General features: G+C 70.8%; 51 protein-coding genes (2 of these 51 running past the window's edge). 25 read left to right on the top strand and 26 right to left on the bottom strand.

Translation table 11 applies throughout. From position 1 onward, the window contains the following. Positions 1-478: the final stretch of an HNH endonuclease signature motif containing protein gene (locus tag IM767_RS12545; RefSeq protein WP_109211098.1), read on the top strand. Its footprint begins 1,025 nt before the window's first position; only the last 478 of its 1,503 coding nucleotides appear in the window; the start codon falls outside the window, past its left edge; it ends in the stop codon at positions 476-478. A gap of 544 nt (positions 479-1,022) precedes the next feature. On the opposite strand, the gene IM767_RS12540 is transcribed toward IM767_RS12545, so the two are convergent. Then, positions 1,023-2,051, bottom strand: a complete 1,029-nt coding sequence (locus IM767_RS12540; RefSeq protein ID WP_109211099.1) for an NADPH:quinone reductase — start codon at positions 2,049-2,051, stop codon at positions 1,023-1,025. Between the two features lie 130 nt (positions 2,052-2,181). On the opposite strand from IM767_RS12540, the gene IM767_RS12535 reads away from it, so the two are divergent. Beyond that, entirely contained in the window at positions 2,182-2,802 is a 621-nt protein-coding gene (locus IM767_RS12535) for a DUF1349 domain-containing protein (RefSeq protein ID WP_109211100.1), read from the top strand. A 65-nt stretch (positions 2,803-2,867) separates the two neighbouring features. On the opposite strand, the gene IM767_RS12530 is transcribed toward IM767_RS12535, so the two are convergent. The 4 genes from IM767_RS12530 to IM767_RS12515 form a co-directional block, all read right to left on the bottom strand. Next, positions 2,868-3,761: a hypothetical protein gene (locus IM767_RS12530; RefSeq protein WP_109211101.1), complete on the bottom strand. Its 894-nt coding sequence runs from the start codon at positions 3,759-3,761 to the stop codon at positions 2,868-2,870. A 56-nt stretch (positions 3,762-3,817) separates the two neighbouring features. Further along, positions 3,818-5,122 carry a sensor histidine kinase gene (locus IM767_RS12525; protein WP_109211102.1) on the bottom strand — a complete coding sequence of 435 codons (1,305 nt, stop codon included), beginning with the start codon at positions 5,120-5,122 and terminating at the stop codon, positions 3,818-3,820. Further along, the gene (locus IM767_RS12520) at positions 5,115-5,792 is read right to left on the bottom strand and encodes a response regulator transcription factor (protein ID WP_109211103.1); all 678 of its coding nucleotides are present in this window, start codon (positions 5,790-5,792) and stop codon (positions 5,115-5,117) included. Before IM767_RS12520 ends, IM767_RS12525 begins: the two co-directional genes overlap by 8 nt. 459 nt (positions 5,793-6,251) lie before the next feature. Then, positions 6,252-6,815: a TetR/AcrR family transcriptional regulator gene (locus IM767_RS12515; protein WP_109211104.1), complete on the bottom strand. Its 564-nt coding sequence runs from the start codon at positions 6,813-6,815 to the stop codon at positions 6,252-6,254. Positions 6,816-6,869: 54 nt separating this feature from the next. Between IM767_RS12515 and IM767_RS12510 the strand changes: the two genes are divergently transcribed. From IM767_RS12510 to IM767_RS12490, 5 genes are all read left to right on the top strand, one after another. Next, positions 6,870-7,838 carry an alpha/beta fold hydrolase gene (locus IM767_RS12510; RefSeq protein ID WP_109211105.1) on the top strand — a complete coding sequence of 323 codons (969 nt, stop codon included), beginning with the start codon at positions 6,870-6,872 and terminating at the stop codon, positions 7,836-7,838. A 43-nt stretch (positions 7,839-7,881) separates the two neighbouring features. Next, the gene (locus IM767_RS12505; protein ID WP_109211106.1) at positions 7,882-8,670 is read left to right on the top strand and encodes a patatin-like phospholipase family protein; all 789 of its coding nucleotides are present in this window, start codon (positions 7,882-7,884) and stop codon (positions 8,668-8,670) included. A 211-nt stretch (positions 8,671-8,881) separates the two neighbouring features. Then, the gene (locus IM767_RS12500; protein ID WP_109211117.1) at positions 8,882-9,934 is read left to right on the top strand and encodes an iron-containing redox enzyme family protein; all 1,053 of its coding nucleotides are present in this window, start codon (positions 8,882-8,884) and stop codon (positions 9,932-9,934) included. A 3-nt stretch (positions 9,935-9,937) separates the two neighbouring features. Next, entirely contained in the window at positions 9,938-10,936 is a 999-nt protein-coding gene (locus IM767_RS12495; protein WP_109211107.1) for a glycosyltransferase family 2 protein, read from the top strand. Next, positions 10,920-11,135, top strand: a complete 216-nt coding sequence (locus IM767_RS12490; RefSeq protein ID WP_109211108.1) for a CDGSH iron-sulfur domain-containing protein — start codon at positions 10,920-10,922, stop codon at positions 11,133-11,135. The genes IM767_RS12495 and IM767_RS12490 overlap by 17 nt, the downstream gene beginning before the upstream one ends. A gap of 112 nt (positions 11,136-11,247) precedes the next feature. On the opposite strand, the gene IM767_RS12485 is transcribed toward IM767_RS12490, so the two are convergent. The 3 genes from IM767_RS12485 to moaA all read right to left on the bottom strand — a co-directional run bounded on the left by IM767_RS12485 (position 11,248) and on the right by moaA (position 15,705). Beyond that, positions 11,248-13,602: a glycoside hydrolase family 65 protein gene (locus IM767_RS12485; protein WP_109211109.1), complete on the bottom strand. Its 2,355-nt coding sequence runs from the start codon at positions 13,600-13,602 to the stop codon at positions 11,248-11,250. Positions 13,603-13,703: 101 nt separating this feature from the next. Next, entirely contained in the window at positions 13,704-14,579 is an 876-nt protein-coding gene (gene fdhD, locus IM767_RS12480) for a formate dehydrogenase accessory sulfurtransferase FdhD (protein WP_109211110.1), read from the bottom strand. Position 14,580: 1 nt separating this feature from the next. Then, positions 14,581-15,705, bottom strand: a complete 1,125-nt coding sequence (gene moaA, locus IM767_RS12475; RefSeq protein ID WP_194398879.1) for a GTP 3',8-cyclase MoaA — start codon at positions 15,703-15,705, stop codon at positions 14,581-14,583. A 205-nt stretch (positions 15,706-15,910) separates the two neighbouring features. Between moaA and fdhA the strand changes: the two genes are divergently transcribed. Beyond that, positions 15,911-17,131: a formaldehyde dehydrogenase, glutathione-independent gene (gene fdhA / locus IM767_RS12470; protein ID WP_109210382.1), complete on the top strand. Its 1,221-nt coding sequence runs from the start codon at positions 15,911-15,913 to the stop codon at positions 17,129-17,131. Between the two features lie 58 nt (positions 17,132-17,189). Next, on the top strand, positions 17,190-17,594 hold the full coding sequence (locus IM767_RS12465) for a GlcG/HbpS family heme-binding protein (RefSeq protein WP_109210383.1): 405 nt from the start codon (positions 17,190-17,192) through the stop codon (positions 17,592-17,594). Between the two features lie 121 nt (positions 17,595-17,715). Here the strand turns inward: IM767_RS12465 and IM767_RS12460 are convergent, their stop codons facing one another. Continuing rightward, entirely contained in the window at positions 17,716-18,033 is a 318-nt protein-coding gene (locus IM767_RS12460; RefSeq protein ID WP_162564275.1) for a hypothetical protein, read from the bottom strand. 132 nt (positions 18,034-18,165) lie between these two features. On the opposite strand from IM767_RS12460, the gene IM767_RS12455 reads away from it, so the two are divergent. Next, positions 18,166-18,942, top strand: a complete 777-nt coding sequence (locus tag IM767_RS12455) for an alpha/beta fold hydrolase (protein WP_109210385.1) — start codon at positions 18,166-18,168, stop codon at positions 18,940-18,942. Positions 18,943-18,967: 25 nt separating this feature from the next. On the opposite strand, the gene IM767_RS12450 is transcribed toward IM767_RS12455, so the two are convergent. After that, the gene (locus tag IM767_RS12450) at positions 18,968-19,291 is read right to left on the bottom strand and encodes an ArsR/SmtB family transcription factor (RefSeq protein WP_109210386.1); all 324 of its coding nucleotides are present in this window, start codon (positions 19,289-19,291) and stop codon (positions 18,968-18,970) included. 16 nt (positions 19,292-19,307) lie between these two features. On the opposite strand from IM767_RS12450, the gene IM767_RS12445 reads away from it, so the two are divergent. Continuing rightward, on the top strand, positions 19,308-19,772 hold the full coding sequence (locus tag IM767_RS12445; RefSeq protein ID WP_109210387.1) for an SRPBCC domain-containing protein: 465 nt from the start codon (positions 19,308-19,310) through the stop codon (positions 19,770-19,772). Between the two features lie 124 nt (positions 19,773-19,896). Here the strand turns inward: IM767_RS12445 and IM767_RS12440 are convergent, their stop codons facing one another. Then, positions 19,897-20,907: a glycerophosphodiester phosphodiesterase family protein gene (locus tag IM767_RS12440; protein ID WP_109210388.1), complete on the bottom strand. Its 1,011-nt coding sequence runs from the start codon at positions 20,905-20,907 to the stop codon at positions 19,897-19,899. Between the two features lie 155 nt (positions 20,908-21,062). On the opposite strand from IM767_RS12440, the gene IM767_RS12435 reads away from it, so the two are divergent. Further along, positions 21,063-21,986, top strand: a complete 924-nt coding sequence (locus tag IM767_RS12435; protein ID WP_109210389.1) for a Bax inhibitor-1/YccA family protein — start codon at positions 21,063-21,065, stop codon at positions 21,984-21,986. 236 nt (positions 21,987-22,222) lie between these two features. Beyond that, positions 22,223-22,603 carry a hypothetical protein gene (locus IM767_RS12430; protein ID WP_239453288.1) on the top strand — a complete coding sequence of 127 codons (381 nt, stop codon included), beginning with the start codon at positions 22,223-22,225 and terminating at the stop codon, positions 22,601-22,603. A 174-nt stretch (positions 22,604-22,777) separates the two neighbouring features. Here IM767_RS12430 and IM767_RS12425 read toward each other — a convergent pair whose 3' ends face one another. Next, positions 22,778-25,906, bottom strand: a complete 3,129-nt coding sequence (locus IM767_RS12425; protein ID WP_239453289.1) for a S8 family serine peptidase — start codon at positions 25,904-25,906, stop codon at positions 22,778-22,780. Between the two features lie 245 nt (positions 25,907-26,151). Between IM767_RS12425 and IM767_RS12420 the strand changes: the two genes are divergently transcribed. Together IM767_RS12420 and ligD are read left to right on the top strand one after the other, a co-directional pair. Then, a complete protein-coding gene (locus tag IM767_RS12420) occupies positions 26,152-26,490 on the top strand; it encodes a helix-turn-helix domain-containing protein (protein ID WP_109210391.1) in 339 nt (112 codons plus the stop codon). A gap of 71 nt (positions 26,491-26,561) precedes the next feature. After that, positions 26,562-27,806 carry a non-homologous end-joining DNA ligase gene (gene ligD, locus IM767_RS12415; protein WP_109210392.1) on the top strand — a complete coding sequence of 415 codons (1,245 nt, stop codon included), beginning with the start codon at positions 26,562-26,564 and terminating at the stop codon, positions 27,804-27,806. A 148-nt stretch (positions 27,807-27,954) separates the two neighbouring features. On the opposite strand, the gene IM767_RS12410 is transcribed toward ligD, so the two are convergent. The 8 genes from IM767_RS12410 to IM767_RS12375 all read right to left on the bottom strand — a co-directional run bounded on the left by IM767_RS12410 (position 27,955) and on the right by IM767_RS12375 (position 37,010). Then, the gene (locus IM767_RS12410; RefSeq protein WP_109210393.1) at positions 27,955-28,542 is read right to left on the bottom strand and encodes a ClpP family protease; all 588 of its coding nucleotides are present in this window, start codon (positions 28,540-28,542) and stop codon (positions 27,955-27,957) included. Beyond that, positions 28,539-29,168 carry a ClpP family protease gene (locus tag IM767_RS12405; RefSeq protein WP_109210394.1) on the bottom strand — a complete coding sequence of 210 codons (630 nt, stop codon included), beginning with the start codon at positions 29,166-29,168 and terminating at the stop codon, positions 28,539-28,541. Before IM767_RS12405 ends, IM767_RS12410 begins: the two co-directional genes overlap by 4 nt. A gap of 148 nt (positions 29,169-29,316) precedes the next feature. After that, entirely contained in the window at positions 29,317-30,714 is a 1,398-nt protein-coding gene (locus IM767_RS12400) for a glycosyltransferase (protein ID WP_162564276.1), read from the bottom strand. Between the two features lie 104 nt (positions 30,715-30,818). Continuing rightward, positions 30,819-32,402 (bottom strand): glutamine-hydrolyzing GMP synthase, encoded by a 1,584-nt coding sequence (gene guaA / locus IM767_RS12395; protein ID WP_109210396.1) that lies wholly within the window; start codon positions 32,400-32,402, stop codon positions 30,819-30,821. Beyond that, a complete protein-coding gene (locus IM767_RS12390) occupies positions 32,399-32,899 on the bottom strand; it encodes a DUF3817 domain-containing protein (RefSeq protein WP_109210397.1) in 501 nt (166 codons plus the stop codon). The genes guaA and IM767_RS12390 overlap by 4 nt, the downstream gene beginning before the upstream one ends. Positions 32,900-32,986: 87 nt before the next feature. Next, positions 32,987-33,847 (bottom strand): SURF1 family protein, encoded by an 861-nt coding sequence (locus tag IM767_RS12385; protein ID WP_109210568.1) that lies wholly within the window; start codon positions 33,845-33,847, stop codon positions 32,987-32,989. Between the two features lie 101 nt (positions 33,848-33,948). Continuing rightward, on the bottom strand, positions 33,949-35,067 hold the full coding sequence (locus tag IM767_RS12380) for a GuaB3 family IMP dehydrogenase-related protein (protein WP_109210398.1): 1,119 nt from the start codon (positions 35,065-35,067) through the stop codon (positions 33,949-33,951). A 254-nt stretch (positions 35,068-35,321) separates the two neighbouring features. Then, positions 35,322-37,010, bottom strand: coding sequence for an ABC-F family ATP-binding cassette domain-containing protein (locus IM767_RS12375; RefSeq protein ID WP_109210569.1), 1,689 nt, complete (start codon positions 37,008-37,010; stop codon positions 35,322-35,324). Between the two features lie 286 nt (positions 37,011-37,296). Here IM767_RS12375 and IM767_RS12370 point away from each other — a divergent pair, with 286 nt between their 5' ends. Next, a complete protein-coding gene (locus tag IM767_RS12370) occupies positions 37,297-37,746 on the top strand; it encodes a nitroreductase family deazaflavin-dependent oxidoreductase (protein ID WP_109210399.1) in 450 nt (149 codons plus the stop codon). Here the strand turns inward: IM767_RS12370 and IM767_RS12365 are convergent. Then, a complete protein-coding gene (locus IM767_RS12365; RefSeq protein WP_109210400.1) occupies positions 37,725-38,009 on the bottom strand; it encodes a DUF2277 domain-containing protein in 285 nt (94 codons plus the stop codon). The two genes, IM767_RS12370 and IM767_RS12365, sit on opposite strands and share 22 nt — an antisense overlap. Positions 38,010-38,816: 807 nt before the next feature. Beyond that, positions 38,817-39,440, bottom strand: a complete 624-nt coding sequence (locus tag IM767_RS12360; RefSeq protein WP_109210401.1) for a TMEM175 family protein — start codon at positions 39,438-39,440, stop codon at positions 38,817-38,819. 171 nt (positions 39,441-39,611) lie between these two features. Between IM767_RS12360 and IM767_RS12355 the strand changes: the two genes are divergently transcribed. Then, entirely contained in the window at positions 39,612-40,718 is a 1,107-nt protein-coding gene (locus tag IM767_RS12355) for an FAD-dependent oxidoreductase (RefSeq protein WP_109210402.1), read from the top strand. Positions 40,719-41,133: 415 nt separating this feature from the next. On the opposite strand, the gene guaB is transcribed toward IM767_RS12355, so the two are convergent. Then, a complete protein-coding gene (guaB, locus tag IM767_RS12350; protein ID WP_109210403.1) occupies positions 41,134-42,636 on the bottom strand; it encodes an IMP dehydrogenase in 1,503 nt (500 codons plus the stop codon). 349 nt (positions 42,637-42,985) lie between these two features. Here guaB and IM767_RS12345 point away from each other — a divergent pair, with 349 nt between their 5' ends. From IM767_RS12345 to IM767_RS12330, 4 genes are all read left to right on the top strand, one after another. Further along, entirely contained in the window at positions 42,986-44,242 is a 1,257-nt protein-coding gene (locus IM767_RS12345) for an ABC transporter permease subunit (protein ID WP_194398881.1), read from the top strand. Positions 44,243-44,252: 10 nt separating this feature from the next. After that, positions 44,253-45,233, top strand: a complete 981-nt coding sequence (locus IM767_RS12340) for a branched-chain amino acid ABC transporter permease (RefSeq protein WP_109210405.1) — start codon at positions 44,253-44,255, stop codon at positions 45,231-45,233. 73 nt (positions 45,234-45,306) lie between these two features. Beyond that, positions 45,307-46,227, top strand: coding sequence for an ABC transporter ATP-binding protein (locus IM767_RS12335; protein WP_239453298.1), 921 nt, complete (start codon positions 45,307-45,309; stop codon positions 46,225-46,227). Beyond that, a complete protein-coding gene (locus IM767_RS12330; protein WP_109210407.1) occupies positions 46,224-46,970 on the top strand; it encodes an ABC transporter ATP-binding protein in 747 nt (248 codons plus the stop codon). Before IM767_RS12335 ends, IM767_RS12330 begins: the two co-directional genes overlap by 4 nt. Before the next feature lie 399 nt (positions 46,971-47,369). On the opposite strand, the gene IM767_RS12325 is transcribed toward IM767_RS12330, so the two are convergent. From IM767_RS12325 to groES, 3 genes are all read right to left on the bottom strand, one after another. Then, positions 47,370-48,653 (bottom strand): ABC transporter substrate-binding protein, encoded by a 1,284-nt coding sequence (locus tag IM767_RS12325; RefSeq protein ID WP_109210408.1) that lies wholly within the window; start codon positions 48,651-48,653, stop codon positions 47,370-47,372. 194 nt (positions 48,654-48,847) lie between these two features. Beyond that, complete coding sequence (gene rarD / locus IM767_RS12320; RefSeq protein WP_109210570.1) at positions 48,848-49,762, bottom strand: EamA family transporter RarD; 915 nt, start codon at positions 49,760-49,762, stop codon at positions 48,848-48,850. A 238-nt stretch (positions 49,763-50,000) separates the two neighbouring features. After that, on the bottom strand, positions 50,001-50,297 hold the full coding sequence (gene groES / locus IM767_RS12315; protein WP_045275440.1) for a co-chaperone GroES: 297 nt from the start codon (positions 50,295-50,297) through the stop codon (positions 50,001-50,003). Between the two features lie 297 nt (positions 50,298-50,594). Between groES and IM767_RS21015 the strand changes: the two genes are divergently transcribed. The 4 genes from IM767_RS21015 to IM767_RS12295 form a co-directional block, all read left to right on the top strand. Beyond that, the gene (locus tag IM767_RS21015; protein ID WP_109210409.1) at positions 50,595-52,583 is read left to right on the top strand and encodes an Hsp70 family protein; all 1,989 of its coding nucleotides are present in this window, start codon (positions 50,595-50,597) and stop codon (positions 52,581-52,583) included. Continuing rightward, positions 52,583-55,075, top strand: a complete 2,493-nt coding sequence (locus IM767_RS12305) for a helix-turn-helix transcriptional regulator (RefSeq protein ID WP_109210410.1) — start codon at positions 52,583-52,585, stop codon at positions 55,073-55,075. Before IM767_RS21015 ends, IM767_RS12305 begins: the two co-directional genes overlap by 1 nt. Before the next feature lie 106 nt (positions 55,076-55,181). After that, positions 55,182-55,982: an IniB N-terminal domain-containing protein gene (locus tag IM767_RS12300; RefSeq protein WP_109210411.1), complete on the top strand. Its 801-nt coding sequence runs from the start codon at positions 55,182-55,184 to the stop codon at positions 55,980-55,982. Between the two features lie 6 nt (positions 55,983-55,988). After that, positions 55,989-56,393, top strand: the 5' portion of a protein-coding gene (locus IM767_RS12295; protein WP_109210412.1) for a hypothetical protein. 231 nt of this gene lie beyond the right edge of the window; only the first 405 of its 636 coding nucleotides appear in the window; its start codon is at positions 55,989-55,991; the stop codon falls past the right edge of the window.

Below are 56,393 nucleotides of genomic sequence, written 5' to 3'. Positions count from 1 at the left end.
TCGGCCGACTGTCGCCCTGGTCGAAGACACCGGCGCACCCCTGCCGGGCTGGGTCATCGGCACCCGGGCATGCGATGTCGGCGCCACGACAGTCACGCTCGACTCGGCGGGCAACCCACTCGATGTCGGCCGAGAAGCCCGCCTCTTCACCCCGAAACAGCGCATCGCGCTCGCGATTCGAGACGGCGGATGCCGGATCCCGGCCTGCGACCGACCCGCATCATATTGCGAGGCCCATCACGTCGACCCCTTCGCCCATGGTGGTCGTACCGACATCGACCGAGGCGTCCTGCTGTGCCCGTTCCATCACATGAACCTGCACCATCACGGCTGGCGCATCACCAGAAAGGGGAAAGACGACTTCATCCTCCATCGCCCGGGCATTCCGCCCACCAGGCTGCCCGCGCGAATCGCCCGGCGCTACGATTTCGGCGACCTTCGACCACCGCCACGAAGACTCATCGCCGGGTACAGCTAGCGGCGGACGCTGAGTCGCAGCACCGACCACGACGCAACCTCACCCGTCGAGGAGGAACGCGTCGAACCAAGCGCGACGAAACCCGATGGCTACGAAGCCTTCGCTCCCCCGCGCGACGCATCGAACGCCACGCCTCGCCTCGCCTCGACCACCACCGCTGACACCCACGTCGGGCGCGCTCGAACCCCGCGCCGCCCGAAGGCCATCAGGGTCTTGCCGCAGCCGTCAAGGGGGTCCATGCGAACACCGGAACGGCACATGATCGGGCCATGACACCACTCGAAGAACCAGCCTGTCGGCGACGACGAAGAGGAAGACGTCATCGAACATGTCGCCCACGACGTTCGCGACGAGATCCGCCAAGGCCACGTCGTGGAGGACGTGAGACACGTGCTCGACGAACGACTCCACGACGCCGGCGTCGACCTACGCCCGGAACGCCTCGACGATCTCGCCGAAGAGATCGAGAACGACGTCTCGACCTAGATCACTCCCCGAACGGGAAGTCGCGGCATCCAGCCCGCACGTCGAGACGGAGTCGCCGTCAGCTGTTGTCGCCCGAGACGTCGATGAGCACCTTGCCGACCGTGTTCTGCTCGACCGCATCGTGCGCCGCGGCGGCCTCGTCGAGAGGGAACCACGTCAACGGCAGACCCGCCGACTCGCCTACCGGAAGTGCGCCGTCGCGCAGCGCGGCGGTGATGTCCTCGACCGCCGCCGACAGAGCCGCCTCACCGACCGTGTAGAGCAGCAGACCCTGGATGCGCACGTTCTTCGCGAAGGTCGGCCGCACAGGGATGGTGGCCTCCGCACCGCCGTTGTCGGCGTAGTACGCGATCGAGCCGTGGTTGGCGATGACCTGTCCATCAAGACCGGCGTTCTGGACGATCGAGACCTCGACGACGTGGTCGACGCCGCCGGGAGCGAGGGCGGAGATCTGCGCAGCGGTGTCACCCTCGCGATAGTTGACGACATGGTGCGCACCGGCGGCACGGGCGAGCGAGGCCTTCTCGTCGCTCGAGATCGTCGCGATCACCGTCGAACCGGCCCAGACCGCCAGCTGAATGGCGGCGTGCCCGACGGCTCCCGCTCCCCCGGCGACCAGCACCACACGCCCGTCGAGCGCCCCCGGCGCCAGCCGCGCCGGACCGAACTCGTGAACCGTGAGCGCCCGGTGCGCCGTCATCGCGGGCACCCCGAGGCTCGCGGCCACATCGAAGCCGATCCCCTCCGGCAGCTTCACCGCACGCTCCGCCGGCACCACCGTGTACTCCTGTGCGGTGCCGGTCGGGCGCTGGTGCTGCGCGAGATAGAGCCACACGCGGTCGCCGACCGCGAGATCGGTGACGCCCTCGCCGACGGCGTCCACCACTCCCGCACCATCCTGATTGGGCACGATCTCGTCGAACGCGGGCTTCTGCCCGCTGCCGGCGCGCGACTTCCAGTCGGTCGGGTTGACCCCCGACACGGTGACCCGGACGCGCACCTCCCCCGGCCCGGGATCCGCGGGCTCACGGTCGACGAGCGAGAGGACGGAAGAGCTGCCGGTCTGGGAGTAGACGATCGATCGCATGCCACAAGCCAACGCGAGAAGCCGCGTCAGCCTTCCCGCGACAGGCATGATGAAGACGGATGCCGCGGGTCGCGGCATCCGTCACCCACTCGGCCCACCGAGACCGACCCCCATCTGCAGGAGCACTTCGATGTCGACATCCTTCTCCGTTCCCGGCGTCCCGTTCGAACTGATCGCGTCGGAGGGCTCGGACTGGACCGTCGCCGACGACCGCGTGGCGGTGAACGCGCCGGCGCACAGCGACCTCTTCGTCGACCCGAGCGGCGAGAGCGGGACCGCTGCCGAGACCATGCTCAATGCGGTCACACTGCTCGGGACGCCGGGCGAGGGGGACTTCGTCTTCTCGGCGCGTGCGGGCGCGGACTTCCGCGCGATGTTCGACGCCGCCGTCCTGCTCATCTGGGCCGACGAGCGGCACTGGGCCAAGCTGTGCTTCGAGCGGTCGCCGGCCGGCGAGACGATGGTGGTGTCGGTCGTCACGCGCGGCGTGTCGGACGACGCCAACTCGTTCACCGTCGACGGCGACGCGGTCTGGCTCCGCATCTCGCGGATCGGGCGAGTCTTCGCACTGCACGCCTCCACCGACGGCACCTGGTGGCATTTCGTCCGCGCGTTCGCGCTGGGCGACGACCTGGGAGACGTGAAGCTCGGCTTCGAGGGGCAGAGCCCGACCGGCGACGGATGCGCCGTGTGGTTCGACGACGTCCGCTTCGAACGGAAGACTCTCGGCGACCTCCGCGACGGCAGCTGATCCTTGCTGTCCTGACGTCGAACGGCGGCCGCGGGGATCCCGCGGCCGCCGTTCTTCTGACCTGCTCAGTCGTCGCTGTCGGTGCCCGTCCCGACCACTGCGAACTCGGTGTCCAGACCGATCTCGATGAACTCGCCGGCACCGGTCAGCACCGTGACGTCCCACGGCGACGCGCTGTCGTCGTCGGCCTCGATCTCGACGACCCGGCCGTCGGCCTCGGCGAGCGCCGCGTCGACGATCGCAGCGATCGCATCGGTGTCGAGCACGTTCTGCGGTGCGGTGTCGTCGGCGTCGGCCTGCTCGGTGGAGATGACGGATGCCTCGCCCGCCGCGTCGACGCGCACTTCCGTGTCGGCGCCGTCGGCCGCTTCGAGAGTCACCTCGGCGCTGCCGTCGCGCTCGAACTCGATCGAGACCGGCTCACCCTCACCCGCGGCGGCCGCGGCGTCGACCATGGCGACGACGTCGTCGGCGGAGTCGGTGCCGAGGTTCGACAGGTCGCCTCCGGCGCTGTCGTCGTTCGCGTCGTCACCGCCGCCGTCGCGGGAGTCGTCGTCCTGGTCGTCGGAGACCGACGACGAGGTGTCGTCGCCGTCCCCCAGCTCGTCCGCGATGGCCGCCCCGACGGCGATGCCGCCTCCGGCGAGCAGCGCGGCAGCGAGCACGGAGCCGCCGGCGATAAGCAGACCGCGCGTGCGGCGACGCTTCGGGCCCGCTGCGGGCGGCGCGGCGAAAGTGTCGGCCCGACCTGCCTCGGTCGAATGGGCGGGCGCAGGAGTCGCCGCCGAGGCGGCAGTCGAAGGAGCGTCGGCCGAGTGTGCGCGGGTCGCCGAAGCCGCGTCGGTCGACCCGGTACCGACGGCCGGAGCCGGAGTGCCTGCGACGGCGTCGGTCCGGCCGGCGTCGGCGGGGCGGTCAGCGGCGGGGGAAGTCTCGGGGGTGCTGTTCTTGTCGTCCATGCTTCGATGGTGCCGAGCGGTCGCTGAAGCTGGCCTGAAGCATCCTGAAGCCGGGTTCAGGGAGCGACCGGCAGCACCACCTCGAACCGGGCACCGCCCAGCGGCGAGTCCCCGACCCGCACGCCGCCACCCTCGGCCTCCGCGATTGCGCGGACGATCGCGAGTCCCAGACCGCTGCCCCCGGCATCCCGCGCACGGGCTTCGTCGAGCCGCACGAAGCGCTCGAAGATGCGCTCCCGCTCCTCCGGCGGGACCCCGACGCCGTCGTCGTCGACGGTCAGCATCACGTGACCGTCGCGCTCCGCGACGCCGATCGCCACGGCGCTTCGGGCGTGACGGGCGGCGTTGTCGGCGAGGTTGCGCACGAGCTGCCCGAGCAGGCGCGCATCACCCTGCACGCGCGCCGCGTGAATGCCCGAGCCATCGACGACCGGGCCGCCGGCGCGGAGCCGTTTCACCTCGGCGAGCGCGAGATCGTCGAGGTCGACGGACTCCCGGTGCAGCGCGGCACGCTCGTCCAGCCGCGTCAGCAGCAGCAGTGCATCGACGAGCTCCTGCATCCGCAGTCCCTCGCCGTGGACCACCTCGGCGAGGTCGTCGACGGACGTCGCTTCGGGATGCAGCTGCGCGAGCTCGGCGTGCTGGCGGATCGTCGCTAGCGGTGAGCGGAGCTCGTGCGAGGCATCCGACACGAACCGGCGCTGGGCCGTGGCGGAGGCATCCAATCGGTCCAGCATGCGGTTCATCGTGCCGGCCAGCGCTGCGATCTCGTCGCCCGACGCCGGCACCGCCACGCGACGGTCGAGCCGGTCGGCGGTGATGTCGTCGACTTCGGCGCGGATGCGCGCCACGGGGCGGAGCGCGCGTCCGACCACCCACCAGGTGATCGCCGCGACCAGGCCGACGACAGCGACGACGGCGACCGAGAGCAGCAGCGCGACGGTCGCGAGGGTGCTCTGGTCGTCTTCCACCGAGACGGCGAGCAGCAGCGTGCCGCCGTCGTCGAGGTCTTCGCGCACCACGATCACCGGCTCGTCGTCGTTGGTGATGACGGGTGCCCCGCCCACGTCGGGCAGGTCGCCGCCCTCCGCCTCTTCGGACGACGCGACGACCCGTCCTCCGGCGTCGAGCACCTGCGCGATGTCGTCATCGAGGTCGGCCACCGCACCGGGCCCCTCGGCGTCGACCCGGGCCGCGAGCTGCTCGGCGCGCGTCTCGGCCGCACGCACGGTGGCGTCGCGGATGCTGACCGACAGGATGCCGTAGAACGCCAGCGCCCCGACCACGAGCGCCGCGGCCACGACCAGCGTCGCCGCGGCGGTGATGCGCGCGCGCAGCGAGCGCCGGCGCCGCTCAGCCACCGTCGGCCGCCAGACGGTACCCCGCGCCGCGGACGGTCTCGATCGCCGAACGCCCGAAGGGCCGGTCGACCTTGCGTCGGAGGTGCCCGACGTAGACCTCGACGATGTTGGGGTCGCCCTCGAAGTCGTCGTTCCACACACCCGCGATGAGGTCGCGCTTCGACAGCACCTGACCGCGATGGCGCATCAGGTGTTCCAGCACCGAGAACTCGCGCGATGTGAGGTCGAGCTCGGAGTCGCCTCGCCAGACCTTGCGGGCGCCGGGATCGAGCCGCAGGTCGCCCGCCTCGAGCACGGTCGGCCGTTCGACGCCGCCCCGGCGGATGAGCGCGCGCAGCCGCGCGACGAGCACGGCGAACGAGAAGGGCTTGGTGACGTAGTCGTCGGCGCCCGTCTCGAGCGCCTCGACCTGGTCCCACTCCCCGTCTTTCGCGGTCAGCATGAGCACCGGCGTCCAGTTCTCCTCGGCGCGCAGCGCCTCGCAGACTTTCCAGCCGCTCATGCCGGGCATCATCAGGTCGAGCACGATCGCGTCATACGAGATCTCGCGGGCCCGCCACAGCCCGTCCACGCCGTTGTGCGCGACATCGACCCCGAAGCCCTCGGCCTCGAGACCGCGACGGATGCCGTCGGCCAGGCGCACCTCGTCATCCACCACCAGAATCCGCATCGGGTCCAGTCTGGCCCGCGACGGCTGAATCCCGCCTGAAGCGCGGGTGTTCGACCCGCTCCGTCGCGCCCGGCGCGAGTCGCGGTGGGTGCTGCTGGTGCGTCCGGCCCCGTGAGCCTCTGCTGTGACGAGACGAGGACCTCCAGGAGTCCCCGCATTGCCGATGCCACGAGCAGCGGTCCTGCTCGGCGGCCTTCGTCGAGAACGGCTCGCCCACTCGCGCACCCGCTGCACCGCGACCGCGTTCTCCGGCGGTCCACCATCGACGGTGACCAAGTCGTCGCCGGACGTGGTGACCCCTCAAGCGCGGTCGGCGCACGGTCCGCTCCCCCCGCAGGAAGGCGAATGCCGCACCCCGGCACGCCGCAACCGCGGCTCCTCCCGAACCGCTCCTCAGCTGGCGGCGGCGGCGCCATATTCCGCGCGCCGCCCGGAGCAGTACGAGCGGCGCGACCGGCCTCAGGGCGACGGGACGGCCGGCGCGCGGAAGATACCTGCGACCACCAGCTCGAGGATCGGCCGCGGATCGCTGAAGTCGTGCCGCGCGATCCGGTGGAGGATGAGGCCCTCCATGGTGGCCGCGAGGCTCTGGGCTGCGGCATCCGGATTCGAAGCCCCCATCTCGGTCAGCGCCGCGGCCGCTCCCCCGACCAGGGCGCCCCGCCCACGCTGCAGAAGGGCACGGAGATCGGCGTCGTGGCTGGCCTCCATGAACAGCACGAGGCGCGCGGTCGTGAGCTTGCGGTTGTCGCGCGTGATCACGTCGAGGAGCCCGCACATGCCCTGGACGAGCTCTTCCGGCGAGCGCGGCGCGAAGGCCACGTTGAGCGAGGCCAGCTCCTGTTCCACGATCCAATCCGAGACGCCGGCGACGAGAGCCGCCCGCGTGCGGAAGTAGTTCGACGTCGAGCCCTTGGGCAGGCCGGCGCGCTCGTCGACGCGCATGTGCGTGAGAGCGCGGAGGCCACCGGTGCCCAGCAGGTCCACCGCGGCCTCGAGAACGCGAACGCGATTGGATGCCACGCCCTCACTATAAACGCAGTGGATTGGGCACTATGTCCGTAGTAACCTGCTCTCATGGGCGCGAAGGAGCCCCCTGGGGGCAGGAGTCATGACAGCGGCGCGGCGGAGGTCGAGTCGCCGCCCGGCACGATCCCGCACGTCGACGGCGTGCGCCACCGCTTCATCCAGCTGCCCGGGCTGCGCATGCACGTCGCCGAGGCAGGCGACGGGCCGCCCCTCCTGCTGCTGCACGGCTTTCCGCAGCACTGGTGGGCGTGGCGCAAGGTGATCCCAGGGCTCGCCGCGCACTTCCGCGTCATCTGTCCCGACCTGCGTGGATCGGGCTGGACAGAGGCGCCGCGCGACGGCTACGACGCCGCGCAGCTGGTCGCAGACACCGTCGCGCTCCTTGACGCGCTGCAGCTCGACCGCGTCGATGTGATCGGGTACGACACCGGCGGGATCGTGGGCTACCGCCTGTGCCTGCGGCATCCCGACCGGGTCGGACGCTACGTGAGCTTCGCAACGCCGCACCCGCACCCGCAGTTCCATCCTCGCCTGCTGCTGCACCTGTGGCGGCTGTGGCCGATGTTCGTGATCGCGACGCCCGGGCTCGGCGCGCGCCTGATCGGCCGCGGACGTCAACGGCTGCCGCGATGGCAGATGACCAGCGACGCGGACGATCCCGCGGTCTTCCCGCCGGACGTCGTCGAGCAGTACGTGTCGCTGCTGCGCGATCCGGCCCGCGCGCGTGCCGGGTCGCGCGTGTACCGCCACCTCGTTCTGGCGGAGGCACGACGCTCCGGAGCGCGCGCCTACCACAGCACCCGCCTGCGCACTCCGACGCTGGCGATCTACGGAGAGGTCCTCTACGACAACGACCCCGTCGCGCGCGAGCACCCCGAGGTGCTGGACGGGTATCAGGATCACGCGGACGACTTCACGCTCGAGCACGTGGAGGACTTCGGCTACTACCTCGCCGAGGAGCGGCCCGAGGTCCTGATCGACCGGGCACGCGCGTTCCTGCGAGCGGACGCGCACTGAGGGCGCGCCCGCCCGCGACACCGACCGGTGATACGGTCGCGACGTGGCATCCGAGAAAGGGTCGCCGGAGGACGACGCCCGCCTGGGCCTCACGCTCAGCGGCGGCGGCGCGTTCGGCGCCGCTCACGTCGGCGTGCTGCAGGTGCTCGAGGAACGGGGCATCCGTCCCGGCATCGTCACCGGCACGAGCTCGGGCGCGCTCGTCGGCTCCGCCTTCGCCGCGGGACTGGACGGCGACGCGATCGAGCGGATCGCGCTGCGCTTCCGGTGGAGCCGCATCGCGCAGTGGAGCTTCCAGCCGCGCTGGGGGCTGCTGGACACGCGCGTGGTCACCGACGCCATCCATCGTCTTCTCGGCGAGGACCCGCGCATCGAAGATCTGCCTCGGCACTTCGGCGCGGTGGCGACCGACCTGCGAACGCGTCAGGCGGTCACGATCGACACGGGCCCGCTGAGCGCGGCGCTGCGGGCGACCATCGCGGTTCCCGGGATCCTGCCGCCCGTCCGTCTCGGCGGCCGGCTGCTCGCCGACGGCGGGATGATCGACAACGTCCCGCACACCGCCGCCCGCGAGCTGGGAGCCGATCGCGTGGTCGTCGTGCATCTGCACGCCAAATGGGAGAACGCGCGGATGATGCGATCGACGACGAAGATCTCGGAGCTGATCGCCGATCCGAGCGTCCTGCTGATCCAGCCCGAGATGGAGCGGATGGCGCAGTGGACGATGCGAGACGTCCCGCGCCTCATCGCCGAAGGACGCCGCGCGGCGACCGCAGCACTCGACCAGACGCCCGGCTGGAACCGGCCGGCGACGGCGGACTCCCCCGCCTGAGCCCGGGACGGCGCGGATCGGTCGCCTGCGGTGAGGCGAGCCGGGCGGCGAGCCGAGCCGGGCGGCGAGCTGAGCCAGGCGGCGAGCTGAGCCAGGCGGTCGAGCGACCCTCCGCGACCTCGGGCGTATCGGCGCCGCACCGGCTCGTCAACCCCCGTGCCGCGGCATCCGTCGTCTGCGACGCTTCATGCGCCACACCCGGGAGATGACGATGACCGACCTGCTGCCGCGAACGACGCCGGCCCTGTTCACCGCCCGCGGGCAGCTCAGCGGGCTGCTCCTCGATGTCTTGCCCGACGAGCCCGACGAAGCGCTCGTCGACGGTCTCGCCGAGGCGACCGAGGCGGCCCTCATGACCGACGACGTGCTGCGCGACGACGACGTGCAGCTGTCGCTGTTCCTCCTGTATGCGCTCGCCTACGGCTCGGTGCCCGCCCTCGACGCGGGATGGGAGTGGCACCCGGCGCTGATCGCCGCCCGGATCCGCCTCGAGCGGACGATGGAGGCACGGCTCCGCGAGATCGTGCCCATGCCCGACCTGCCCGAGCCGACGCGCGACGCCGTCGCACAGTCGCTGTTCGAGCTCACGGCTCCGACGCACGGGCCGAGCGTCTCGCGCTTCGTCGCGAAGAAGGCCGACCGCGAGCAGCTCGACGAGTTCCTCATCCTCAAGAGCATCTACACGCTGCGCGAGGCGGATCCGCACTCGTGGGCGATCCCCCGGCTGACGGGCCGCGCGAAGGCGGCGCTCGTCGAGATCCAGTCCGACGAGTACGGGGGCGGCGACCCCGGGCGCGTCCACGCGGCGATCTTCGCGCAGACGATGCGCGGCTGCGGCCTCGACGACACCTATGGTGCCTACGTCGACTGCGCGCCGGCGATCGTGCTCACCGCGCTCAACATGATGTCGATGTTCGGCCTGAACCACCGCCTGCGCGGAGCGACCGTGGGCCACCTCGCCGCGTTCGAGATGACCTCGTCGCTGCCCAACCGCTCCTACGGCGACGGCTTCCGGCGGCACGGGTTCGGAACGGACGTCACGTGGTACTTCGATGAGCACGTCGAGGCGGATGCCGTGCACGAGCAGATCGCCGGGCGCGACCTCGCCGGCTCCCTCGCCGAGGACGAGCCAGACCTGCTGCCCGACATCGTCTTCGGCGCCGCCGCCTGCCTCGCCGTCGACGACCTCGTGGGTGCGCACATCCTCGAGTCGTGGGACGCCGGCCGCGGCGCGCTGCGGCAGTCGGCCGGCCGAGCCGGGTGACGGATGCGGCATCCTGAGGCCCTCGAATACGTGCTGCCGCTGCGCTGGGAGGGTGACGAAGGACTCGCCGAGCTGACCGCGTACCTGCGGCGCCTGTCGCAGTGGGTGGACGTGACGGTGGTCGACGGCTCGCCGCCCGCGCGGTTCGCCGCGCACGAGCGGATGTGGGGATTCGTGCGGCACGTCGCCCCCGCCCGGCCTGGAGCGAACGGCAAGGCACGCGGTGCGATGACGGGGATCGACCTCAGCCGGCACGACCGGGTCGTGATCGCCGACGACGACGTGCGGTACGAGCGGGCGGAGCTGCTGCGGGTGGCCGCGCTGCTGGAGGGCGCGGAGTTCGTCCGTCCGCAGAACGTGTTCCGTCCGCTGCCGTGGCACGCCCGCTGGGACACCGGGCGGAGCCTGGTCAACCGCGCCCTCGGCGGGGACTTCTCGGGCACGGTCGCACTCCGGCGTTCGGCGCTGCGCGGACAGGGGTACGACACCGACGTGCTCTTCGAGAACCTCGAGCTCGAGCGCACCGTGCAGGCGCACGGCGGCCGGGTCGTCGTCGCGCGCGATCTTCACGTCGAGCGGCGGCCGCCGACGGTGCGCCGCTTCTTCGAACAGCGCGTGCGCCAGGCCTACGACGACTTCGCCCAGCCGGGGCGGCTGGTGCGCGAGCTCGCCGCGCTGCCGCTGTTCGTGATGGCAGCGCGGAGTGGACGGTGGCGCGCGGTGGTCGCCGGGGCCGTCGCGATCGTGGCGTTGGCCGAGTTCGGTCGTCGCCGGGCCGGCGGTGCGGCCGTCTTCGGCCCGACGGCGGCGCTCTGGGCGCCGCTGTGGCTCGCCGAGCGGGCCGTCACCGTCTGGATCGCCGTGGCGCTCCGCCTGCGCGGCGGCGTGCGTTACCGCGACGCACGGCTGGCCCGGGCGGCGAATCCCCTGCGCCGCCTCAAGCGAGCGGCCGCGCACGTCGAAGGCGGAATGAAGGAGGAGTCCTATGGTCGAGCCGCGTGACGCCGTCACCATCACCCCGTACACCGACGGACCGCTCATCGTGCGCGGCGCCGCCCAGCTCATCGACGAGGACGGCCGGCCGATCCACCGCAACCGCCGCACGGTCGCGCTGTGCCGCTGCGGCGCCTCGGCGATCAAGCCCTGGTGCGACGGCACCCACAAGCTCTCCGGGTTCCGCACCGGCACGCCGGAGGCGTGACCCGGGGGAGCTCCTGCCGGCGGGCGCGTCGGACCGGGCCCGCGGCATCCGATCACCGCTCCGAGCCGTGCCCCCACCCGCCGAGGTCGGAGATCGCGAGGAAGAGCGCGAGCTAACCGCCGGCCATCACCTCGCGGGGCGAACGGCCCTTCGGCTGGGTCGGCGCCGGGCCCGGGTCCGGCAGCGACGGCGTGGGCAGTGTCAGCGGCACGCCCGGGGTCACCTCGACCGCCTCGCCGAAGTGGCGCAGCCGCAGCGGCGGGCCGTCCGCCAGGGTGTACGTCGTCGCGTCGGCGTCGACCTCCACCCGGAGCACGTGCCCGGCCACGCGGATGCCGAACGACAGCCGCGTGATCGAACCCGCCAGCCGCGGCGCGAACTCGAGGCAGTCCGCGCAGTCCCTCATGCCGCCCAGGCCCGACACGACAGCCGTCCAGACGCCGGCGAGCGCCGCGACATGCAGGCCGTCGTCGATGTCATCGCGAAGGTCGTCGAGATCGATCGTCGCGGCCTCGGTGAGGTAGTCCATCGCGAGGTCGAGGTGACCGCACCACGCGGCGACCACAGACTGGCTCGCCGCCGACAGCGACGAGTCGCGCACCGTGAGCTCCTCGTAGTACGCGAACGCGCGCGCCGTCTCTTCGGGGGTGAACGACTCGTGGAAGAACTGCAGCGCGAGCACGAGGTCGGCCTGCTTCAGCACCTGCTTGCGGTACAGGTCGAAGTACGGGAAGTGCTCCTGCAGGGGGTACTGCTCGGGAGAGGTCGACTCGAAGTCCCAGCGCTCGCGCTCGGTGAAGCCGGCGGCCTGCTGATGCACGCCGCGCTCGTCGTCGAACGGCACCGCCATCGCGTCGGCGGCCACCTCCCAGGCCGCGATCTCGTCGTCGGCGACTCCGAGCCGTCGCGCCTGCTCGGAGTGACGGCGTGCGGCCGCCGCCGCACCGCGGAGATTCCGCTGCGCGGCGAGGTTCGTGAAGGTGTTGTCGTCGACCAGCGCCGAATACTCGTCGGGACCGGTGATGCCGTCGAGGTGGAAGCCCCCATGCTTGTCCCAGCGCCCGAGAGAGACCCACAGCCGCGCGGTCTCGACGAGGATCTCCAGCCCGATGTCGCGCTCGAGCTCGACGTCGCCGGTCGCGCGCACGTAGCCGAGCACCGCGCCGGCGACGTCGGCGTTGATGTGGAAGGCCACCGTGCCCGCGGGCCAATAGCCCGAGCACTCCGGCCCGCTGATGGTCCGCCACGGGAACGCCGCTCCCGAGAGGTGCAGCTGCTCGGCCCTGTCGCGGGCGTGGCCGAGCGTGGAGTGCCGCCAGCGCAGCGCGTCGGCTGCTGCGTCGGGCACGGTCCACGTGAGCACCGGCAGCACGAAGGCGTCGGCGTCCCAGAACGTGTGCCCCTCGTAGCCGGGACCCGTCAGCCCCTTGCCCGGGATCGAGCGCACCTCGGCGCGCGCGGCCGACTGCAGGACCTGGAACATCGCGAACCGCACCGCCTGCTGCAGCCGCGCATCGCCCTCGACGGCGACGTCGCAGGCCTCCCAGAACCGGTCGAGGAACGCGCGCTGCTCGTGCACCAGCCCGTCCCACCCGACCCTGGCCGCCGTCGACACCGCAGCTTCGACGCGGTCGCGCAGCGCGGCATCCGTCAATTCACCGGACCATTCGTGCCCGACGACCTTCACGAGACGGATGCCGTCACCCGCCGCCAGACGTGCCGTCACTGTCGTGCGCGCCTCCTCGTCGGTCGCCACGGTGTCGACGGTGACGCCGTCGCCCGTGACCTCGTGCTCCATCGCGACGGCGACGCCGATGCGGCTCCGCTTGGTGCGATACAGAAGCGTGGCGCCGGTCGCGGAGGTGAACCGGTCGACGGCCTCGTAGGGGTTCTGGAGCGGCGCCATCACGCGCTCGTCGGGATGCACGCTCGGAAGCGGCTCATTCGCGACGATCTCGGAGAGGACGGTGATCTCGACCGGCCCGCTGAGCGCCGTCACGCGGTACTCGATCGCGGCGATCGCGCGATGGGTCAGCGACACGAGCCGCGCCGACTCCACGAGCACGGAGTCGCCGGCCGGCGAGGTCCAGCGCACCGCGCGGTGCAGCGTTCCGGCCTGGAAGTCGAGACGCTGCTCGTGAAGCTCCAGCCGCCCCTGGCGGATGTCGAACGGCTCGTCGCCGACGAGCAGCCGGATCACCTTCCCGTCGGGGGCGTTGATCAGGGTCTCGCCGTGCTCGGGATAGGCGTAGCCGTCCTCGGCGTAGGGCATCGGGTGGTGCTCGAACAGACCGTTGAGGTAGGCGCCGTTGACCTCGCACGGATCGCCCTCGTCGAGGGTGCCGCGCCAGCCGATGTGGCCGTTGGAGAGCGAGAACACCGACTCGCGATGCGCCTGCCGTGACGGATCCCAGCCGGTCCAGCCGATGCCCCACGGCGAGACGTCGAAGTGCTTACTGTCGGGCATGCCTCGATTGTGCGGGGCGCATCGGAAGGCCGCGAAGGTCTTGCAATCCGGCGGGGGCCCAGGTATCGGACGCCTGCCGTGGCCCGCGCGCCGGCGTCGGCTCAGGTGACGACGCGGTCCGCGCGCGAATAGACGTTGAGCGACCGCCCCCGCGAGAACCCGATGAGGGTCAGTCCCGACGAGACGGCGAGCTCGACGGCGAGCGACGAGGGCGCCGAGACGGCGGAGAGAACCGGGATGCCGGCCATCACCGCCTTCTGCACCAGCTCGAAGCTCGCGCGGCCCGACACCTGCAGCACGGTTCCCGTCGCGGGCAGGCGATCATTCAGCACCGCCCAGCCGACGACCTTGTCGACGGCGTTGTGACGGCCGACGTCTTCGCGCAGCACGAGGAGATCGCCGGTGACGGCGTCGAAGAGCGCCGCGGCGTGCAGGCCGCCGGTCTTGTCGAAGACGTCCTGCCCCGCCCGCAGCGCGTCGGGAAGACCGGCGAGCCACGCAGCGCCAAGGGCGACGGCATCCGTCCCGACATCGAAACGGGATGCCTTTCCCACCTGCTCGATCGACGCGGTGCCGCATACCCCGCACGAGCTGGTCGTGTAGAAGTTGCGCGCGATGTCGGCGATGCCGAGGGCGACACCCGGAGCCAGCGTGACATCGAGGACGTTGTAGGTGTTCTGCGCTGACGACTCATCGCTGAAGCCGGCGGGAAGCACCGCCCCGGTGCCGGGTCCGCCGCAGTGGATGGCGGAGCGGAAGTCCGCGCTCGAGGTGAGCACGCCTTCGCCGGTGAGGAACCCCGCGGCGAGCTCGATGTCGTGACCGGGAGTGCGCATCGTCACCGTCACCGGCTCGCCACCCACGCGGATCTCGAGCGGCTCCTCGACCGCGAGGGTGTCGGGCCGGCGGCGGACCGCGGCTCCGGACTCGTCGAAGGCGATCCGGGTGACCGGCGTGCGGGTGGTGAGGCGTCCCATGTCAGCCGCCGATGGCGTTCATGCCGCGTGCGGGTTGCAGGAAGGCGGGGTCGTTGATGGCGTGGCCGGGGAGCTTGCCTTTCACGCAGGCGCGCAGCATCCGGTCGATGCCGGCGTCCACGGACGTGTCGGCGGGGGTGCGGAGGGTGGGTAGCAGGTCGTATTCGGTGGTGGAGAACAGGCAGTTGCGCAGTTGCCCGTCCGCGGTCAGCCGCAGCCGGTCGCAGTCGCCGCAGAACGGGGCCGTCACCGACGCGATCACCCCGACCGTGTGCGGGCCGCCATCCAGCAGCCACCGCGCCGCCGGCGCGCCACCGCGCCCGGGCACCTCGGTCAGCGTCCACCGGGTGGCCAGGGTGGTGAGGATCTCGTGCTGGGTGACCATCCGGTCCCGGTCCCAGGTGTGCCCGGCATCCAACGGCATCTGCTCGATGAACCGCAGCTGCACGTCGTGGTCGATCGCGAACTGCACCAGCTGCACCAGCTCGTCGTCGTTGACCCCCCGCATCGCCACCGCGTTCAGCTTCACCGGCCGCAACCCCGACGCCGCCGCCGCCGCGATCCCCGCCAGCACATCCTCCAACCGGTCCCGGCGGGTCAACGCCGCGAACCGGTCCCGATCCAGCGTGTCCAACGAGATGTTCACCCGCGACAGTCCCGCCGCGATCAGCCCGGGCAGCAGCTGCGGCAGCCGGATCCCGTTGGTGGTCATCGCCACCTCCACCCCGCCCCCGTCCGGCCCGGTCAACCCCGCCAGCCGGGCCACCACCTCGACGATGTCGGTGCGCAGCAACGGCTCGCCACCGGTGAGCCGGAACGTGGTGATCCCATCCGCCGCCGCCACCCTGGCCACCCGCACGATCTCGTCCACGGTCAGGATGCTCGACTTCGCCAACCACTCATTGCCCTGCTCCGGCATGCAATACGTGCACCGCAGCGAACACCGATCCGTCAACGAGATCCGCAGATCCCGATGCACCCGCCCATGCGAATCCACCAACGGCAACCCCACACCCGCCGCCACACCCGCCGCACCCACCGCACCCGGAGCGGCGGGCACGCCGAGGGGACCGGACGCCGCAGGCACCGGCATCCGCCGACCGATCGTCACCGGGATCGCCGTCATGCGCGTCTCCGGGTTCGTTCTGCCGCCGTGGCCATACTCCGAGGGTAATCCGGCTGCGCGGGCAGCGGACCGGATGCGTCGGCTCCGTCCACCGAGGACGACGCGGGTTCTCGCCCCCGCCGGTCGGTGGCGGAGAGGGGGGTCGACGCGAGGGGGCGGAGCGAGGATCCTCGTACTCGGGCGCACCCACAGGGAAAGGACGAAGATGTCTGGAAACAAGGCAGTCGCCTACAAAGGACCCGGTGTCGTCGAAGTGATCGACACCGCCTATCCGGAGTTCGAACTGAAGGACGGGCCGGGCGTGAACCCGGCGAACGTCGGGCGCAAGGTGCCGCACGGCGCGATCCTGCGCACCGTCGCGACCAACATCTGCGGGTCGGACCAGCACATGGTCCGCGGCCGCACGACGGCGCCCGCGGGGCTCGTGCTCGGCCACGAGATCACCGGCGAGGTCGTCGAGGTCGGCCCCGACGTGGAGTTCATCAAGGTGGGCGACATCGTCTCGGTGCCGTTCAACATCGCGTGCGGCCGCTGCCGCAACTGCAAGGAGGGCAAGACCGGCATCTGCCTGAACGTCAACCCCGACCGGCCCGGCAGCGCCTACGGCTACGTCGACATGGGCGGCTGGGTCGGAGGCCAGGCCGAGTACGTGCTGGTGCCCTACGCCGACTGGAACCTGTTGAAGTTCCCCGACCGCGACCAGGCGCTCGAGAAGATCCTCGACCTCACGATGCTCTCCGACATCTTCCCCACCGGATTCCACGGCGCGGTGACGGCGGGCGTCCGCCCCGGCTCCACCGTCTACATCGCCGGCGCGGGCCCGGTCGGCCTGGCCGCCGCGGTCGGCGCTCAGCTCTTGGGCGCCGCGGTCGTCATCATCGGCGACCTCAACGAGGACCGGCTCGCGCAGGCACGCTCGTTCGGCTGCGAGACGGTCGATGTGTCCCAGGGCGACCCGAAGGAGCAGATCGAGCAGATCCTCGGCGTTCCCGAGGTGGACTCGGCGGTCGACGCGGTGGGCTTCGAAGCGCGAGGACACGGATCGGATGCCTCGCACGAGGCACCCGCGACCGTGCTCAACTCGCTCATGGACATCACCGCGGCCGGCGGCGCGCTCGGCATCCCGGGACTCTACGTCACGGGCGACCCGGGCGGCATCGACGAGGCGGCGAAGGTCGGCTCGCTGTCGCTGCGCCTGGGCCTCGGCTGGGCGAAGTCGCTCTCGTTCACCACCGGGCAGTGCCCGGTGATGCGCTACAACCGGCAGCTGATGATGGCGATCCTCTACGACAAGGTGCAGATCGCGAAGGCCGTCAACGCGACCGCGATCTCGCTCGCCGACGCCCCGCGCGGCTATGCCGAGTTCGACCAGGGTGCGGCCAAGAAGTACGTGCTCAACCCGAACGGCTACATCAAGGCGGCGTGAGCGCGATCCCGGATGCCGCGGCCCGCGGCATCCGTCCACCCATCGAAAGGAGAGCTGTATGTCTGTGACCCTCGAAGACGCTCGCCGCGTCATCGCCGCCGCGGAGAAGCGCGCGGACGAGATCGGCCAGCCGATGAACATCGCCGTGGTGGACGCCGGCGGCAATCTCGTCTCGCACGTGCGCCAGGACGGCGCGTGGATCGGGAGCATCGAGATCTCGATCAGCAAGGCGTGGACGTCGAAGGCGTTCGACATCTCCACGAAGGACCTCGGCGACAACTCGCAGCCGACCCAGCAGTTCTTCGGCATCCACACGACGAACGCCCACGGGCGCGGCGTGGCGATCTTCGCCGGCGGCGTGCCGCTGACACGAGACGGCAAGGTCGTCGGTGCGGTCGGCGTGAGCGGCGGGTCGGGCGAGCAGGACCAGACGGTCGCCGAAGCCGGCGCCGGCGCGTTCTGACGCCTCGCACGGAGTCAGCGCAGCGCTTCGCGCAGAGCGGTGCCGCCTCTTCGGGGACGGCACCGCTCGCACGTGACCGGCTGCGGATCCGCCTAGCCGGAGGCCGGCAGAGTGCTCCGGCTCAGGAGATCTCGAGCGGATCGTCGACGCTCCGGGCGGGCGGCGGGGTGAGGATCAGCCGCGTCTGCTCCTGCATGTAGCCCACCGCCTGGTCGTTCGGCGGCCCTTGCAAGGCGTTCTGCGTGGTCTGGGTGATCAGCTCGGTGCTGTGGTTCAGCAGAAACGTCGCCTCGACCTCGTTGCCGTCCATCCCGATGCCCCGCAGCGTGACCGTGTCGGTCATGTCCGCCGAGCCGAGGGCACGCGCGTACTCCATCAGCCAGTCAGCCGAGTCGTCGTCGAGGAACATGGCCTTGTCCGCGTACGTCACGTGTTTCATGGCCACACTGTGCGGGCGGGGCCGCATCGCGGCACATCCCGTTGACACTTCCCCCTACGCGTGCATGAAGCGAGGGGAGGGGACGGATGCCGCGCCCTGTCGCGTGTCGGCACCCCGTGGTTTGCTGACCGCATGAATACCGTGACTTCCGCCGACGGCACGTCCATCGCGTACACGAAGAGGGGTGACGGCCGTGCGGTCGTCATCGTCAACGGGGCGCTGTCGACCGCCGCCGACGCGGCCGGCCTGGCGACCGCGCTCGATGAGGCCGGCTTCACAGCCGTGACGTGGGACCGACGCGCTCGCGGTGCGAGCGGCGATGCACGCGGATCGACGCCTGAGCGGGAAGCCGAAGACCTCGCCGCGGTCATCGACGCAGTGGGCGGCGAAGCGGCTGTGCTGGGTCACTCCTCCGGTGCGGTGCTCGCGCTCTTCGCGGCGTCTCGCGGAGTTCCGGTCCAGGCGCTGTTCCTCTCCGAGCCGCCGTTGCGCTTCGGAGAAGACGAACCCGCCGACGACCTCGCCGACCGGCTCCAGGCCGACGTGGATGCCGGTCGCCTCGACGAGGCGGTCGTCACCTTCCAGCTCGAGGGTGTCGGACTCCCCCGCGAGATGGTCGACGGCATCCGCGCGAGCGACCAGTTCGCCGGCATGCTTCCCCTCGCCCAATCGACGGTCTACGACACCAACCTCGTGCGCGTCTGCTCAACGCCGAGCGCAGAGATGCTGGAGATCTCCGCGCCGGTCACCGTGCTGCGCGGCGAGCAGACCTTCCCGGTGCTGCTCACCGCCGCCGACCGGCTGTCCGAGGCCATCGAGGGTGCCGAGCTCGTCGTGGTGCCCGAGTCGGTCATGCACCGGCCCGACCCCGCGGCCACCGCGCGGGTCGTGAGGGAGCGGCTCCGGTAGACCGGAAGCTGTCCGCAACCCGGCGTCACCCGTTCAGGCGGTCGAGCAGGTCCACCGCTGCCCTGGCATACTCGCCGATCCAGCGATCGTGGATTCTCTTGATCGGCAGGGGCGCCAGGGCGAGGTGCCGCTCCCGGCCCACCCTGCGTCCCGTCACGAGCTCGGCCTTCTCGAGCACCCGCAGGTGCTGCAGCACGGTCGTGCGGTCCACCTCGGGGAAGCGAGCACACAGTGCGCCGGTGGTGAGCGGCTCGTCCTTCAGCGCGTCGAGCATGCGCCGGCGCAGCGGCGCGGCGAGCGCCTTGAACACGAGGTCATCATCGGACCCCTTGTGCGCGGCATCCGTCATGTTATAAAACTACAACATGTCTGATGCACTCACCGAGCTCTCCTTCACCGTGTCGGGGCGTGTCGCACGCCCGCCTGCCGAGGTCTACGAGGCCGTCGCCGATCCCGACCAGCTCTCGCGCTACTTCACCACGGGCGGCGCCCACGGCCGCCTTGAGCAGGGCGGCGAGGTCACCTGGGACTTCGCCGATTTCCCCGGCCGGTTCCCGGTGACCGTCGTCGAAGCGGACCCGCCGCGTCGCCTGGTGATCCGCTGGGAGGCGCGCGCGGGGCTCGATGCCGAGACCACGACGACGTTCGAGTTCGAGCCGATCGACGACGGCGCCCGCACGCTCGTGACGATCACCGAATCGGCTTGGCAGGCCAACGCCGACGGGGCGAAGAGCGCGTTCGGCAACTGCGAGGGCTGGACGGGCATGCTCGCCGCGCTCAAGGTATGGGTGGAGCACGGCATCAACCTCCGCGAGGGCTTCTACGCCTGACGTCCCCCGGCCGCCGCGGACCGAGAGCGCGCGAAGTGCGCATCCCACCAGCCCAAAGCGCGCAGACTGCCGGTCTGCGGACGACCGGAGCGCATTCTGCGCGCTCTCGGCTGACCGCGAGGGATCAGCCGCGGAAGAACGACACCCCGAGGTCGGGGTGGTCGACGAAGACGCCGTCGACGCCGGCGTCGCGGATGATCCCCCACTCGGCCTCCCAGTCGCCGAAGGCCTCCGGCCCGCCGCGCCCGCGGAACTGGCCGATGAGGAATCGGTTCTCGGGCCGGCAGGTCCACGTGAACACCCGGAGCCCCCGGTCGTGCGCGTCGGCGACGACCCGCGACGCACCGCTTGTACGCCCGAGCTTGTCGGGTGCGAGGATCGTGCGCTTGTCGACGCTGATCCCGTCGACCCTCCCGGCGAGCCCGTCGAGGCCGGCGGGTGCGGCGGTCTGCCGGTACGTCAGCGCGGCCTTGCCCTGCGTGGAGTACAGGTCGAACGGACGCCCGGACGCCTCGAGCAGGTAGACGTACGCCGCACGGATGCCGCGCTCCTGCAGCGCGAAGAGCACCGTCGACTCGAACGCCTCGATCGTGAGCGGCAGCTCACCCGACGCCCAGCGGGCGTCGCGGAGCTCGGCGTCCACCAGTGCGGCGATATCCCACCCGATCGATGCGAAGTAGGTCGCGTGCTTGATCTCGAGCACCACGCCGATCTCGCGGCCCTGCTCGAGCGAGGCTTCGCGCACCGCGTCGAGCACGTCGCGCAGCCGCAGCACGGGCTGCTCGTCGTCGAAGCTCGCGCTCGAGGCGCGCACGTCGGGAATCCTCTCGCGACAGCGCAGCGTCGCCAGCTCGTCCCACGTGAAGTCCTCGGTGAACCAGCCGGTCAGCGCGATCCCGTCCACGGTCTTCGTGGTGCGGCGGTCGGCGAACTCCGGACGCTGCGCCACATCGGTCGTGCCCGAGATCTCGTTCTCGTGCCGGACGACCAGCACGCCGTCGCGCGACACGACGATGTCGGGCTCGACCGCGTCGACTCCCATCGCGAACGCCATCGCGTACGACGAGCGCGAATGCTCCGGGCGGTATCCGGGCGCGCCGCGGTGCCCGATGACGAGCGGATGACGGCGCGGCACCGTCTCAGCGTAACCAGGCGCCCGGTGCGGGCCGGGGGCGCGGCATCCGTTCATAGTCTCCTCACAGCGGCCGCCCGTGCCGTCGGATCGCCCGTCGGATAGTGTTGATCAACAGCATCGTGCTGGGATTCTCTTGACATTGGAGTGTGAGAGCAGTGGCCCTCAACAACCCCGCGTTCAACAACCCGGCCTTCCAGGACCCGAAGGCCGTTCAGACCTACCCCGGCGGTTCGCAGGCGGCGAACCTGGGCGGGAACACGCAGTTCGCGACGGCGCAGCGGGCCGGAACGGATGCCGCAGCGCAGGCGCAGCTCGAGGGCATGTACGCGGCACCGTCCGCGGGTGCCGCCGAGACCGGCCGCATGTCCTACGAGGACACCATCTGGAAGACCGTCGGCCTGTTCGCCGTCCTCCTGGTCTTCGCCGCGATCGGCTGGGTGTGGACCCTGGGGGGCACGTCGGCGACGCAGCCCAACCAGATCGCGATCCTCCCCTGGATGCTCGGCGCACTGGGCGGCTTCGTGCTGTCGCTCGTCGTCATCTTCACGTCGCGCAAGAAGATCCGCCCCGCGCTGATCTTCGCCTACGCCGCATTCGAGGGACTGTTCGTCGGCGGCATCTCGGCGTTCTTCGAGGTGCAGTGGGAGGGCATCGTCCTCCAGGCGACGCTGGCCACCCTTTCGGTCGTGGGCGTGACGCTCGCGCTCTTCGCCAGCGGCAAGATCCGCGCGTCGAAGCGGGCCACGAAGGTCTTCCTCATCGCCATGGTCGGCTACCTGGTGTTCTCGCTCGTGAACATCGGCCTCATGCTCTTCAACGCCCCCATCGCGGGCGGCCCGTTCGGCATGCTCAGCCAGGAAGGCCCCCTCGGCATCCCGTGGGGCGTGATCATCGGCGTGTTCGTCGTCATCATGGCCGCGTACTCGCTGGTCCTGGACTTCGACCAGATCCAGCAGGGTGTGCGCAACGGCGCCCCGCGTCAGTACGGCTGGCTCGGCGGCTTCGGCATCATGGTCACCGTCGTCTGGCTGTACATCGAGATCCTCCGCATCATCGCGATCGCTCGCGGCAACAACTGACGCACCAGCGATCGCTCGAGAACGGCCGTCCGGGTTCACCGGGCGGCCGTTCCGCTGTTCCCGAGGTACCGCGCCGACGCGCCCGGGAGTCCGCCGTGCGTTCGGCCGGGACGGTGTCGAGGCATGCGCCGGCGACCTAGGCTGATTCCGATCCGAGGGGTGGCATGGCTCGACGACTCGCGGCGATGAGTGCGGTGGCGCTGCTGCTCTGCCTCACCGCATGTTCAGGAGGCCCCATGACCGCGTCCACCCCCTCCGCGCCGGAGCCTTCGGCCTCGGCCACGCCGTCGGCGCCTGCTCCCTCGGCGTCGGGCGAGCCGCCGCTGATCACCACGACCCCGGGGCCGATTGAGCCGACCGGCGAGGCCGTCCGCGTGCCACCGGCACGCTGGGACGCGATCGTCGCCGACCTCGCGGCGCGCGGGATCACCGGCACACCCGAGCTCGTCTCCTCGCACGCGGTCACGTGGCGCAACGGCGCCCTCGGGTGCCCTCAGCCCGGGATGTCGTACACCCAGGCGCTGGTGGACGGCATGCGGGTCGTGGTCGTCGTCGACGGCACCGAGTACGACTACCGCTTCGGCCGCGGCGACACGCCGCGGCTCTGCACCCGCTGACCTCAGGGTCCCCTGTGGCGGAAGACCGTCGAGAGCGCACGATCTGCGAGCGGAGGCCGGCTGGCGCGGCAGTTCGCGCGCTCTCGGCGGGGCCCGGCGACCGGGGTATGCGCCAGATGGCGCCCCGCCTTACGACGGGACGCCATCTGTTGCGCTGCGCGAGAGGAGCGGGGACTACTTGGCCTTGACCAGGATCGCCTCGCCCGCACCTGCCGGGTTGTCCATTGCGACGACCATGACGCCGAGCGGCTTCTGCTCGGTGAACGCCTCGGCGTCCACGACGACCGGCACAGGGATCGTGCCGCCGACGGGGACAGAGGCCGACTGGCTGTTGCTGAGGGCCGGTGCGAACGGGTTGTACGTCGCGACGCCGTCCATCACGTCGGAGCCGTCGTTCACGAGCGACGAGGCCTGCACGGCGTAGTCGAACGTGCCCGACTCCTCGGTCAGGCCGAGGTCGGCGGCGAACACCGGCAGCAGGATGGTGCTGCTGTCGGTCGGCGCCGAGGCGTTGAAGCCCGTGGCGTACGTCACGCCCGCGGCGACGTCGTAGGCGAACACCTGGATGATGCCGTTGACGGAGCCGGCGGTCACCAGGCCGCCGTCGGCGGCGTAGACGATCCAGTTCGGCTCGCCATCGCGGTCGGTGTCGACGTGGACCTCGTACTGGTTGCTCGCCGCGTTCGACCACCGGTTGTGGGTGTTGAGCGCGAAGACCACCAGCTCACCGAGCTCGTCGTTGTACAGGAACGAGCGGACGCCCGCGGCGCGCAGGTCGTATCCGGTGTCGGCGAACGACTTCGGCGCATCCTTGCGATCCTCGAGGCCCCACGTATAGAACGACGCGCCTCCGGCGAGGGCACCCTTCTTGTTCGTGAGGGCCACCGACACCTCGCCGTCGACCGGCTGCGACTTCTTGGTCACCTTGAGGTCGCCCTTGGCCGAGACGTCGGTCGTCGATCGCGGAACCAGCAGGTACGGCACGCGGAGCGTGTCGGCCGCCGACGTGAACACGACGTCGCCCGAGAACTCGTAGAACGCGAAGCCGCCGACCGTAGAGCTGCCGACGGTCGCAGTCGAGCCGTCGAGCGTGACCGTGACCTTCGCCGAGCGGCCCGCCGGCACCGTGAGCTGCGACGGGCTCACGCTGACCGTGGCCGACTCGGACTGCGCGGATGCCTGCGCCGACACGGTGTAGGTGACCGCCTCACTGCCGTAGTTCGTGAGCGTGACCGTCTTCCTCTTGCCCTGGAAGGCATCGCGGCTCTCCTGGAACCCGAAGTTCAGCGCGGTCTCGCGGAGCTTGCCGTCATCGGTCTTGAAGGAGTCGCCCGTCGCGGTCACCTGCTGGGCGACGGCCTGCGCGGGGTCGACCAGGCCGACGCCGCCGCGGACCGGGTTCTGACCCGCGACCTTCTCGGGGTCGGCCGTCGCGACCAGCACCGATGACACCTCGGCGGCCGACCACGCCGGGTGGGCCTGCACGGCGAGCGCCGCGACGCCCGCGACGTGCGGAGCCGCCATCGACGTGCCCGAGATGGTGGCCGGCCCGCTGCCGGTGCCGACGCCGGTGGAGACGATCGAGACGCCAGGCGCCGCGACGTCGACGCCGAGCGCGCTGTCGCCGCTGCGGGGTCCGGCCGAGCTGAACGACGCGTAGCCGCGGAAGCCCGGGTTCGCGAGGGGCGAGGCGACCACGGTGGCCGGCCGGTCATCGACGAGCTTCGGCCCGTCCGACAGCCGGACGCCCAGGAACGGGATCGTGACGGTGTACTGCTCGCCCGTGTCGGGGTTCTCCGTGATCGCACCCTCGAACGGCGGGAAGTCGTTCGTCGAGTTGATCATGACAGCGGCTGCCGCACCGGCCTTCTGCGCGAAGACCGCCTTCGCCACGCGGGCGCACGTGCCGCGGGTCGAGACGGCGAGCTGGTTGCCGCCCGGAGCGACCCCGGCCTTGGTGTAGGCCTCAGTGGAGCAGCCGAGCGCCTCGTTCTCGTTCGGAGTGGCAGGGTCGTCCGTCAGTCGCACGACCGTCATGCCGGGAAGACCGGTCAGCACCGCGCCGTTCGCGTTGATCGCGGGGATCGCGACCCCGTCGACCGTGATGGTCGCACCGGGGAAGCTCTCCGTGCTGTCGACGGCCGCGACGCTGACGACGCCGTTGCCGTTGCCGGCGAGATAGGGGCTCGGCCCCTCGTTGCCGGCGGACTTCACGACGACCACGCCGGCGCCGACGGCGTTGGCCGCGGCCACCTCGTCGGCGTCGTCACCGCGGCCGAACGGCGAGCCGAGCGACATGTTGATGACGTCCATGTCGTTGTCGACCGCCCAGTCGATCGCGGGCACGACCACGTCGGTCGAGCCGCCGCAGCCGAAGACCCGGAGGGCGTACACGTCGGCCTCCGGCGCGACGCCGGGTCCGATGTCGAACGTCTGCGACGGGGTGGTCGAGTCGTAGGGACCGGCGTACGTCTCACCATCCGCGACGCCGCTGCCCGCGGCGGTGCCGGCGACGTGGCTGCCGTGCCCGTTGCAGTCGAGCGGGTTCGCGTCCGGCTTGGGGACGGGCTGGTAGTCCGGCGAGTCGGGGTCGGCGTTGTAGGTGTCGCCGACGAAGTCCCAGCCGCCCTTCACGCGCGGCGCTTCCGGGCCGAACTGGGCCGGATCCGCCGGCTGGGCCTCGGCGGCACGGGCCGCGTTGTACGCGTCGACGGTGCCGGCGCCGCCGAAGTTCGCGTGGGTGTAGTCGACGCCGGTGTCGATGATGGCGACCTTGATGTTCTCGCCGGTGTAGCCGGTGTCCTGCCATACGTCGTGCACTCCGAGGAACGGCACGGAGACGGCGTTGTCGAGCGTGTACGTCTTCACCGGGTGCACCGCGACGACGTTCGGAAGCGCCGCGACCGCGTCCACCTCTTCAGCCGGGATCGACACCTGGATGCCGTTGTAGGCCGACTGCATCTTGGCCTGGATCTTGCCGCCCTTGCTCTCGAGCGTGCCGCCGATCGCATCCTGCGCGGCCTTGAGCGACTGCTTGATCGCGCTGCGCTCCGACTTCGAGAGCTTCGCGCCCTTCTTCGCCTCTGTGACGGCCGTCGGGTCGCCTGCCATCTCGACGATGACGGTCACGCGTCCGTCGGCGCCGACACTGTGCGGGCGGAAGCTCGTGCCGACGGGTCCGCTGGTCTCGGACTGCTCGAGTTTCGGTGTGGGGTCGTCTTCGGGAGCCGCGGCCATCGCCGCGGTCGGGGTTGCGATGGCCAGCGCGAGCGCGCCGACCACCGCCAGGGGACGTCGGAACAAGGGGGAGCCTGCCTTCTCGTGTGTGTGGGGAAAAACAGCGAGGGGTGTGAGGGGGACGTTAGGTGGGATTAACCGAAACGTCAACAGAAAACTCTCAGGTTGAGCAGAGAACGCAGTTTTCCGGCCGATGACCGCGCGATTCGGCGGCCAGCGCTCCTCCGCAGTCGCTGGGGCCTCGAGCGTGGCGCTTCTGCTGTGAGCGGAACGGCTCGCGGGCCGCGGGCTCGGCGACCTATCGTGACGCCATGGCCGAGATCATCCCGCTGCCGACCAAGGCACCGCAGACCTCCCGCGAGCTCGAGCCGCTGTGGCGCGACGCACTCGGCGAGCGACTCCGCCGTCTCCGCCACGACCGCGGGGAGCGCCTCGCCGACACCGCGGATCGCGCCGGAGTGTCGCCGCAGTACCTCTCCGAGATCGAGCGCGGACTCAAGGAGCCTTCGAGCGAGATGATCGCCGCGGTCGCCGGCGCCCTCGAAGTGACGCTGATCGAGCTGACCGCGGGCGTGGTGGACGACCTCCGCTCCCGGGCGAGCGAGCGTGCGGTGGTCGGATGCCGCGCCGCGTTCGCCCTCGCCGCGTGAGGCGTCGCTCCCACCCGGGGTGAGTGCCCGCCCCCTGGCCGATGTCGCTTGGCGTCGCTAGCGTGGGCGGGGTGACGCCCGCGAAGTCGGAAGCAGAGATCCTCGAGATCGACGGGCACGAGGTGCGCATCTCGAGCCCGACGAAGATGGTGTTCCCCGAGCCCGGCCTCACAAAGCTCGACGTCGTGCGCTACTACCTGTCGGTGGCCGACGGGGCGCTGCGCGGTGCCGGCGGCCGCCCGATGGTGCTCAAGCGCTTCCCCAAGGGCATCGACGCCGAGCCGTTCTTCCAGAAGCGCGTCCCCGAGAACCATCCCGAGTTCATCGACACCGCGACGCTGCACTACGCCCGCGGCACGTCCGCCGAGGAGGCGGTGATCCGGGATGCCGCGGGGCTGGCGTGGGTCGTCAACCTCGGCTGCCTCGACCTCAACCCCCATCCCGTGCGCGCCGAGGATCTCGACCGCCCCGACGAGCTGCGCATCGACCTGGATCCGATGCCCGGCGTCGACTGGTCGCAGATCGTCGACGTCGCCTTCGTCGCGCGCGAGGTGCTCGACGACGTCGGCCTCGTGGGCTGGCCGAAGACGAGCGGCTCCCGCGGCATGCACATCCTCGTGCGCATCGCGCCGCAGTGGGACTACAAGCAGGTGCGGCTGGCCGCCGAGACGCTCGCGCGCGAGGTCGAGAACCGCGCGCCGGGTCTCGCGACCGCCCGCTGGTGGAAGGAGGAGCGCGGCGAGAGCGTGTTCGTCGACTTCAACCAGAACGCCAAGGACCGCACCGTGGCATCGGCGTACTCGATCCGCCCGCTCCCCGATGCGCGGGTGTCGACGCCGCTGGACTGGGACGAGGTGAGAGACCGCCGGCCCGAGGAGTTCACCGTGCTCACGGTGCCGTCGCGCTACGCGGAGCTCGGCGACCCGCACGCCGGCATCGACGACGCGGTCGGTACCCTCGACGGGCTGCTGCGGCTCGCCGAGGAGCTCGGCCCTGGCGAGAAGCCGCCGCGCGGCGGCACGGCGGACGGCAGGCGCCAGTCCACCATGCCGCTCATCGAGGTTGCGCGCACAAAGACCAAGCCCGAGTCCGTCGCCGCTCTCGACGAGTGGAAGCAGCGACATCCGACGGTCGCGGAACAGCTTCATCCGGCCGACGTGCTGATCGACGGCATGCGCGGTTCGAGCTCGCTCTGGTACCGCGTGCGGGTCAACCTGCAGCACGTGCCGGAGGCCGAGCGCCCACCGCAGGAGAAGCTGATCGCCGACTACGACCCCTGGGAGGGCAAGGTCTGGCCCGGCGCCCCTGGCCGCTGATCCCCGGTTGTCAAGGGAGCGAGGACGCTTCGTCTCGCCGGCGCCCGCTCAGCGACCGACTCCCCAGGCGAAACGCGTCGCACCTCGGACCGCACTCGAGCGTCTCGTCTCGTCTCGTCTCGCTCCCCTCGCTCGACGGCCACGCAGTTCAGCGCTCCTCGAGCACGTGGTCGGCCAGGCCGTACGCGACTGCGTCGGCCGCGGTGAACACGCGGTCGCGGTCGGTGTCTGCGCGCAGCTTCGACGGCTCCTGTCCGGTGTGCCGGGCGAGGATCTGCTCCACCTCCCCGCGCACCCGTACGAGCTCGTCCGCCTGCAGGATGAGGTCGGGGATCGCGCCCCTCCCCTGACCCGCGGGCTGGTGGAGCACGACGCGCGCGTGCGGAAGCACCGAGCGCTTGCCCGCGGCGCCCGCGGCGAGCATGACGGCCCCGACGCCGATGGCCTGACCGACGACGGTGGTCGCGACATCCGGTCTCACGTGCTGCATGGTGTCATAGACCGCGAGCATGGCCGACGGGTCGCCGCCCTCGCAGTTGATGTAGAGCTGGATGTCGCGGTCCGGGCTGTCGGCGTCGAGGTGCAGCAGCTGGGCGATGAGCGCGTTGGCGACCCCAGCGTCGATGCCGGTGCCGAGGTACACGACGCGCTCAGCCAGCAGGTGCGAGTAGACGTCCATGATGCGGTCGCCGCGCGGATGCTGCGCCACCACGTTGGGGATCGTGTACGAGCTCATGCCGCCACCTCCGCCGGGCCGAGACCGAGTCCGGCCGGTCGCCGGCGTCGTGGCACCACCTGGGCGAAGTCGTCGACGATGCCGTCGATGAACCCGTAGTCGCGCGCCTCGGCTGCGGTGTACCAGCGGTCGTGCAGCGAATCCTCGAAGATACGCTCGACCGACTGCCCGGTGTCGGCTGAGATGAGTCCGAGCACGGTGTCGCGCATGTGGCGCAGATCGTCGGCCTGCACCTCGACCTCGACCGCCGAGCCGCCGATGCCTGCCGAGCCCTGATGCATCAGGATGCGCGCGTGCGCCAGCGCCCGTCGCTTGCCCCGGGTGCCCGCCGAGAGCAGGAACTGCCCGGCGCTGCACGCGAGGCCGAGCGCGAGCGTGGCCACGTCGTTGGGAATGAGGTTCATGACGTCCCTGATCGCGAGCATGGACGGCACCGAGCCGCCCGGCGAGTGGATCCAGAGGGCGATGTCGGATGCCTCGTCCTCGGCTGCGAGCGCCAGCAGCTGCGTGGCGATCAGGGTGCCGTTGTCGTCGTCGAGCGCGCCGTCGAGCACGAGCACGCGCTGGTGGAACAGCTCGCGGCGCGCCTCGGCTCCGAACTGCGGGATCTTGCCTTCTTCTGCCATGCCCCCAGCCTGCGCACCCGCGGCGGGCGCGGCATCCGTTTCCGCTCCCGGCGGCTCTGCCCACGGCGGAAGTGCGGTGAATCCGCCGGGACCGATCGGCTTCTGGTGCCGCGAGAGCCCCACATCGTGCACGTGCAGCCCGGGTTCTTCACGAGCCCGGCGGATGAATGCGGCGCGACGGCTTTTCGACCGCGGCGCGCACCGCGGCGACAAGGGCCGGGCGCACGGCGTCGGGCGTGAAGCGGGCAGCGGCAGCGCGAGCGCGGGACGACAGCTCGGTGCGGCGGGCGTCGTCCTGCAGGAGGCCGATGATCGCGCCGGCGAGCGCGTCGACGTCGCCCGGCGGCACGAGCACGCCGGCGCCGTCCACGGCCTCGCGCGGACCGTACCGGGCGTCGGTCGAGACGACGGGAAGGCCCCGAGCGAGCGCCTCCGCGATCGACAGGCCCTGTCCTTCGAAGGCCGTCGACGTCACGAACAGCGAAGAACGATCGAAGATCGCGTCGCGATCGGCGGTCGCGCCGTGGAGCGTGACGGATGCCTCCGCCCCGAGCTCCTCGATCAGCTGCTGCAGGTCGTCGCGTAGGGGCCCGTCGCCGTAGACGTCCAGGCGCGCGTCGGGCACCGCGGCGACGACCGCCGGCCACGCCTGGATCGCGAGGTCGATGCGCTTCTGCGGCGCGAGCCGGCTGAGCATCACGAGGCGGCGCGGATCGCGGGTCGACGTGCCCGGCGGCTCGGAGCCGAGGGCGATGGTGTTCGGCACGACGTGGAACGTGCCCGGGTCTCCGAAGCGCGCGGCGACCTCGTCGCGCTGCGCTGCCGTGGGCCACAGCACCGCGTCGTAGGCGTCGAGCGTGGGCAGCCAGCGCGCCCACAGGCCGCTCACCGGCGCCGCGGGATCATCGTGCGGGGCGGGGAGATGCGAGTTGTGGACGGTGTGCACGAGCCTGACCCGCGGGTCGTCCCAGTCGACGAGCGCCTCCCCGAGCTGACGCGACTCGCAGACCACGACGAAGAGCCGTTCCGGGTCGCCCGCGGCCTCGCGGCGGCCGGCGGCGATCGACTCGAACCACGCGATGTACAGGCCGCGGAAACCCCGGAGCACGCGGTCGCCGCCCGGCGCGTGCACCACGACGTTCGCGTCGCGCAGATGCCATTCGGGGTCGTTCGCGAAGACCGGGAGCGACACGATCGGGCGGGACGCGGCATCCGTCACCGTCCGATACTTCACTCCCGCCGTCGCCTCGCCCGGCTCCCCCGCCTCGAAGAGCCACGCGGGGTCGGCGACGAGCTCGTCGAACAGGTTGCGGACGCGCGACGCCGAGGGCACGTGCCCGCCTTCGACGAAAGCCTGCCGCTGCGCCGCATGTGCCTGGGCCGACTGGCCGTCGACGCTCAGCAGGAGAGGCTCGGCGGCGCCGGCGGATTCCAGCAGCCGCAGGCGCGCCGGCACGGCGACCGCGAACCCGCCGTCGAGCTCCAGCGCCACGCGGCTGCCGATGACGACGTAGTCGGCGGGCGGAAGCGTCGTCTCGGAGGTCACCCGTCCATCCTGCCTCGTCCACCCGGAAACGACGGATGCCGCGACCGAGGTCCGCGGCATCCGTCACAGCAGCACCCGATCGGGTACCGCCGCCCCTTCCGGGGCTACTCCCATTCGATGGTCCCCGGCGGCTTCGACGTGACGTCGAGCACGACGCGGTTGACCTCGCGCACCTCGTTGGTGATGCGGTTCGAGATCCGCGACAGCACGTCGTACGGCAGGCGGGTCCAGTCGGCGGTCATCGCGTCCTCGGACGACACCGGGCGCAGCACGATCGGGTGTCCGTAGGTGCGGCCGTCGCCCTGCACGCCCACAGAGCGCACGTCGGCCAGCAGCACCACCGGGCACTGCCAGATCTCGCCGTCGAGGCCCGCCCGGGTCAGCTCTTCGCGGGCGATGGCGTCGGCATCGCGCAGAATCTCGAGGCGGTCAGCGGTGACCTCACCCACGATCCGGATGCCGAGGCCGGGGCCCGGAAACGGCTGACGCGCGACGATCACCTCGGGGAGCCCCAGCTCACGGCCGATCGCGCGCACCTCGTCCTTGAACAGGGTGCGCAGCGGCTCCACGAGCTCGAACTGCAGGTCTTCGGGAAGGCCGCCGACGTTGTGGTGCGACTTGATGTTCGCGGTGCCGGTGCCGCCGCCCGACTCGACCACGTCGGGGTAGAGCGTGCCCTGCACGAGGAAGCGGATCGGCTCGCCGTCGGCCTCGGCCTCGGCGACGAGCTCGGCCTCGGCCTGCTCGAAGGTGCGGATGAACTCGCGGCCGATGATCTTGCGCTTCTGCTCCGGGTCGCTCACGCCGGCCAGAGCCGTGAGGAAGCGCTCGCGCGCGTCGACGGTGACCAGGCGCACGCCGGTCGAGGCGACGTAGTCCTGCTCGACCTGCTCGCGCTCACCCTTACGGAGGAGCCCGTGGTCGACGAAGATGCAGACGAGCTGGTCGCCGACGGCCTTGTGCACGAGCGCCGCCGCCACCGCGGAGTCGACGCCGCCCGACAGACCGCAGATCACGCGGCCCGAACCCACCTGCGCCTGGATCTTCTCGACCTGCTCGGCGATGACGTTGTCGGGGTTCCAGTCGGCCGGCAGCCCGGCGGCCTTGTGCAGGAAGTTCTCGATGACGTTCTGGCCGTAGTCCGAGTGCTTCACCTCGGGGTGCCACTGCACGCCGTAGAACCGGCGCTCGTCGCTGCCGAAGGCGGCGACCGGGGTGGCCTGCGTCGAGGCGAGCACGTCGAACCCTTCCGGCGCGCGCGAGACCTGGTCGCCGTGGCTCATCCACACGTTCTGGTCGACCGGCTGGCCGCCCAGCAGCACACCGCCGTCACCCGTGACCGCGGCATCCGTCGCTCCGTACTCGCGGAGTCCGGTGTGGGCGACCTCGCCGCCGAGTGCCTGCGCCATGACCTGGAAGCCGTAGCAGATGCCGAGCGTCGGCACGCCGAGGTCGAACACGTCGGTGTCGAGCGCCGGCGCGCCCTCCTCATACACGGACGACGGGCCGCCCGAGAGGATGATGCCGACCGGGTTCTTCGCCGCGATGTCGGCGGCGGTCGCCGTGTGCGGGACGATCTCGCTGTAGACCCCGGCCTCGCGGACGCGCCGGGCGATCAGCTGCGCGTACTGCGCGCCGAAGTCGACGACGAGGACGGGTCGCTGCGAGGTTTCGGTCTGTTCGGTCAACGCTGGTTCTCCGTCGGGATCGCGTGAGTGAGGGTCGAATGCTCGGCCTGCGAGTGCAGCTCCGCTGCCTCACGCTGGGCGAGGTAGGTCTTGACGTCGCGGCCGACCCGCGCCTCCATGAAGAAGGAGAGGAGCGGCACGATACCGCCGGCGGCCAGCATCGCCAGGCGCAGGAGGTTCCAGCGCATGAGGCTCCACACGCGGAAGCACGAGATGAGGTAGACGACGTAGAACCAGCCGTGGGCGACGAGGATGCCGAGCGAGAGGTTGAACCCGTCGCCGGTGGACTCCAGGCCCGAGGCCGTCTCGACGACGGGGGCGAACCACAGGAAACCGCCGGATCCGCCCAGGAACAGCTCGTAGCCGACGATGTACTTGATGATCATCTCGGCGACCAGGAGCAGCAGCATCGTGCCCGTGATGATCGAGCAGATCTGGTAGAACCTCAGGGCTCCGCGGATCGCCGGAAAGGAAGCGAGCTTCGGGGCGCGGGGCATGACCCCCAGTCTACCCGCGCGATTCCGCGCGACCGTCCGGCTCCGGATGCCACGGACGCGGGTCCGTCGGGCGCTGGCAAGACCCGCTCAGGACGCCGCCGACGCGGGACCATCGGGGGCGGGCCCGTCGGGCGCCGGACTGTCGGGCCCGGGTCCTCCGCGCAACCGCCGCCGCTCCTCCTCGTCGTCCTCGAAGTCCTCGAGCTCCTTCTCCCACGCGTCCTTGGCGAGGCGGTACCAGAGGTAGAACGCGAAGCCCGCGAAGACCGCCCACTCGACGGCGTAGAAGATGTTGAGCCAGTTGAGGCCGGATCCGTCCTGGGGAGCGGGCGAGGAGATCGCCTCGAGTCCCGCGAACGCGTCGAGGGACGCGATGTACGGGCGGTACACCGAGAGCCCGTCGACCTCGTGCCATTGCCCGAGCAGGGCCGCGGGCGACATGCGCGTCATGGTCTGCGGGTCGGCACCGGAAGGCGGCGGCACGGGTCCCTCGTCCGAGATCAGCCGGCCGGTCACCTCGACCTGCTCGACATCGGATGCCGCGGCTTCGAGCTCGTCGATCGCCGCGCGCGCGTCGGCCTCGGTGGCAGCCCATCCGAGCGCGACCGCAACTGAGGTGGGGGCATCCGTCCCGCTCGCCGCCGGGTTGATCCGCAGCTGGCCGGTCACCCAGTAGCCCTCGACGCCGTCGTTGAAGCGGTTCTGGACGATCAGGAAGTCGCCGGGGATGAAGCGCCCGGAGGTCTCGACGCGCTGCCCCACGAGCGGCTCGGGCAGGTATTCGCCCGGCGCAGCGACATCGGCGAGCGGCTCGACCTCTTCCGTCGCCCCGGGTGGCACGGGGTTGGACTGCAGCGCGCGGCCGAGCTGCCACTGACCGAGCCAGGCGAAGACCCCCGCGACGACCAGGCAGAGCAGGAGCATGCCGATCCACTGCGGACGCAGCATCACCTCGCGCAGCGTCGGCGGGAACGCCTCGGGCGCGAGGCCTTCCGCGCCGTCGGGGTCGCCGGCCGCGGGGGCCGTCGAGGGGTCGGTCATGGCATCCGTCATCCCGCAGCGTACGGCGCGACGACGACCTCGACCCGCTGGAACTCTTTGAGGTCGGAGTATCCGGTCGTGGCCATCGACTTGCGCAGGGCGCCGATGAGGTTCGCAGTGCCGTCGGCGACCGGGGCGGGGCCGTACAGCACCTCCTCGAGGGAGGCGACCTGGTCGACCTTCACGCGCTTGCCGCGCGGCAGCTTGGCGTGGTGCGCCTCGGGGCCCCAGTGGAAGCCCTGGCCCGGGGCATCCGTCGCCCGCGCCAGCGCCACGCCGAGCATGACGGCGTCGGCGCCCATCGCGATCGCCTTGACGATGTCGCCCGACGTGCCCACGCCGCCGTCCGCGATGACGTGCACGTAGCGTCCGCCCGACTCGTCGAGGTAGTCGCGGCGCGCCCCGGCGACGTCGGCGACCGCGGTCGCCATGGGGGCGTGAAGGCCCAGGGTGGCGCGCGTGGTGGAGGCCGCTCCCCCGCCGAAGCCGACGAGCACGCCGGCCGCGCCCGTGCGCATGAGGTGCAGGGCGGCGGTGTAGGTCGACGCGCCGCCGACGATCACGGGGACGTCGAGGTCGTAGATGAACTTCTTGAGGTTCAGCGGCTGGTCGACGCTGGACACATGCTCGGCAGACACCGTGGTGCCGCGGATCACGAAGAGGTCGACGCCGGCGGCGACGACGGTCTCGTAGAGCTCCTGGGTGCGCTGCGGCGTGAGGGCGCCGGCGACGGTGACACCCGCGGCGCGGATCTCGGCGAGGCGGTCGCGCACGAGCTCGGGCTTGATCGGCTCGGCGTAGAGCTCCTGCATGCGACGCGTCGCGGCGGCCTTCTCGAGGCCGGCGATCTCGGCGAGCAGCGGCTCGGGGTCGTCGTAGCGGGTCCACAGGCCCTCGAGGTCGAGAACGCCCAGGCCGCCGAGCTGGCCGAGCATGATCGCCGTGCGCGGGCTCACCACGGAGTCCATCGGGGCGCCCAGCACCGGGATGTCGAAGCTGAACGCGTCGATCGTCCAGGTCGTCGAGACGTCCTCGGGGTTGCGCGTGCGCCGCGAGGGCACCACCGCGATGTCGTCGAACGTGTAGGCGCGACGCGCCCGCTTGGCCCGGCCGAGTTCGATGTCCATGCTCACGCACCCAGCCTACCCGGCGGGATTCTCACGCCCCGAAACAGCCTCCGGACGACGAGCGGCCGAGCCGAACTCCCGGGATCCCGGCGACGCCGAGTCGTCTCGTCTCGGTCGCTGCGCTCCCTCGCTCAACGACCGGCACCCGCGGCCGGGACAGACGCGACCCCGGTCGTTGAGCGAGCGAAGCGAGACGAAACGCGCACCGAGCTCGGAGATGACGGATGCCGCGGGCCGCGGCATCCGTCATCCCCTCAGCGCGCTCGCGCGACGCGGGCCTCGTCCCAGACGGGCTCGTCGGATTCGAAGACCCGCCCGTCCGCGCCGAAGACGAGGAAGCGGTCGAAGGACTTCGCGAGCCACCGGTCGTGGGTGACGGCGAGCACCGTGCCCTCGAAGCGTGCCAGGGCGTCCTGCAGCGCCTCGGCCGAGACGAGGTCGAGGTTGTCGGTGGGTTCGTCCAGAAGCAGCAGCGTCGCGCCCGACAGCTCGAGCAGAAGGATCTGGAAGCGCGCCTGCTGTCCGCCCGAGAGGCTGTCGAACGTCTGCTCGGCCTGGGCGACCAGCCCGTAGCGGTCGAGCGCACTCGAGGCGGCCTCGCGCGGAAGCCCGGCGCGCGCGTCCTCGCCGCGGTGCAGGATGTCGAGCAGCGTGCGCCCGTCGAACTCCGGATGGCGATGAGTCTGCGCGAACCAGCCGGGCACAACGCGGGCGCCGAGTGTTCCGCGGCCGGTGTGGGCGACGGGCTCGAGCCCCGAGCCGGTCGTCGTCAGGTGCCCGAGACGCCCGTCGGGGTCGGTGCCGCCACGGGCGAGCAGCCGCAGGAAGTGCGACTTGCCCGATCCGTTCGATCCCAGCACCGCGACCCGGTCGCCGAACCACACCTCGAGATCGAACGGCTTCATCAGCCCGGTGAGCTCGAGCTGCTCGGCGACGACGGCGCGCTTGCCGGTGCGGGCGCCGCGCAGGCGCACGTCGAGGTCCTGCTCGCGGGGCCGCTCCTGCGGCGGGCCGGCCTCCTCGAACTTGCGCAGGCGCGTCTGGGCTGCCCGGTACCGCGAGGTGAAGGTGTCGTTCGCCGTGGCCTTGACCTTGAGCGTCGCGACGAGCTCCTTGAGCTTCGCGTGCTGCTCGTCCCACCGGCGCCGCAGCTCGTCCAGGCGCGCCATGCGGTCCTCGCGTGCCCGGTGATACGTCCCGAAGCCGCCGCCGTGCACCCACGCCGTGCTGCCGGCCCCGCCGGCCTCGAGCGTCACGATGCGATCGGCTGCGCGTGCCAGCAGTTCGCGGTCGTGCGACACGAGCAGCACCGTCTTCGGCGTCTCGCGCAGCCGCTCCTCGAGCCAGCGCTTGCCGGGCACGTCGAGGTAGTTGTCGGGCTCATCCAGCAGCAGCACCTGGTCGGGGCCGCGCAGCAGCGCCTCGAGCGCGAGCCGCTTCTGCTCGCCGCCCGAAAGGGTCGTGAGCTCGCGGAACCGTGCACGCGAGAACGGGATGCCGAGGGCCGCGGTCGTGCAGGTGTCCCACACCGTCTCGTACTCGTAGCCGCCGGCCTCGGCGTAATCGGCGAGCGCGCCGGCGTAGCGCATCTGCGTGTCGAGGTCGTCGTGCTCGATGATCGCGGCCTCGGCGTCCTCGAGCTCACGTGCGGCTCGGCGCACGCGGTCGGGGGCGACGCGGATCAGGAGGTCGTGGACGGTCTGCCCAGGCTCGCCGTGGCCGACGAACTGGTCCATGACCCCCAGGCCGCCGTCGATCTGCACGACTCCGGACAGCGGCGCGAGCTCGTCGCGGATGATCCGCAGCAGCGTCGTCTTGCCGGCGCCGTTCTGGCCGATCAGCGCGGTGGTCGAGCCCTCACCCACGCGGAACGAGACCTCGTCGAGCAGCGGGCGTCCGTCCGGCAGTGCGTACGAGACGGCGGCGATGTCGATGTAACCCACGTCATTCCCCATCCGCTCCGCAGGACGATCCGTCCGAAGGGGAGCCGACCAGACTACCCCACCCTCCGCCGCGGTACCGCCGGAGCCGTCTGCCGAGACGCGCGGGAGCGGTCGAGGCCGGGGTGCCGGACCATCGGCCCTCGATCCCGCGCCGGGGTGCCGGACCATCGCCCCTCGATCCCGCGCCGTGTGCTGTCGGCGCATCGGCCGCCGGTCGCACCCCGGGGGCCAGGCGAGCCGTCGACAGCGGATGCGCGCGGTGGGAGGATCGGCGTGAGGGGACGCGATGTCGGTTCGAGGCTTCTTCCGCCGCACGGGCGGCGCCATCGGCGTGTGGCTCTACCGCCGCACCGATGGCCGGGCGGTACCCGGACCGGGGCCCGCGCGCGTGCTCCTGCTCACGACCCCGGGGCGGCGATCCGGGCAGCCGCGGTCCACCTGCGTCGCCGCGCTGCCGCTCGATGAGGGCTTCCTGGTCTGGGGCACGGGCAGCGGCGCACCGCGCGACCCGCACTGGTTCCGCAACCTCCGGGCCGCCGGGCGCACGCGCGTCCAGGCAGGTGCCCACCGGTTCGACGCATTCGCTCGCGAGCTGCACGGCGCAGAGCGCGACGCGGCGTGGCGCGACGTGACCGCGCGGATCCCCGGCGTCGCCCGCTACGAGCGCAGGGCGGGCCGCACGATTCCCGTGGCGATCCTCACCCCGACCGAGGCTCAGGCGGCCGGAGCGGCGTAGCGGCCGGACTTGATCGCGCGCTCGCGCGCCTTGGCGGCCTCGACCTCGCGGTTCTTCGGGGGCGTGGTCGCGACCAGGTCGTCGAGGAGGTGCTGCGTGATGTGCGTGATCTCGTGGACGGCGCGGTCGAACACCTCCTGGTTCGCTTTCGAGGGCTTCGTGGTGCCCGCGATCTTGCGCACATACTGGAGCGCGGCCGCGTGCACCTCTTCGGACGACGCGGCGGGCTCGAAGTTGTGAAGCGTGTGGATGTTCCGGCACATGCCCCCGACCCTACGCCGCGCCCCCGACGGCGGCCAGGGCGCGGCATCCGTCCCTCCTCCACCCCCCGTTGTCGAGAACGCGGTCATTCGCCGAGCGACCACGCTCTCAACACCCACACCGCGGTCGTTCGACGAGGAACCACGTTGCAGACGGATGCCGCGACCGCGCGTCGGCGCGAGGAACCGCGTTGAGAAGGGATGCCACGGCGCGAGCCCGCGCGAGAGACCGCGTTGTGGACGGATGCCGCGGCCGCGAGCCCGCGCGACACCGTCGAAGCGGTCTAGAAGCGGTCGGTGCCGCGCGGCAGCACCTCGAGCACGTGCGCAGCTTGCTGGGAAGCAGGAGCGGAAGAGCTCGGTGATCTGGGGGTCGGAGCCGTCGTCGTCGGGAGCTGAGCGCCGCCGCCTGATCCGAAAACCTGGTCGGCGACCCGACACGCCGAGAACGGATGCCTCATCCCGGCGCGCCGACATCACCGACCAGGTTTTCGGACGTCGGGTGGTGGAGGCATCCGTCTCCTCCGCAGCCCAACCGGCCGACGCGGCGGCCGGCTCCCCCGGCGTCGAAGCCGAGCCCGAGTCCGCCGGACGCCCCCTCGGCGGAAGCTGAGCGCCGCCGCCTCTGCCGAAAACCTGGTCGGTGACCCGACACGCCGAGGACGGATGCCTCATCCCGGCGCGCCGCCGTCACCGACCAGGTTTTCGGGCGCCGGGGCGGGGCATCCGTCCCGCCCCGTTCCGCCGCCGGACGCCGGTTCGCATTCCTCCCCCTCGGCTACGCCACCGGGTGCCGGGGCGGCGAGCGGTTCAGTCCCCCTTGCCGCGCAGCGCGCGGGTGAGGAGCCCGTCGAAGAAGAACAGCAGGAAGGCCGCGGACCCGATCCACGGGGCCAGGACGACGACCGCCGCGGAGATGATGAGGGCGCTGAGCGAACCGCGGCCGTAGGCGATGGCGTCCTCGCAGCTCAGGTCGGGAAGCATGACCTCGCGCCGACGGACGGCCCACCCCCACTGCAGCCAGCTCGCCAGGATTGCGAGGAAGAACGCCACCGGCATCGCGAGTCGCCCGGCGAGCCACTCCGAGTACTCGGTGGTCAGCCCGGTCGCGAACGGCACGAGCACGATGAAGACAAGGCGCGCGTTGTTGAGCCAGACCATCGTCGCGTCGACGCGGGCGATGTGCTCGAACTGCTGCACGTGCACCATCCACATCAGGCAGAGCAGCACGAAACTCAGCAGGAAGTTCACGAACAGCTCGCCCATGTTCCACAGCGCCGCCCACATGTCGGCGTCGGAGTCGACGTCGCCGAGCGAGTGCTGGGTCAGGTCGAGCACCAGAAGGGTCGCCGCGATGGCGAACACCCCGTCGGTGAACGCCTCGAGACGGGTGGTGCGCTGCGTCGCCGCCGGATGCCGCCGCTGCCTGATCATGGCGCCAGGTTAGCGAGGAGCCGCCGACGCGTGGTCGTCACACTCCGTCACCCCTCGCGCGCAGGCCGCTTCGCCGAACGAGGATGGAAGAACGCAGACGGATGCCGCGGCCCCGCGCGGGGCCGGCTCCGGTTCGCGCCGCCAGGCGGCGCGCGAGAGCGGTGGAGGACCATGACTGAGCACATCCCTTATGTCGTCGTCGGAGCCGGGGCGATGGGACTGGCGACGACGTGGCAGCTGGCGCGCCGCGGGCACCGCGTGCTCGCGCTGGAGCGCTTCGAGCGCGGGCACACCCGCGGTGCCTCACACGGCGCGACCCGCAACTTCAACAACGCCTACGCCGAGGCCGACTACCTCGACCTGCTGACGCTCGCCCGCACCGAGTGGGACCAGCTTGCCCGCGCGACCGGCGAGCCGCTGCTGCGGCTGCACGGCCTGGTCACCCACGGCGACGACGGAGTGGTGGCCAGTGTGCACGCGGCGCTTGCCGGCCGCGGCGAGCGCGCGGAGGTGCTGGCGGCGGGCGAGGCCGGCCGCCGCTGGAGCGGCATGCGCTTCTCCGGCGACGTGCTCTTCACGCCGGACGCGGGCGTCGTGCGCGCCTCGGCCGCGCTCGAGGCCCTCGAGTCCGCCGCGCGCGGGCGCGGTGCCGACGTCCGGTTCGGGCACCGGCTCGTCGGCCTCGACGAGACTGCGAACGGTCTCGCACTCACGGTCGAGGCCGGTGGCGAGCGGTACGATCTCGTCGCCGAGACCGCGGTCGTGACCGCCGGCGCGTGGGCCCCCGGCATCCTTCCCCCGTCGTTCCCGCTCCCGCGATTGACGGTGACCGAGGAGAGCCCCGCGCACTTCGCGCCGATCGCCGCCGAGGCGACCTGGCCGTCGTTCAACCATCTGCTGCCGCGCGACCGGTACCCCGCCAACGTCTACGGCATGCCCACGCCGGGCGAGGGCGTGAAAGTCGGGTTCCACCTCGTCGGCCCCGTCGTCGACCCCGATGCGCGCACGTTCCGCCCCGTGCCCGCTCACGTCGCGCAGCTGCGCGACTACGTCGCGGAGTGGTTCCCCGGCCTCGACCCCGACTCCGCGGTGCCCATCAGCTGCACGTACACGTCGACGGACTCGCAGGACTTCGTGCTCGACCGCCGCGGCCGCGTCGTCGTCGGCGCCGGCTTCTCGGGGCACGGGTTCAAATTCACGCCCGCGGTCGGTGCGGTGCTGGCCGACCTCGCGACCGATGACGCCGCCCGCGCCGCCGCGCGCTTCCGCCTCCCCTGACGGGTCGCCCCCGGCGCCCGCGTGTCACACCAGCCGCGCCAGGCAGCCCCCGAGGCCCGCTCGGACTGTGCCACTCATCCGCTGCGTGTCACACCACTTGCGCCTGGCAGCCGCGAAGCCCGCGGAGACTGTGACACCCATCCGCTGCGTGTCACACCACCTGCGCCAGCTGCAACGTGCGATCGCCAGTGCCCGCGCGGACTGTGACACCCATCCGCTGCGTGTCACACCACCTGCGCCAGCTGCAACGTGCGATCGCCAGTGGCCGCGCGGGCTGTGACCCCCATCCACTGCTTGTCACACCACCTGCGCCTGGCAGCCCCGAAGCCCGCAGGGACTGTGACACGCACGAAGATGACGGATGCCGCGACCCGGCGCAGAGCGCGGGCGCGGCATCCGTCGATCCGAAGAAGGACTACTTCTTGTAGTTGGGGGCCTCGACGACGATCTGGACGTCGTGGGGGTGCGACTCCTTGAGGCCGGCGGCCGTGATGCGCACGAACTTGCCCTTGGCCTTGAGCTCGTCGATCGTGCGGGCGCCGACGTAGAACATCGACTGACGCAGTCCCCCGACGAGCTGGTACGCCACGGCCGAGACCGGACCCCGGTACGCGACCTGTCCCTCGATGCCCTCGGGGATGAGCTTGTCGTCGCTGGGGACGTCAGCCTGGAAGTAGCGGTCCTTGGAGTAGGACGTCTTCTTGCCGCGCGTCTGCAGGGCGCCGAGCGAGCCCATGCCGCGGTACTGCTTGAACTGCTTGCCGCCCTGGAAGACGATCTCGCCGGGCGACTCGTCGGTGCCGGCGAGGAGCGAGCCGAGCATGACCGTGTCGGCGCCGGCGACGAGGGCCTTGGCGATGTCGCCCGAATACTGCAGGCCGCCGTCGGCGATGATCGGGATGCCGGACTCGCGCGCCGCGAGGTACGCCTCGTAGATCGCGGTGACCTGCGGCACACCGACACCTGCGACGACACGGGTGGTGCAGATCGAACCCGGGCCGACGCCGACCTTGACGGCATCGACGCCGGCATCGATGAGCGCCTGGGCGCCCTCACGCGTCGCGACGTTGCCGCCGATCACGTCGATGTGGTCGAACGAGGAGTCGGCCTTGAGGCGACGGACCATGTCGATGACGCCCGCGGACTGGCCGTTGGCGGTGTCGACGACGATGACGTCGACACCCGCGTCGCGCAGCGCCTCGGCGCGCTCCCACGCGTCGCCGAAGAAGCCGATCGCGGCACCGACGCGGAGGCGGCCCTGCTCGTCCTTCGTGGCGAGCGGGTACTTCTCGCTCTTGTCGAAGTCCTTGATCGTGATGAGGCCCGCGAGCGTGCCCTCGTCGTCGAGCAGCGGGAGCTTCTCGACGCGGTGCTGTGCGAACAGCGCGATGACCTCGCCGGCGCTGATGCCGACGCGGCCCGTGACGAGGTTCTCGCTCGTCATCACGTCGCGCACCTTGGTCGTCTGGCGCTCGAAGCCCGAGACGAAGCGCATGTCGCGGTTGGTCACGATGCCCACGAGGTGGTTGCCGTCGTCGACGACAGGAAGGCCCGAGATTCGGTACTGGGCGCAGAGCGCGTCGACCTCGTCGATGGTGGCGTCGGGCGTCGTGGTGATCGGGTCGGTGATCATGCCCGACTCGCTGCGCTTGACGCGGTCGACCATGGAGGCCTGCTCCTCGATGGAGAGGTTGCGGTGGATGATCCCGAGACCGCCCTCGCGCGCGATCGCGATCGCCAGACGCGCTTCGGTGACCGTGTCCATGGCCGCCGACAGCAGCGGCGTCGCAACCGTGATGCGCCGGGTCACGCGGGACGACGTGTCGGCTTCGCTCGGGATCACGTCCGTGTGGCCGGGCAGCAGCAGCACGTCGTCGTACGTCAGTCCGACGAAGCCGAAGGGGTCGTTGTGCTCCATGGGGGTCTCCTCGCGCGCGGCGCGTTCTGTTCGGGATGGACGACGACGGCCGGTGCGCTCGTGACGCTCCGTACTCGATTCTAAGCGCCGGGCGCAGGCGATTTGTTCCCGCCAATACGGCACGCGCGGGCGCGCGCGTGGGGGCGAGCGCTGTCCGGTTTCGATCCCATCACTTATCCACACGTGACCGTAGGCGAAACAGCGGCGACACATTACAGTCGTAGCGTCGTTCATCACGGCCGATGCGACCCGAGCTTCGGTGTCCGCGTGGTGCCGAACTGGAGGTTTTGTGGGTCCTACGACTGCGACCGCGATCAATAGCCGCCGCTGGCTCGTTGTGCTCTTCGGAATGGTGCTGGCCCTGCTGGGCATCTTCGCCACCGCAACGCCCGCTCTGGCTGACGAAGACGATCCGTACCGGATCAGCGGCAACGTGCAACTCGACGGCGAGCCCCTCGAAGGCGTCGTCCTCATCGTCGACGGCCCCGGAGGCGAGCAGGAGGTCGAGACCGACGAGAACGGCCAGTGGCGCGTCGGCGTCCCCGAGCGGGGCGAGACCTACGTCGTGACCCTCGACGAAGACACGCTGCCCGAGGGCATCGCCGTCGTCGAGGAAGGGGTCGAGAACCCGAACGTCAAGGAAGTCGAGATGGGGCAGGGCGGCCGCGTGACGGTCAACTTCTTCATCGGCGAGGGCGAACGCAACGTCACAAGCTTCTTCGACCAGTTCATGCAGCGCCTGGTGCAGGGCATCAGCTTCGGTCTCATGCTCGCGCTGGCGGCCATCGGCCTCACGCTCGTGTACGGCACGACCGGCATCTCGAACTTCGCCCACGGCGAGATGGTGACATTCGGCGCCATCGCCGCCTACTTCCTCGTGGCACCGGCCACGCTCGCGCTGCCGTGGTGGCTGGGCTACCCCGCCGCCGTCATCCTGAGCGCAGCGCTCGGCCTCGTGCTCGACATGATCCTGTGGCGACCGCTGCGAAGGCGTCGAGTCGGAGTGGTGCAGCTGATGATCGTCAGCATCGGTCTCTCGCTGGCGCTGCGCTACACCTTCCAGCTGTTCATCGGCGGTGGCACGCTGCAGCTTCCGCCGCTCGGCGGCGAGTCGATCCCGCTCTTCGGTGCGGTTCAGATGACCGTCACCGACATCGCGTCGCTCGCGATCTCGATCGTCGTCATCGTGGCCTTCGCGCTGTGGCTCACGCGGTCCCGCATCGGCAAGGCGACACGGGCCATCTCCGACAACCCCTCACTGGCCTCGGCGTCGGGCATCGACGTCGACGCGGTGGTGCGCGTGGTCTGGATCGTCGCGGGCGCCCTCGCCGGCCTCGCGGGCATCCTGTACGCCTACTACCGCCCCGGCATCAAGTGGGACATGGGAGCGCAGATCCTGCTCCTGATGTTCGCCGCGGTCGTCCTCGGCGGTCTCGGCACCGCCTACGGCGCACTCGTGGGTGCGCTCATCGTGGGCGTCCTCGTCGAGGTCTCGAGCCTCTGGATCCCCGCCGACCTCAAGTACGCGAGCGCACTGTTCATCCTCATCGTGATCCTGCTGTTCCGACCACAGGGCATCCTCGGACGACGCGAGCGGATCGGATAAGGACACACTCATGGACTGGCTTCAGATTCTCTCCAACACCGCCTCGTCGATCCTCAGCCCGGCGACCATCGGTTACGCCCTGGCCGCCCTCGGTCTCGCGGTGCACTTCGGCTATGCGGGCCTGATCAACATGGGCATCGCGGGCTTCATGGCCATCGGCGCCTACGGGTACGCGATCAGCATCCTGAGCTTCGGCTTCCCCTGGTGGGCCGGCGCGCTGGTGGGCCTCGCGGGGGCGGCGATCTTCGCCCTCATCCTCGGTATCCCGACGCTGCGTCTGCGCGGCGACTACCTCGCGATCGTGACGATCGCAGCCGCCGAGGTGGTGCGCCTGCTGTTCCTCACGACCGCGTTCGACGAGTTCACCGGCTCCGCCGACGGCCTCAGCGGCTATCACGCCAGCTTCCGCGCCTCGAACCCGATCCCGTCCGGTGAGTACGGCTTCGGGCCGTGGGTCTACAACGAGACCCAGTGGTGGGTGCGCATCATGGGCATCGTGACGCTCGGCATCGCCGCGCTCGTGGTGTGGATGCTCACGCGCAGCCCGTGGGGCCGCACGCTCAAGGGCATCCGCGAGGACGAGGACGCCGTGCGCTCGCTCGGCAAGAACGTCTTCTCGTACAAGATGCAGGCCCTCGTGCTCGGTGGCGTGCTCGCCGCCGCGGGCGGCGTGGTCTATGCCCTCCCCTCGGCGGTGAACCCCGGCGTCTACGTCACCTCGCTGACGTTCTTCGTCTGGACCGCCCTGCTCCTCGGTGGCGCGGCCACGGTGTTCGGTCCGATCCTCGGCTCGATCATCTTCTGGGCGCTGCAGACCTTCCTCTCCAACATCCTTCCCGCGATGGCGCAGGCCGGCTGGCTGCCGGGCCTGAACTCCATCCAGGCCGGCACGCTGCGCTTCATCCTCGTGGGCGTCGCGCTCATGCTGCTGGTGATCTTCATGCCGCAGGGTCTCCTCGGCAACAAGAAGGAGCTGACCTTTGTCAAGTAACGCTGCTACCCCCGACACCGGGTCGGCGCCCGTCGCCCGCCCGAAGACGACCGGTCTTCACCGCGGCGACGCGGTGCCGGGCGTCGCCAAGGTCGATCCCATCATCGTCGCCGACGGCGTGCACCGCGCCTTCGGCGGCGTGACCGCCGTGGACGTCCAGCACCTCGAGATCCCGCGCGGGGCGATCACCGCGCTCATCGGTCCGAACGGTGCCGGCAAGACCACGCTGTTCAACCTGCTCACCGGATTCGACAAGCCCGACCACGGCACCTGGACCTTCGACGGCAAGTCACTGTCGGGCGTCCCGGCCTACAAGGTCTCGCGCATGGGCCTGGTCCGCACGTTCCAGCTCACCAAGGCGCTGGGCCTGCTGACCGTCATGGAGAACATGAAGCTCGGCGCGAAGAACCAGCGCGGCGAGCGGTTCTGGGCGGGCATGATCCCGGCGCTGTGGCGATCGCAGGATGCCGCCCTCGAAGACCGTGCGATGGAGCTTCTCACGAAGTTCAAGCTCGACGCCAAGGCCGACGACTTCGCGGCCAGCCTGTCGGGCGGTCAGCGCAAGCTCCTCGAGATGGCCCGGTCGCTCATGACCGAGCCCACGCTCGTGATGCTCGACGAGCCGATGGCAGGCGTGAACCCCGCGCTGACGCAGTCCCTCCTCGATCACATCCTCGATCTCAAGGAGGAAGGCATGACCGTGCTCTTCGTCGAGCACGACATGCACATGGTGCGCCACATCGCCGACTGGGTCGTGGTCATGGCCGAGGGCCGCATCGTCGCCGAGGGCGACCCCGACACGGTGATGAAGAACCCTGCCGTCATCGACGCGTACCTCGGCGCCCACCAGGAGCTCGACCTGGGCGTGGTGACCGGGCGCATCGACGTCGTGCAGGCCGACCCGACGACGGATGCCGCGGCCTCGGCAGCGGTCACCGCCGAGGCTCTCGCCGACGCGGGCGTGGCCGAGGAAGAGAAGGAGGACGAGAAGTGACTTCTCCCACCGCCACCGCGACCGGAACGCCGGTCGTCGTCGTCGACGACGTGCACGCCGGCTACCTGCCCGGCGTCAACATCCTCAACGGCTGCAGCCTCGTCGCCCACCAGGGCGAGCTGATCGGCATCATCGGCCCGAACGGCGCCGGCAAATCGACGCTGCTCAAGGCCATCTTCGGGCAGGTCAACGTCCGCAGCGGAACCGTGACGCTCCAAGGCGACGACATCACCGGTCTCAAGGCGAACAAGCTCGTCGCGCGCGGCGTCGGCTTCATCCCGCAGACCAACAACGTCTTCCCGAGCCTCACGATCGCCGAGAACCTCCAGATGGGGCTCTATCAGCGCCCCAGCGCCTACAAGGAGCGCCTCGAGTTCGTCACCGGCATCTTCTCCGAGCTGGGCAAGCGCCTCAAGCAGCGCGCGGGCTCGCTCTCGGGCGGTGAGCGGCAGATGGTCGCGATGAGCCGCGCGCTCATGATGGACCCGAAGGTGCTGCTCCTCGACGAGCCGTCGGCCGGTCTCTCGCCCGTCCGCCAGGACGAGGCGTTCATCCGCGTCTCCGAGATCAACAAGGCCGGCGTGACGTGCATCATGGTCGAGCAGAACGCCCGCCGCTGCCTGCAGATCTGCGACCGCGGCTACGTCCTCGACCAGGGCCGCGACGCCTACACCGGCTCCGGCCGCGAGCTGCTCAACGACCCCAAGGTGACCGAGCTGTACCTGGGCACGCTCGGCAAGTAGCCGATACAGCCAGGAGAAGCGGGAGACGGATGCCGGCAGCATCCGTCTCTCGCTTCTTCGTGTCCGCTCCCCCGGTGCCGCAGCGGCGCGGCGTGCGGTCCTGTGTGCCGGCCCCGGAGACCGCGACAGCGAGCGCGTCGACGCCGCGCCTGACGTCCTCGCCTCCGCCGCAGCCGCCGGCCCGCGGCCGCGCGTCCCGATGCCGCTACCGACTGAGGCCGTCCCGCCGCCTCAGTCCGCCGCCAGGTCCCCGCACCACGGCCCGCCGGACCCCGCACCACGACGCGCCGGGCCCCGGACACCACGGTCACCACGCTCCTGCACGCCACGGCCCGCCGCTGACGGCAACGGGAAACGCCCCGGGTCCGAGGACCCGAGGGCGTTCCGTGTGTAGAGGGCTCAGCCCTCGAACGGGGCGAACGTGTTGTCCGCGGCGTACTGGTAGATGTTGATGAAGCCCTCGGTGGGGTCACCGACCTCGTTGAACGTCACCGGGCTGGAGACGCCGTCGTAGTCCGCGACGTCACCGGCGAGGATGATGTCGGCGCACGCCTCGTACGTCTCGCACTTCTCGCCGTCACCGGAACCACCCGAGACCTCGATCAGCTTCTCAGCGATGTCGGCCGGGTCGGTCGACTGAGCGGCCAGCGCCGCCAGCGCGAGCAGGATGGTCGCGTCGTACGACTCGGGGGCGTAGGTGTAGTCGGTCAGCGCGGCGTCGCCCGACTCCTCGACGAACCCGTCGAGGCCGTCGATGAAGTCCTGCACCTGGGCCGGGGTCGGACCCGGGTACGTTCCCTTGGCACCCTCCAGGAGGCCGGGTGCGAAGTCCTCGCTGTAGTTGGCGACGTTGCCGTCGACCAGGTAGAGGTTGTTCGGGTCCCATCCGGCGCCGATGAGGGCCGGGAGGATCGTCTTGGCCTCGTCGAAGCTGATCACCGTGATCGCGTCGGGGTCGGCCGCGAGCACCTCGGAGATCTGCGCGTCGAACGACGTGTCGCCCTGGTTGTAGGTCGGCTGCGCGACGACCTCGCCACCGGCGGCCTCGAAGGCCTCCTGGATGTACTTCGCCAGACCGGTGCCGTACGCGTCGTTCAGCACGATCATGCCGAGGGTCTGGTGACCCTCCTCGGCGACGAAGTTGCCGTGGACCTCGCCCTGCAGCACGTCGGACGGAGCGGTGCGGAAGTACAGCCCGTTGTCTTCGTACGTCGTGAACTGGTCGGAGGTGTTGGCCGGCGAGAACTGGATGACACCCTCGCCGACGACCTGGTCGATGAACTGGAGCGACACACCCGACGACGCGGCGCCGATGATGGCGGCGACGTCCTCGGCGAGGACGCGGGGCACCTCGGTCTCGTAGGCCTTGTTGTCGAGGTCGCCCGAGTCGCCCCAGACGACGTCGACGTCGAGACCCGTGGTCTCGGCGTAGTCGTTGATGACGGACTGCGCGTAGGCGACGCCGGCCTCCTCGGGCGGGCCGAGGAACGCGAGGTTTCCGGTCTGGGGAAGCGCCGTGCCGATCTTGAGGCTCAGCGCCTCGCCGGGGGCGGCGCTCTCGGCGGGCTCGTCGCCGCCGGTGTCGCCGCCGCCGGAGCAGCCGGCGAGGACCAGGGCGCTGGCGCCGATGAGCGCGAGACCGCCGAGCACGGTGGACTTGCGCGAGCGGGTGAAGACGCTCATGTTGCTCCTTGCTGTGTGGTTACCACGGGAACGGCTCGGGCGCCGACCCAGTGCACCTAAACCTAATCGCGATCGGGCCTCGCCAATGTTGCCTTTCGTTAACGATCTGTAACAGCTTGAAATACGTGGTCGGAGGGCATTTCCGAGGCCATTTCGACAGCCCTGGCTGTGGATAACTCGTCGGTCCGCGGCAGCTAGGCCGCAGCCCGGACCCGCCGCGCGTGCAGCAGGGAGTCGACCGTCAGCACCGTCAGCGCGACCCAGACCAGCCCGAAGCCGATCCAGCGCTCGAGCGGCATGGGCTCCTGGAGCACGAGCCACCCGATGAGGAATTGCAGGATCGGCGCGACGAACTGGAGCAGGCCGATCGTGGTCAGTGACACCCGGCGCGCGCCGGCGGCGAAGAGCAGCAGCGGGATCGCGGTCACGACGCCGGCGAGGCTCAGCAGCACCGCGTGGCCCCATCCGGCCGCGCCCATCGTGAGGCCCTCGCTCACCCCCACGACGATCAGCACGACGACGGCGATCGGCGTCAGCCAGAGCGTCTCGAGTGTGAGCCCGCTGACGGCGTCGACGGATGGTCCGACCTTCTTCTTCACCAGGCCGTAGCACCCGAACGACGCCGCGAGCGTGAGGGCGATCCAGGGGAAGGCGCCGTAGCCGATCATGATGACGAGCACGGCCACCGTGGCGATGCCGATCGCGACCCACTGGGTCGGTCGCAGCCGCTCGCGCAGGACGAGGACGGCGAGCAGCACGGTCGCGATCGGGTTGATGAAGTAGCCAAGGCTGGTCTCGATGACGTGGTCGTTCAGCGCTCCATAGATGAAGACCTGCCAGTTGACATAGATCAGGAGGCCGGCGATCACGGTGAGGCCGAGCACACGCGGCTGCCGGAAGATCGCGACCAGGCGCGGCCAGGTGCGCGTCACCGTGAGCAGCAGCGCGCAGAAGATCAGCGACAGCACGATGCGCCAGGCCACCAGCTCCCAAGGGCCGGTCGGCACGAGCAGCAGGAAGTACAGCGGCAGGAACCCCCACAGCACGTACGCGCTGAAGGTGAAGATCCCGCCCAGGCTGCGCTCGCGCGCCTCCGCGGCCGTGGTCACGGCACGCCGGCTCCCCGTCGTGACCCCGAGATCGAGCGCCGTCGCGTCGTCCAGGCACTCCGCCTCACGGCTTTCGGACGGGGACGACTGCTCGCGACTCACCGAGTCAGCCTACGCCCGCCCGCACGGGCGCCTGCCTCGCGTGAGCCACCGATCGACGGGTGGACCGCCCCCGGACATGACGAGAGGGCCGGATGCCGAAGCATCCGACCCTCTCGTTGCGCGCTGTGCGCGGAACTCAGCGAACGACGACCGCGAGGACGTCGCGAGCCGACAGGACGAGGAACTCGTCACCGCCGAACTTGACCTCGGTTCCGCCGTACTTGCTGTAGATCACGCGGTCGCCGACGGCGACGTCGAGCGGGATGCGGTTGCCGTTGTCGTCGATACGACCCGGGCCCACCGCCACGACCTCGCCCTCCTGGGGCTTCTCCTTGGCGGTGTCGGGGATGACCAGACCGCTGGACGTGGTCTGCTCGGCCTCGACCTGCTTGATGACGATGCGGTCCTCGAGCGGCTTGATGGAAACCGACACGGTCTACCTCTTCTTTCTTGAGACTAAGACTCGTTAGCACTCTGACGTTGAGAGTGCTGATGCCAGTCTAGGCAACCGGCTGGCACTCATGCAACGTGAGTGCCAGCCGGCCGTCACAACCGCGCGAGCCGACGACGCAGCCCCATCCCGTGGACCGTCGGAACAGTCGTATCAGCCCGGCCCGATCGCGCTCTTTCAAGTGGACATCGAAGATCCCGCGCACCCCCTCGCGCTCGGCGGTACGGAGTGGTACAACCGTCTCGGGGAGGGTGTCCCGAACCTGGGGAATTTCGGACAATGATGTGCAGTTTCCTGCTCGCGGTGGACGTCGGCACCAGCCGGACCGCCGCAGCGATAGCGAGAGTCGATGCCGATGGCGGTGTCGAGACCACGGTGTTCACGCTCGGGCGTCACACGGACACCGCGCCCACGACGATCTTCGTGGGGGAGGACGATCTGCTCTTCGGCGAGGCCGCCGAGCGCCGAGGCCTCGCCGAGCCGGAGCGGCTCGTCCGGGAGTTCAAGCGGCGAATCGGCGACGAGGTGCCTGTCGTCGTGGCCGGTCGCCGATTCTCGGCGGAAGACCTGTTCGCACGTTCCGTCGCGTGGGTGGTGGAGGCTGCGGCTGAGCGCGAAGGCGGCCAGCCCGCAGCGGTCACCGTCACCGTCCCCGTCACGTGGGGCGAGTACCGCCGCGCCCTCGTGACGGCGGCGCTCGCGAGAACGGTGTCCTGCCCTGTCGACCTCGTCAGTGAGCCCGTCGCGGCCGCGTGGCGTTACGACGCGTCCAGCGCGCTGCCGGCTGGCCGGGTGCTGGCCGTCTACGACCTCGGCGGCGGAACGTTCGACGTCGCACTGGTGGGCAGGAGTTCCGACGGAGACCTGAGCGTCATCGGCACGCCCACGGGAATCCCCGACTTGGGGGGCGCCGATTTCGACGACCTCGTCTTCCGCCACACCCTCAGCGCGGCGGGAGTCGACATCGCGGAGCTCTCCCAGGATCCCCGCTCCCGACTGGCACTCGTCGCCCTGCGCCGGGAATGCGTCGAGGCGAAGGAGGCGCTCTCGTTCGACTCGGAGGCCGCGATCCCGGTATTCCTGGCCGAGTCCGGCACTACCGTGAGGATCACCCGTGGCGAGTTCGAGGAACTCATCGCGACAGGTGTGGAGCGCACGATAGCGGTTCTCGCGTCCGCGCTGGAGACGAGCGACGTCGGCAGCCGATTGGATGCCGTGCTGCTCACGGGCGGATCGTCGCGCATCCCCCGCGTGGCGCAGGTTCTCTCCGAGCGGATGGACGCGCCCATCGCGGTAGACGCCGATCCCAAGTCCGTCGTGGCGATGGGTGCGGTGCAGATCCTCGCTTCGCGCCTCATTCGCGCGGTCGAGGATGAGGCCGGCGATGAGGAAGCCGCGAGCCTCGCGGTGATCGGAGGAACAGAGGCACTGGCGCACGGCCGGGCCGCTCGGCCGCGCTGGCTGCGTCGGCTGCCCGTCGCGGCGGCGTTGGCGGGGGGTACGGCCGTGCTCGCGAGCGCCATGGTCCTCCTGGGTGCCACCGCTCTGGGCAACGGGACACGCATCGGGAGCACCGGCGGTCTCGCACCCTTCTCGGATTGGATCGGCGCCGCCCTGGGCGATCGGCCGGCCGCTGCCGCCGAGCAGGAAAGTCCTGCGGCGGCCATCCCGGGTCCGCCACAAGCGGGCACGTCGCCCTCTCCGCCGCTCAACAGCCCGCGGCACCGCGTAGCGGAGCGCGGAAAGGAGTCGCGAGCGGAGGCAGCGCCTCCTCCCTTCGCCACGATGAAGGTCGGCGTCGCGGCACCGAGCACGGGATCCGCCCCGACCGGCGACACCCCGTCCGGCGGTGCGCCTTCACACGGCACGACAACGACTCCGTCGGAACCCGGCGCCGATTCGGGGACGGATCCGTCGAGCGACCCCGGCACGGATCCGTCGACCGACCCCGGCACGGATCCGTCGACCGACCCCGGCACGGATCCGGCGACCGACCCCGGCACGGATCCGTCGACCGACCCGGGAACCGATCCCGGCACGGACCCTGGAACTGACCCCGGCACCGATCCCGGAACTGACCCCGGCACCGATCCCGGCACGGACCCCGGAACTGATCCCGGAACTGATCCCGGCACGGACCCCGGCACCGATCCCGGAACCGATCCCGGCACCAACCCCGCAGCGAGCGACACCGCGCCCCCCGCTCCGGAGCCGGCGCCTACCCCGGAGGCCACGCCGCTGATATCGCCCGAACCGGAGCTGCCGTGATGTCGTCGGTCTTCGTGATGACGGAACTCGGCGACTTTCCGCTCCGGGCGTTGCACCGGACGAGCGAGATCGACGACCTGCGGCTCCCCGGGGGGACGGTGCGTGCCGTCGTCTCGGGAACGGCAGGGTCCGGGAAGACCGCCCTGCTCCGACGGGTCGCACGGCTCCTGGCGGAGGAAGGTACGGAGGTGGCCATCCTTGGCGGCGACGCCGATCCGGCGGCGATTCCCGAACACGTCGTCCTTCTTGTAGACGACGCCCATCTCCTTTCCGCGCGCGCCGTGACGGCTCTCGCGATGCGGGCGGAGAACCCCGCCGCGGGCCTCGTGGCCACGCTGCGGCCGTGTCCCCTTCGCGCGGACGTCGGCAAGCTCACGCGACGCCTCGAGCAAGACCGTCCCGCGCTCGTCCTCGACGACCTCCGGCAGGTACGACCCGACGCGATCCCGTTGCCGGATCCGGGTCCGTGCGGACGCGACATCTTGCGACGCACGGGCGGCATCCCCTGGCTCGTCCGGGAGTGCCTCGACGCGCACGATCCCGGATGCACGGATCCGTCCGGACACTCGGTCCTGGAACTGCTCATCCGTCCGCGGATCCACCACCGGGTCATGTCGGCTCCAACCGATGTGCGAGGTCTCGTGGAGGAGCTGTCGCTGGGAACCGCGTCGGCGACTCTTGCTGCGGACGGCCAGGACGAAGCGAGCGCGCTGGTCGCCGAGGCCTATGCCGAAGGCCTGCTGTCGAGCGACGGACGCCCGGCCCCCTCGGTCGCGGCGGCCATCCGGGCACTCGCGCCGGCCTCGCGGTGGGTGGAGGTCATCCGATGCTCGCCTTCCACGGCGCTGCGGGATGAGCGGCTGTTCGACGGGCTGGACGGGAGGCTTGACGAGCGCATCGCGGCTTCGCTCATCGAGCGGGGTCGCACCGAGACTCACCGTGACCCCGCGCTGGCCGACGCGCTCCTCGCGCGGGCCGTGTCCTGCGGCGCGGACCCGAGCGCCCTGGCGGTCGAACGTGCCCGCACGTCGTGGGAACTCGGCCGCCTCGATGAGAGCGGAGTGCTGCTGGACGCACTCCTTCGCAGCCCGGATGCCTCACCTGCCGTCGTCGACCTCGCGGCGGCGGTGTGGGCAGAGCGGGGAATGATGTCGCTCGCCGCGGAAACGTATCGGGCTTCGAGTGCGGACGCGGCGGTCTCCATCCGAGCGCGCGTGGCGTCGGCGGCCGCCGGACGGGTGCCCCCTCCCCCACCTCCCGTCCAGAGCGGGCCGCCGACGCCACCGTCTACTCTGCGCGTGGCCGACGACCTCCTCGACAGAGGGCTGACGGCGACACTGCGCGGCGCCGCGGATGCCGGACTCCCCGAGCTGCAGGGAGCTTCGGAGCTGTACACCGCCGCGGTGGAAGAGAGCCCGTTGGTGGAACTTCCGGCGGTGATCGCGGCCGCGGCCGCGATCGGCGAGGGCGATCTCAAGACCGCTCAGACGATCGTGGATGACGCTCTGAATAGCCCTCAAGCCGGCGAGCGTGGTCGCTCGCGACTCGAGCTTTGGGCGGCGTGGATCGCCCTGCAGCGGGAACACCCCGCCGAGGCGAGGGCGGCGCTCGAGCGAGCCGTGTCAGGACGCCCGCTCGGAGCGAGGGACGACGCGATGGCTGCGACGCTCACGATCGGGCTCGCGCGAAGATACGACGACACCGCTGGACTCGGTGCGGCGTGGGAAGCCGAGCGGTCGCGCATCTCGCGCATCGAGCCGGACCTGTTCACGCTGCTTCCGCTGGGCGAGCTCGTCATCGCGTCGGCACGTCTCGGCCTGGCCGACACGATGCAGCCGGCGTTCGACCGGGCCCTGCGGATCGTCGCAGACCTCGGCGACCCGCCCGTGTGGGCGGCACCGCTGCACTGGGCGGGCATCCAGCGCGGCATCCTGCTCAACAATCCCGGTGCGCTGACAGCGCACGCTCGAGCGCTGGTCGCGGCCGCTCCGCGCAACCGCCTTGCGGCGCAGATGGCTCACGCCGGCAAGGTGTGGACATCCGTGCTCGCGGGAGCCGTCGACGCCGGCGCCGTCGAAGAAGCGGCGCGCGGACTGGCGGTAGTGGGGTTCGCGTGGGACGGAGCGCGTCTGGCCGGACACGGCGCCAGCCGGTCGGAGGACCGCCGCACCATCGCCCGTCTCCTGGCGTGCGCGCGCGAGCTGCACCCACGCGAGGCCCCGCGCGCCGCGGACGAGGCCACGGGCGCCGCCCCGGCCGACACCGGCGGATCCGCGCTCAGTGAGCGCGAACGCGAAGTGGCGGAGCTGGTGCTGCAGGGCAAGACCTACGCCGAGATCGGTGCCGCGATGTTCATCTCTCCCCGGACCGCGGAGCATCACATCGCGCACATCCGGCGCCGGCTCGAGGCGACCTCGCGATCCGACCTGCTCTCGAAGCTTCGGATCGCGATCGCTGGGTCGGCGAGCGTCGCTGAGGCGGTGACGGGATGACCCCTCAGCAGTGCACTCTGCGCATAGGGAGAACCCCCGATGCCCCTACCGCCGTTGAGACGTACGCTGTACCCGCCCTCGACCTTCATCGCGGAGGAGTCGACCAATGACCACGCCCCTGGCGACTGTCGCCAACTCGATCATCGAGTTCATTCTCAGTCTGCTGCGTGACCCGGCAGCGGTCGCGGAACTCGAGAAGGATCCGGAAGCCGCTCTCGTGAAGAACAAGGTGGCGGGCATCTGCGCGGACGACGTCCGCGCCGTCGCGCCCATCATCTACGACCGTCCGGACGTGGCGCCCAAACCGACTTCGGCACACTCCACACCGCCGCCTCCGTCCGACAACGACGTCGTCAACGAGATCACCCGCATCACCAACAACTGGACGACGATCGACAGCCGCGCCACCATCGTGGACCAGTCTGTCAATCAGAACATCTGGACCGAGGGCGGCGACGTCAGCCAGATCTTCGACCAGGGCGCGGGCGTCGCGTCAGGCGACGGCTCCGTCGCCGCCGGCGACGACAACACGGTCGGCGACCCGATCCCGGACGACGCCGACGAAGAACCGACTCTGCCGGACCTTCCGGATCTTCCCGGCGTGCCCGATCTTCCGGATGCCGCCGCCCCGGAGGATCCCGTGCCGGCCGTAGACGATTCCGCCTCCATCGGCGACACACAGCCGGCAGCTCCGGTCGCTTCCCTCGCAGCGGCCGAGGTCGCGGACGGGGCGCAAGAGGCCGCCACCGTGCTGCAGGCGACGGCGGAGACAGTCTCCGACGCCCCGCCACCGCCCGCGTACGAGGCCCCCGTCGCGGAGGTCGACGAAGCGGTCTGGAGCGAGCCGGACGACACCACACCGGTGGAGGAGATCGTGTATCCCGACGAGTTCAGCGAGGAGCAGTAGTCGCCGGTGACAGACCCGTCATCGCAGGCAGCCAAGCCTGCCGCGGATGCGCCGGCCGGTGAAGGCACGGCCGGCCGGAAGGCCGCGCCAGCGCGCCCGTCGCTCGCGAACCCGAACACCGCTCCGGTGCTGACGAAGCTCGCGCCGCCGTTCTCCGTCCGCACCGCGCAGTTCTTCTGGATCATCAGCTTCTTCGTGGGCGGCTTCGCCGTGGTGTACTTCTTCATCATCCGCAAGGAGCAGCTGCCTCTCATCGTCGAGGCGGTACGCGCGGTCGACCCGGCGCGCAACGAGCAGACCTACACGACGGCGGCGGACATCGTCTACTGGTCGGTGTTCTCGGTGATCGTCGGAGTGCTCCTGGTCCAGATCACTCTTCTCGTGTCGTTCATGGCTCGCCGGCCCCATATG

It is taken from the genome of Microbacterium ureisolvens, assembly GCF_015278315.1.
GTDB lineage: Bacteria > Actinomycetota > Actinomycetes > Actinomycetales > Microbacteriaceae > Microbacterium > Microbacterium ureisolvens.
This window is presented reverse-complemented; position numbering and strand designations above follow the sequence as displayed.

What these genes read in the sequence shown, in the direction of transcription:
- fdhA (WP_109210382.1), top strand. Translation starts at nt 15,911, where the DNA reads ATGTCTGGAAACAAGGCAGTCGCCTACAAAGGACCCGGTGTCGTCGAA.
- IM767_RS12445 (WP_109210387.1), top strand. Translation starts at nt 19,308, where the DNA reads ATGTCTGATGCACTCACCGAGCTCTCCTTCACCGTGTCGGGGCGTGTC.
- IM767_RS12430 (WP_239453288.1), top strand. Translation starts at nt 22,223, where the DNA reads ATGACCGCGTCCACCCCCTCCGCGCCGGAGCCTTCGGCCTCGGCCACG.
- IM767_RS12340 (WP_109210405.1), top strand. Translation starts at nt 44,253, where the DNA reads ATGGACTGGCTTCAGATTCTCTCCAACACCGCCTCGTCGATCCTCAGC.
- IM767_RS12420 (WP_109210391.1), top strand. Translation starts at nt 26,152, where the DNA reads ATGGCCGAGATCATCCCGCTGCCGACCAAGGCACCGCAGACCTCCCGC.
- IM767_RS12460 (WP_162564275.1), bottom strand. Translation starts at nt 18,033, where the DNA reads ATGAAACACGTGACGTACGCGGACAAGGCCATGTTCCTCGACGACGAC.
- IM767_RS12490 (WP_109211108.1), top strand. Translation starts at nt 10,920, where the DNA reads ATGGTCGAGCCGCGTGACGCCGTCACCATCACCCCGTACACCGACGGA.
- IM767_RS12365 (WP_109210400.1), bottom strand. Translation starts at nt 38,009, where the DNA reads ATGTGCCGGAACATCCACACGCTTCACAACTTCGAGCCCGCCGCGTCG.
- IM767_RS12495 (WP_109211107.1), top strand. Translation starts at nt 9,938, where the DNA reads ATGCGGCATCCTGAGGCCCTCGAATACGTGCTGCCGCTGCGCTGGGAG.
- IM767_RS12520 (WP_109211103.1), bottom strand. Translation starts at nt 5,792, where the DNA reads ATGCGGATTCTGGTGGTGGATGACGAGGTGCGCCTGGCCGACGGCATC.
- IM767_RS12380 (WP_109210398.1), bottom strand. Translation starts at nt 35,067, where the DNA reads ATGGACATCGAACTCGGCCGGGCCAAGCGGGCGCGTCGCGCCTACACG.
- IM767_RS12325 (WP_109210408.1), bottom strand. Translation starts at nt 48,653, where the DNA reads ATGAGCGTCTTCACCCGCTCGCGCAAGTCCACCGTGCTCGGCGGTCTC.
- fdhD (WP_109211110.1), bottom strand. Translation starts at nt 14,579, where the DNA reads ATGGGACGCCTCACCACCCGCACGCCGGTCACCCGGATCGCCTTCGAC.
- IM767_RS12530 (WP_109211101.1), bottom strand. Translation starts at nt 3,761, where the DNA reads ATGGACGACAAGAACAGCACCCCCGAGACTTCCCCCGCCGCTGACCGC.
- IM767_RS12305 (WP_109210410.1), top strand. Translation starts at nt 52,583, where the DNA reads ATGTCGTCGGTCTTCGTGATGACGGAACTCGGCGACTTTCCGCTCCGG.
- IM767_RS12370 (WP_109210399.1), top strand. Translation starts at nt 37,297, where the DNA reads ATGTCGGTTCGAGGCTTCTTCCGCCGCACGGGCGGCGCCATCGGCGTG.
- moaA (WP_194398879.1), bottom strand. Translation starts at nt 15,705, where the DNA reads ATGACGGCGATCCCGGTGACGATCGGTCGGCGGATGCCGGTGCCTGCG.
- IM767_RS21015 (WP_109210409.1), top strand. Translation starts at nt 50,595, where the DNA reads ATGATGTGCAGTTTCCTGCTCGCGGTGGACGTCGGCACCAGCCGGACC.
- IM767_RS12405 (WP_109210394.1), bottom strand. Translation starts at nt 29,168, where the DNA reads ATGGCAGAAGAAGGCAAGATCCCGCAGTTCGGAGCCGAGGCGCGCCGC.
- IM767_RS12360 (WP_109210401.1), bottom strand. Translation starts at nt 39,440, where the DNA reads ATGATCAGGCAGCGGCGGCATCCGGCGGCGACGCAGCGCACCACCCGT.
- IM767_RS12300 (WP_109210411.1), top strand. Translation starts at nt 55,182, where the DNA reads ATGACCACGCCCCTGGCGACTGTCGCCAACTCGATCATCGAGTTCATT.
- IM767_RS12345 (WP_194398881.1), top strand. Translation starts at nt 42,986, where the DNA reads ATGGTGCTGGCCCTGCTGGGCATCTTCGCCACCGCAACGCCCGCTCTG.
- IM767_RS12410 (WP_109210393.1), bottom strand. Translation starts at nt 28,542, where the DNA reads ATGAGCTCGTACACGATCCCCAACGTGGTGGCGCAGCATCCGCGCGGC.
- IM767_RS12385 (WP_109210568.1), bottom strand. Translation starts at nt 33,847, where the DNA reads ATGCTGCGTCCGCAGTGGATCGGCATGCTCCTGCTCTGCCTGGTCGTC.
- IM767_RS12390 (WP_109210397.1), bottom strand. Translation starts at nt 32,899, where the DNA reads ATGCCCCGCGCCCCGAAGCTCGCTTCCTTTCCGGCGATCCGCGGAGCC.
- IM767_RS12455 (WP_109210385.1), top strand. Translation starts at nt 18,166, where the DNA reads ATGAATACCGTGACTTCCGCCGACGGCACGTCCATCGCGTACACGAAG.
- IM767_RS12510 (WP_109211105.1), top strand. Translation starts at nt 6,870, where the DNA reads ATGGGCGCGAAGGAGCCCCCTGGGGGCAGGAGTCATGACAGCGGCGCG.
- IM767_RS12535 (WP_109211100.1), top strand. Translation starts at nt 2,182, where the DNA reads ATGTCGACATCCTTCTCCGTTCCCGGCGTCCCGTTCGAACTGATCGCG.
- guaB (WP_109210403.1), bottom strand. Translation starts at nt 42,636, where the DNA reads ATGGAGCACAACGACCCCTTCGGCTTCGTCGGACTGACGTACGACGAC.
- IM767_RS12485 (WP_109211109.1), bottom strand. Translation starts at nt 13,602, where the DNA reads ATGCCCGACAGTAAGCACTTCGACGTCTCGCCGTGGGGCATCGGCTGG.
- IM767_RS12465 (WP_109210383.1), top strand. Translation starts at nt 17,190, where the DNA reads ATGTCTGTGACCCTCGAAGACGCTCGCCGCGTCATCGCCGCCGCGGAG.
- IM767_RS12540 (WP_109211099.1), bottom strand. Translation starts at nt 2,051, where the DNA reads ATGCGATCGATCGTCTACTCCCAGACCGGCAGCTCTTCCGTCCTCTCG.
- IM767_RS12450 (WP_109210386.1), bottom strand. Translation starts at nt 19,291, where the DNA reads ATGACGGATGCCGCGCACAAGGGGTCCGATGATGACCTCGTGTTCAAG.
- IM767_RS12355 (WP_109210402.1), top strand. Translation starts at nt 39,612, where the DNA reads ATGACTGAGCACATCCCTTATGTCGTCGTCGGAGCCGGGGCGATGGGA.
- IM767_RS12500 (WP_109211117.1), top strand. Translation starts at nt 8,882, where the DNA reads ATGACCGACCTGCTGCCGCGAACGACGCCGGCCCTGTTCACCGCCCGC.